The organism is Methanofastidiosum sp. (assembly GCA_035362715.1).
Taxonomy (GTDB): domain Archaea; phylum Methanobacteriota_B; class Thermococci; order Methanofastidiosales; family Methanofastidiosaceae; genus Methanofastidiosum.
In genome coordinates, this window is record DAOSDU010000003.1 from 1 (window position 1) to 55,542 (window position 55,542).

The window sequence follows — 55,542 nt, forward strand, 5'->3', positions numbered from 1 at the left end:
TTGCGCTCTGGCACAATCTTTTGAATCTAAATGCAGGTTAATATGTCCCACAGCCATTTTTTTCCATATCCTTAAATATATGGAAAGGGAATGACTATATAATTATAAAAATTTATATAGAGGTGAATTAAATTGAAAAAAATTAAATCTATAATCATAGGAATTTTATTAATAATATCTATATTGGCTATAATTAACCCTGTTAGCGCAGATACTATCAATGTAAACCCTGGCACTGGAACTTTACAAGATGCCGTTGCGTCTGCCTCTTCAGGGGATACCTTATTTTTGAATCCTGGAACCTATATAGTTACAAGCCAAATTATACTTGATAAAAATTTAACTCTAGTTGGATCAAGTAAAGAGGCTGTTATTATAAAACCCAGTTTTAATGCAATTGCAGGGGGAGATGGAAGAGCATGGATTTTAGTGAATCAAGACAAAACTGTTACCTTTAAAAATATCACATTTGACGGCGACTATCCAAATTATAATATTGAGATAGGCCTTTATTTCCAAGGTTCTGGAACAGTTGAAAACTGTGCCTTTAAAAATATTCAACACAATCCTATTGTTTTAGATGGTAGTGGCAATGTTATCGACTCAGAAACTAGAGGGCGAGCAATAAGTATGTATTCCCCTCCTGCCGACCATACAACATCAAACACAGTAAATGTCAAGAACAATACTTTTTCAAACATAGGCAGAATTGGGGTATTTGTGGGAACCGATAGCATGGCCAATATAGAAGGCAACACATATACAGGCAAAGGTCCTGGAGTACCAAATACTAAAGACCCTAGAATTTCTTTCACCGACTATGGAATTGAAGTTGGAAACGGGGGAAAAGCTATTATTAAAGGAAATACCATTACAAAATGCCAAGGTACATGGTGGGGTTATAGTTCAGCTGGCATATATGTCCACACATTCTACGGAGAGGGTTCACAAGTATCCATAACTGACAATGTAATTAAAGGAAACTATAATGGAATTGAAGTTGAAGAGGCTCAAGATCCAGTTACTATAGTAGTCGTAGCAAACTACAACGACATAATAGATAACGATGAATTTGGTATCGTCTCGACATTTCGCCCAGATATTGGTCCCGCAAAAGTTCCATCAATAGTTGACGGCAGATTTAATTGGTGGGGTACAAACGCAGGACCAGGCTCTAAACAGAACAAGGTGTCAGATGGTGTTAATTATTATCCGTGGAGCAAAAATTTTCAAGGTCAAATACAGTCAATACTATCAATTATAAAAAATAATTATAGGAAAAATCACATTGAAGAAGAACAATGAATTTTTATTTTTTTCAACTTTTCTTTTCCAAATATTTAAATATTCAATGGAGAATACTTCACAATGAGACACATATCAAATAGAGCTAAGAAATCATTTTTTATCATGATAGTCTTAATAATATTTAGTTTTACTTCAATCACTTTTTCAGTAGCAGAAGACCAATCTTGGTGGAATGATGACTGGGCATATAGGGAACAGATAATAATAGTAAATGCTGGATCTTCAACTCTTACCAATTTTCCAGCATATGTAAACGTTCCTTCTAGAATTGGAATGCAGAATAACTATAACGATATTAGGTTTACAAATGCTGATGGCTCGTTACTTTTGGATTATGAGATTGAGTCATACGATGCTGCACATGCTAATATATGGATTAGAATACCCGAATTAATAGTTCCGAATGTTTCAATCTGGATGTATTATGGAAATAGCAATGTAGGTTCTGGTCAAAATCCCTCGGCTGTTTGGGATAGTAATTATCTTTTAGTCCAGCACCTTGAAGAAACATCAGGTGTAGCTATCGATTCGACATCCAATACTAATAATGGGATTCTCCAAAATGTGGAGCAAAATATTTTGGGTAAGATAAACGGTGCAGTCAAATTCACCTTGGATAGCAGTTACATAGATTGTGGTAACTCCCCATCATTAAATACACCCTCTACTCTAAGCATTGAATCCTGGGCTAACACTGCCAATAACAGCTTAACTACAAAAATAGCCCAGAAAGGAGATTGGGACGGACAAGGTATTGGTCAAGACAAATGGCAGGGATGGCAAGGCCATATTTATTTTCATGACATAGGCATGAAAACTTTAGATTGGGGTAAGAAATTACCTCAAGCAAATAGTTGGTACTATCTAGTTGTCACTTACGATGGGGCAAAGATGACTCTGTATGTTGATGGCGAAAGGGTAGCTGAAACTGAAGTCATTGGAACTCCAAAAGTCAGCAATAGAAACTTTTACATCGGGTCTGATGCAGGTTCTCAAAAATTCTTCAAAGGTAGTATAGATGAAGTTAGGATGTCAAACATCGCAAGGGGGGCAGACTGGATAAAGCAGACCTATGTGATGATAAATGATAACGCCGGGTATGTAGGATTTGGAGGCATAATACCGAAACCAACACCACAAGAGCCCCATGCACAGAAGGAACTACCGATGGAACAGATTTCAAGGATATTGGGTATAAAAAGTTCAAGGTCTATAGGCGGTATAATAGAAGATGAATAGATTTCAATTAATTCTTTTCTTTATTTAATAACAGAAACTCTTATATTTGATTTTTAAAATTACCTTCTGTGATAAAATGAGAAGGAAAACAGTTTCCATACTACTTTTATTGGCGCTATCTTTAAGTTTTGTACCAGGAGTAATAGCACAGGGAAACGTTGCAGTCGTTGCAAACAGTATTGACATTGGAATGAACCCTGATTTTATCTCATTGCTTAGAAAGAATAACATTATGGTCGATTATTTCGGTGTCAAAGACTCAGGTTATGCAGCATATGACTACATAATAATCCTTGGTGGTCCCGATTCAGAAGAGCATACTGGAGATTTATCCAAAAGGATACTTTCAGAAACTGACCAGAACACACTTAGAAATGGCGATTATAAGCTGTTCTACGAGACAAGCGATTTCTTTAAAATGAAGCAAAAGGTGTTTGTTCTTGCAGGTTCAGACAGGGACTTTACAAAGGTAGCAGTCGACCAATATGCATCTCAAGTCATCTCTAAAATAACAAACCAACCCATCGCAGCGGCAACTTACAAAACTTTAACAGCCTCTCAGCTAAAGCAGTTGATTGATAGTAAAGAAGATATTTATCTAATCGATGTCAGAACAGAAGAGCAGTTTGCTGAAAGCCACATTCAAGGAGCGGTCAACATCCCTTACAACAAGCTTGGTGTAATGATAACGCAGATACCAAAGGACAAAAAAGTTGTTTTATACTGTAACACTGGTCAGAAATCAGCTGACGGTGCAAAATTCTTAGCCGAAAGAAACTTTGATAACATCTACGCAGTAACAGATGGTTACTCAGTATACTACAATCTAGCCAAATAATATTAAATTTATTTTTAAAATTTTTAATTAAAAAAGTATTAAAAAAATATTAGTTTCTTTCTTGGACATCTATTTTTACGGTAGTTGGGAGTTTCATAGCTGCTTTTCTCATTGCAATTCTTGCTTCTTCAATTGCCTCTTTTTCTACCCAGATAGACATTATCCTCTGTCCTCTGTCAATTCTTGCAGCTGAACCTATAGGTTTTCCAAAAGAAAGTCTCATTCCGTTACCGTATCTGTCGGCCTTTTTTCCGGAGGCCATTGCATTTTCTCTAATAATCTGGAAGGGTATAGTCCTAATTTTGTAGTGAAAACCTGTTTTTCCAAGTACTTTCATAAGATATCTGTTAGCAGCAATTCTTGATGCTTCCATGGCATTAGTCCTTATCTGGCAAGCATTCTTACTTTCCATGTAGACTTCGTAAGGAAACTTCTTTCCAAGCTCCCCCATATCAAAGTGGACTACCTTAATTCCAGGAACTGCTCTTACATATTCTCTTCTCGTATAATTCGGCCTATTTACCATTCTGTCAATTCTTGATGGTCTAAGTCCTGCCATAATAATCACCTTAATGACTGTAGAGCACCTTTCCTAACGCACTTTATAAGGCTTTCTAAGTGGTAACCTTTTTAAAACAGATTGCAAAGAGGCTTCATGAGATTCTTACCCGACGGCAAGGTTGACGGTTTGATACTTTCAAAGAGGGTGTTCCCTTACCTTGGAAGTGTACAGAGTGAAATTGTTGTTGGGCCAAACGTCGGAATCGATGCAGCAGTAATTGATGTGTCTAAGCTTCCCGGGAAAATGGTTGTGTCCCAGGACCCAATTACGGGCGCTGGAAAAAATGCAGGTTTTCATGTTGTCAATGTCTGTGCAAATGATGTTGCTTCGATGGGCGCAAAGCCGATGTTTTTCCTTTCCACAATAATAATGCCAAAAGGCACGACAGAAGAAGAGCTAGAAAAAATATCAAAGGACATAGAGCGGGCAGCAAAAGAAATTGGCATCTCAATAGTCGGGGGCCATACAGAGATATCCTCCAAGGTAACAGATCTTATCCTATCAGGGACGATGATAGGCTTTGCAGATAGATATGTTTCGACAAGCGGAGCAAGAGAAGGAGATGACATCCTGCTCACAAAGGGCGCCGGTATTGAAGGGACAGCAATACTTGCAGAGTCAAAACATGATCATCTTTCAAAATCTCTTGATCAAGGCCTTTTAGAAAGTGCAATGGAATTGATAAATCAAATTTCAGTTGTGAAAGAAGCTTTAATTGCATCATCTCTTGGCGCAGTAGCATTGCATGACCCAACGGAGGGTGGCATTTTAGGGGGCTTGCATGAAATAGCCGACGCATCAAACAAGGGATTTGAGTTCTATCCCGACAAGGTCAATTTGTATCCTGAAACAAAATCAATATGTGATGCCCTTAAAATAAACCCATTTGCGTTGATATCATCCGGGGCCCTTATGATTATATCTCCAAAGGATAAAACAGAAAAGATAATATCTTCCCTGGAAAAGGAGAATATTAAATCAGGCATTATAGGAAAGATTACAAAGGAAGAGAGAAGCCACGAAAGAATCTATCAGGATGAACTCTGGCGCATCCTGGATACTAACCTTTAAATACTATTTTTTGCTACCTTCATAGGTGTAGCAGATGGGTATAGAAGACCTTGAAAAAGATAGTAGAGTAATTTCTTTTAAGCAGAATTTGGCTATACAAGAACTTGTTGATGAACTTCGAGATAAGGATACCGACCCGATAAAATTCAGGAAAGGATTGAACAAGCTTGGGAGGTACATGGGCTATGAATTATCCAAGACATTTGACTATACAGTGATTGATATCGATACTCCTGTTTGCCCAACAAAGGGTGTCAGGATATCAGATAAGGATAATCTAGTCATGATAAATATCCTAAGGGCTGCAATTCCTTTCATAGAGGGATTTTACAAGGTATTCCCAAAGGCAAGGGCGGGGATTATAAGTGCATGGAGAGGTCCTGCACCGGAATCTAGGATATCTGTTGAATATGTAAAAGTGCCAAAGACTACTAAAGAGGACATAATAATGATTGGGGATCCAATGCTTGCAACAGGCCACACAATATCCAGGATAATCGATGAGGTAAAGAGCAGAGGGGATTTCAAGAGGATAATCGTCGTTGCAGTGATAAGTGCGCCTGAAGGTATAAGGGAAATACTTGCAAAACACAAAGATGTAGAAGTCGTTACAGCAGTAATCGATGAAAAACTCAATGAAAAGAACTACATCGTTCCAGGCCTTGGAGACGCCGGGGACAGATGTTTCGGAGAGCCAATTAAAAAATAATTATATTTTTCTTTCTTATTTAATAAAATAAAATATTAATTTTTTTATTCGCCTTCAAAGTCTACGATAGTGAAAACACCGTAGTCATTAAGCCTTCTCATCCCGCCGAGCTCAGGAAGGCCTACAATGAAGGCAGTCTCGACAACATTTCCTCCAAGCTTTTCTATTAGTTTGCAAGCGGCCAACGCTGTTCCGCCTGTTGCTATCAGATCATCAACTAATAGTACATTATCCCCTTTCATAATGGCATCAAGGTGCACTTCAATAGAGTCTTTTCCATATTCAAGCTCATACTCGTGATTTTCAGTCTTGTGGGGTAGTTTACCCTTCTTTCTGATCAAAACAAATCCGGCATCAAGCTTATAGGCAAGCGCCCCCCCTAGGATAAATCCCCTTGCTTCAACACCTGCAACAAGGTCAATCTTTTTGCCTTTGTACTTCTCATAAATTATATCTACAGTATCTCTTAATCCTTCTTTATCTTTTAGTAGGGTTGTAATGTCCCTAAACATCACACCTGGCTTTGGAAAATCTGGTATTGTTCTTATCTTGCTTCTTATGCTATCTACTCTCTTATCCGTACAATCACCTTCTATATTTTTGGAATAGTTTCAACTATAAGTTTCTTTACATTTTCAGAATTTTTCTTATATATTTCAAGTATCATCTCAAAATTTACGGGCTCTTCATTTTCCTTCCAGCAGTCATAGTCTGTTGACATTGCAACTGAAGCATATTCCATATCAAGTTCTCTTGCAAGAAATACTTCAGGGACTGTCGACATGTTAATTACATCTGCACCTAACATCCTAAACATATGCGACTCCGCCCTAGTCGAAAATCTTGGCCCTTCAATTGTTACAACAGTTCCTTTAGGATGGTATTTTAACTCAAGTCTTTTTGCACTATCGATTAATAGATTTCTCAAGTTCTCAGAAAAAGGGTCAGCCATGGGTGTGTGTATTACCTTTTCTTCATGAAAAAAAGTATACTCTCTCTTTTTTGTAAAGTCAATTACTTGATCAGGAAAAACAAGGTGCCCCGGGTGCATCTCCTCTCTTAAGGATCCAACAGCTGTAGTTGCTAGTATGTGGGTGCAACCAATATTTTTTAATGCCAGCACATTTGCCCTGTTATTAACACCAGAGGGGTAAATTGAATGATCCCTCCCATGTCTTGCTAGGATTACTACATCTCTACTTTTTATTGTTCCCGTCATAAAAGTGCTTGAAGGGTTCCCATACTTTGTCATCATAGTAACCTCTTCGTAATCTTTCAAAAGTTTTGGGTCGTCTAGGCCACTTCCGCCTATAATGCCTATTTTTGTCATAGTATCACAAACTCAGATATTAGTCAATTATATAAAATTTCTTATATAGAAAAATATTTAAGGTTTGATATATTCTTCTGCTCTATGAAGAAAGAAGAATTATTGAGTAAGGAAATAGAACATATCGATATTAAAAGTTTTGATTCAACAGAGATGATTGAAGCCTTTTCAAAGATGGCCTTCCAGGCTAAAAATCTTGCAAGAGCCTCACACATATTTGAGAAGATGACAGAAGATAAGGAATGCTCAGTCATATTGTGTCTTGCCGGGTCCATTTTTAGCGCAGGCTTAAAAAAAGTTGTGTTTGACATGGTAAAGCACAACATGGTCGATGCAATTGTATCAACAGGAGCTATAATTGTTGACCAGGAATTCTTTGAGGCTTTAGGATTTAAGCACTACCAGGGGACACCTTTCATTGACGATGAAATGCTCAGGCAGCATGAAATAGATAGGATTTATGATACTTATATCGATGAAGATGAGCTAAGAATCTGTGATATGACAATCGCTGAAATAGCAGATTCTCTTGAGTCAAGGCCATATTCCTCTAGAGAGTTCATAGTTGCAATGGGAAAGTACCTTTATGAGCATGGGGCCAAAGTAAACGACTCTGTGATCCTTGAAGCATACAAGAAGGGGGTTCCTATATTTGTTCCAGCATTTTCAGATTGCAGTGCTGGATTTGGACTTGTATACCACCAGAACGAGAGGGGAAATAAACCAAAGGTTTCAATTGACAGTGCAAAGGATTTCCTAGAACTTACAAAGATTAAGATTGCTTCAAAAGATACCGGTCTTTTCATGATAGGCGGAGGAGTTCCAAAAAACTTTGCTCAAGATGTTCCTGTTGCTGCAGATGTTCTTGGAAAGGAAGTTAACATGCACAAATACGCCGTCCAGATAACAGTAGCTGATGAGAGGGATGGTGCATTATCAGGCTCGACTCTAAAGGAGGCTCACTCTTGGGGAAAAGTTGAGAGCGGCAACGAACAGATGGTCTATGCAGAAGCCACAGTTGCTATGCCTTTAATTGTTAGCTACGCTTACCATAAAGGCGGATGGAAGAAGAGAAAGGAAAACAGATACAACGATCTTCTAAAATAATTTTTTAATTAATTTTTTATTTAAATATTTAGAAAAGAATTATTTATAAAAATATTATTGTTTTTTCTGAAGTATCTCTTCGGCCTGCATTTCTATTTCATTCATTCTAGCGCTGATGTTTTGAAGTGTTGCCTCATTTTGGCCTAAGTTTTTTTCGACTTCTTTTAGCGTTTCATCAAGTTTTGAAATAGTTTCATCAATGCTCTTTTCAATGGTGACATCTCTTGCTAGGGTAGTTATAACAGTATTAACATCGCTTATTATTCCCTTTACAAAGTTCCCTGCGCCTATTGGTATAAGGATTTCATTCCCTTCCTTTGTGCCCTTTAGGCCTTCAAGTGTTATCTTTGAAAGAGCAAGCTCGTTTCTGTGGGAAGATAGCAAAGACAGGTTATTTGAGAGTATTTTTGACTGCTCATTTAGGTAGTTCAGTTCTGAACTAAGCTTCCTTATGGCTTCTTCCTCGCCTGTCATTTACATATCCCCTTGTTTTTCTTCTATGCTCTTTATCTCGATGTTTTTTCTTTTACATCCGTAAATTGAGCCATATTTGGCATAGATGTCTTCTAAAACATCTTCTTCCTTCATGCCATTAAACTCTTTAACAAAATGTTTTGTGCTACTTTTTAATTTAATAATACCTTCAACTGTATAGGTTTTCATCATAAGGTCCACCTCATACGCCCATTATATCTTCAACATAACTTAATTCGATACCTGTTGTTGTTTCACCAACAACTGCCCCTTTGTCATTTACAATTATACAAGCCCCAATATAGGATACCCCTCTGTTTAGAGTCGACATTCTTACATCGACCTTTAACAGGTCTTTTATAAGAGAAATGTCTTCTTCCTTAGCTTCTTTGTGTACAAGGCAACCTGTGTTATTTGTCCTTGCCACACTGCCCACATATTTGTGATTTCCTATTGAAGCTACAGTAGTTTCAACGCCGAGTGCATCCTCAATCAGTTTCTGCTCATTTGTCAGCATGGGGCTGATTATCGCACCTTTATCATTTGAAAGGATAAGGTTTCCAACAGCAGTTTCCTTTGTATTTAGGATGCAGTTATTTATACCCACATCCTCTATTAATTGAAGCTCTTCATCCTCAATTACATAAGGAAGTATAATCCCGTTATTGTTACCTGCAATATAAATGCCTGCTAGATCAGTTGCTGCAATTGTACTTAATATTAATTCAGTTCCAAGAGCTTCCTTTAGAGTTTCGGCATGAGCTCCAATATCTTCTCTTACGATAGTAATATTGTTATTAGTAAAACTGAATATACCAATAAACGGATTGCCGCTGATCTTCAACTGTCTTATCATTAACTTTACTCCGCAAGATAAGCAGTAACGACGTCTCTCTTTTCTTCTTCTCCTTCTTCGCCCTTTACTATCTTAATCTTAATTTTTGAAGGAGAACTCTCAATGCCTTTTTCCCAGAGTTTTTCATTTAAGATTTTGTCAATCTTCACATTCTCGCATTTTGAATGCTTTACAACAAACTCTCTCAAGGCTCTTGTTGCTCTCGCAGCCCTCTGTTGTCTTGGGGCTTCTTTTACTTTCCTTAAGGGTACTACATACATTCTCTCTTCATTATTATCCAAAATCCTCACCTCTACTTCTTAAGAGAAGTTCTTCGCCAATTTCTTCTTTTTGGATGTGATCTAATTTTTAGTTTAGTTTTGGCCCATACCCAAACAGGGACTCTTCTGTTTTGATTTAAGGCCTTACCTAGTCTCTTCTTTTTTCCGAGTCCTTTGTTTCTAGACATGATAATCCTCCGATAATAGCGAGTTTATTAGGCTTTTAAATATCTATTTATATGTCTTTTGTTTATGATTCAGACAATATTATTCTGTTTAAAAAGCTTTCAATCAGAATAAAGCCACTATTAATTTAACTCTAGAATAAGAATTTGTAAATATAAAAAATAAAAGGACTTTTCCTATAGTGATTAGAAACAAACCTTTTACAAAAAAACTCTACTACTTAATATCTTCTTGGATTCTTCTTTTGGTAGCAATCCCTACAGTAAACAGGTCTTGTGCCATCTGGTTTAAATGGTACTTCGGTTTCCTGTCCACAAGCTGCACATGTTACTTTGTGCATTTCACGAGGTGGTCTGTTGTAGCCGCCTCGGTTTTCGCCATACATTTTTATTACTCCTTTATATATTTGGCCATTTTACTGGCCCTAAACATAATATATGTAATTAGTTTATAAAGTTGTCGATTTTACTTGATAGATTTTATATCAAATATTCATTCTATTGATATAATTCCCAGTATTTTTTATATAATTAATATAATTTACTATCTTCAATCAATACAAACATATATGCTAATAATTTCTTAATGTAAATTTGTAAAATAGTTATATTTTCATACAAAATACTTATATACTCATTGAGATAAGCCAACGCACATATAACTAGGGGTGTTATTTTGGAAGACATTTCTAACTGTTTCAAGTGCGGGTCTAAACTCCCGGAAGAATCTAACTACTGTTTTAAATGCGGATTTAAAATAAAAAATGAACAAATTGACAGCATATATTCGAAAGAGTCTTCAAAAGAAGATTCTCATTACCACCACAAGGCATCACAGAAGTTTTTTATATCCGGACTTTCATTGTTCAGAAGTGGGGAATATTCAAAAGCTATTACTAACTTTACAAAGGCAATTGAATTAAAGGAAGATTTTGCAGAAGCCCACTACCAAAGAGGTCAGGCGTATGTCAAAGAAAGCAAGTATGAAGATGCAATCAATGACTTTACCAAGGCCATAGAGATTGACCCGGAGTTTAAGGACGCCTATTTCCAGAGGGGCAATATCTTTTTTGAGAGAGGATCTAAGGAGAGAGCAAGAGAAGACTATGAAAAGATCATAGCACTTGATTTTGAAATAGCCTCTCAACTATATGATAGATTGCACAGTTTCATGGAGTCTTGGGTGGCTAACATAATCAGGAACAACAAGACTGCCCCTAAAATAGAAACGGATTTTGTTAATGATTCATAATTTTTAGATATTATATTTTCTTATTTTTTCTATAGGTTTTCTATTCTTCTTTCGAGGAGAATCGGCAGGATAACCAACAGCAATAATAAGTGAAACTGACTTGTTTCTTGGGATATTAAGAATCTTCTTAACGTTATTTTCGTTAAAATAGCCAAGGATACACGTTCCAATGCCTTCTTCTGTTGCCTTAAGGCAGAAGTGCGAGGCCACAATCCCTGCATCCATAAGGGTATAGTCCCTACCTTGGGAAAATCTTCCAAGAAAGCTTGTCATTAAGGGGTTCTCGTTTACTAAAGCAACAAGCACCGGGGCTGCGAGTGAGAATTTATTAAATGACGCCACTTTATCAAAAGTCTCTTTTGCAACACTCTCTTTTAATTCTGGATCATCTATAACTATGAAGCTCCACGGCTGGGCATTTACTGCAGAAGGTGCGAGTCTTGAAGCTTCAAGGCACCTTTCAATCTTCTCCCTTTCAACACCTTTTTCAAGATATTTTCTGCAGCTGTATCTTTTTTCACAAAGTTCTAAAAAATCCAATTATTCACCTTTATGGATCTTTTTGTATTCAACATATGAGTATACAACAGCAAAGACGGACACAGCTAAGATTGGAGCTATAATCACGATAAATGCAATTTCTTCGAAGAATGCTCCAAAAAGGGCTATGATTCCTGATGCTCTGAAAAGCTTTCCGCCGAGCTTGTGGGTCTTTTCCCATACTTCTTCATCGCTAATTGTCCATGGGGTCCTGATTCCGATAAAGAAGTTGCTCTTTATTTTTTCCAAAGCAACACCCATATAAAAAAATATGGCTGCAAAGGCCGGCGCCATCATCTGGACCATATTAAACCTGTACCCAAATGCCGATAGTATTGATAGAACGTATATATAAAAAAGAAATCCTATTGTTACTAAAATTATCCCCTGATAATAATCCTTAAAATCCTCTATATTTTTTTTCCTTGGTTCAAGCTTTGGGATAAAGACAAAGAGGGCAAATAGACCAAAGGATAACGTAGGCAATAAAAACAGCCCCCAAAATTTGTCCATATAACCGTCAATTTCTCCCTGGGCATTCCAGTGAGTGGGCATCATATCCGGTGCATGAGGATAAACAAATGCACCGACAATAAAGGAAATAAATATTATTCCTAAAGAGATATCGTTAGCTTTCATGACGCCAAAGAAGCACTATAGTTTAAATAGTTTTTTTATTTTTGGCCATTTAATCATGTGATAAATTTTGTGAGAAACAGTTGATACCTCCCTTTCAAATCCATCGGAGATTTTGAATTTATCTTCATCGTCTCCTATATCCTTTGCGATTCTGTAGGCTTTTAAGAGGTCAGATTTTGTGATAATACCATAAATTTGTTTTGATACTGGATCTAGCACTAGAACTCTCCCACATTTTCTTTCGTCCATTATACTCAATATCTTTGGCACAGTGTCATAGGGAAATACAGAGTACGGAGGGGACATCACGTCCATGATTTTTAGAAAAGGTATCTTTTTACTATCTATATTTTTGACTTTGTTATTGGATATGACGCCTAGTAGCTCCCCATCTTTTATCACTGGGAATCCTAGTTTTTTGTATTTCTTGACATAGTCCCAAAACTTCTTTAGGGGCATGTCCGGTTCCATCGAAATTATTTCTTTAGACATTATATCACTGGCCCGGACGTCGTTTAAGTCCTTGGAAAAGGACTTCACCGTTGATAGCTTTCTATCAAGCTTTATACTGTCGATTGAGGATCTTCCCAAGAAAATTATTGACACTCCATAGCTCACCATTACTGAAAGCATTATAGCAGGTATGATTGAATAGTCCGAGGTCATCTCTGGAATCATGACTATGCATGTCAAGGGGACCTTTGCAACGCTTGCAAAAAATGCACCCATCCCGATAAGTGCATAAGCTTCAGGATAGCTTACTGTGTTTGGTGCAATATGAACAAAGATTAGCCCCATCGCACCTCCAATCATTGACCCTAAGTATAGAGAAGGTGAAAATAATCCGCCTGAAGCACCTGAGCCCAAGGTGAATGAAGTTGCAAGCATCTTTGCTATAAAAAGAAGTAGTAATAGCGATAGTCCGATTCTCCCAGAAAGTGCCGCATTTATCCCTTCAAAGCCACCACCTAACACCCCATACTGAACAAACGAGAAACCAATCAAACCTGTTAAAAGTCCACCAATGGCCGGTTTATAGTAAAATGGAATTTTAGCCTTTTCAAAGCTGTCTTCTATAAGATAGAATATTTTAATGAATACGTATGAGGCAACTCCGGTTACAACTCCAAGCAACATGTAAAATGGCACTTCTGATGGATTGAATGCAAAAGGTATGGCGTGTATCATCGCCTCTTGGCCTAAAAACGCCCTAGAAAAACTCACTGAAATTACCGAGGCAAGTGCAATCGGTATTACGCTTAGAGGTGAGAAGCTAGAAAGAATTAATTCAAAACCAAAAATTGCACCGCCTAGAGGGGTATTAAAAGCAGCAGAGAGGCCAGAGGATAACCCACACACAACAAGTATTCTTGTTTTCCTCTCATCAAATTTAAAGAACTGGCCGAACGCAGAACCAATCGAGGCTCCAATTTGTGCGATTGGGCCTTCTCTCCCTGCGCTCCCACCGCTTCCAATAGTTATTGCAGAAACTATTGTCTTAAAGAATGCGACCCTTTTTCTGATAATGCTCCCTTTGGCATTTATAGCGTACATGACTTCAGGGATGCCATGCCCTTTTGATTCCTTGCAATATTTGTATATTGTTGGTCCAACTATAAGTCCGCCTATCGCAGGTATGAAAATAATACTTAACGCTTCAAAGAATCCTCTTTGAAATATAGTTTCAAAGAAGTATTTGCTGTAATCTATCATTTTAGCAAAGATGATGGCACCTAGAGCCCCGAATATACCTAAAACTATAGCTATAGCATTAAGTTCTGCCCATTCTTTGAGATAATGTAAGTTTTTAATTTGCACTGATTATAGAAATTCAATTTCCAATTTAAAGATTTACCTTCCTATACCAAAAAGCTTTAAAAACATAACAATAATGCTTTTTTAATACCAAGAGAGGTGAGTATTATTACAACAGTATATGATGTTCCTGCTGATATGTTAATCGATGGTGTTAAGGAAGAGTTGAAAAACGACAAGAATTTAGCACCACCCCAGTGGGCAACTTTTGCTAAGACCGGATCATCAAGAGAGAAAGCTCCAGACCAGAATGACTGGTGGTATATAAGAGCGGCATCTATAATGAGAAAGGTATATGTTTACGGGCCAGTCGGTGTTGAGACATTGAGAGTCGACTACGGCGGCAAAAAGAACAGAGGCGTAAAGCCTGAAAAGTTTAGAAAATCATCTGGGGCAATTATCAGAAAGATCTTTGCACAGCTTGAAAAAGGCGGATACATAACAAAAGCTGAGAAGGGAAGGATAATCTCATCACAGGGAATGTCTCTTCTTGACAAAAAGGCTTCCGAGATTAAGACACAGATAGCTGTAGATATACCTGAGCTTAATAAATATTAATAAAGTGATTTTTTGCCGGATGATGCTGAAGCCATAAAGAGGAAGAAGTTAGAAGAACTTCAACAGCAAGCGTTAGCTGATGAACAGGCTAGACAGCAGAAGGTTGAATTTGAGTTACAGAAACAGCAAATATTGCGCGCCCTTCTCTCCTCTGAAGCCAGAGAGAGACTTACTAGGGTGAAGATGGCGAGAAAAGAAGAAGGCGAACAGATAGAGCTTCTACTAATTCAGCTTTACCAGCAAGGAAAAATCACAAAGCAAGTTGACGATGCAATGCTAAAGCAGATCCTCGAAAGAGCTCTTATGAGCAATAAGAAGGAGTTTAAGATTCGAAGGATCTAGTCGTTATGGAAACGGCTGTATTATTTTCCGGGGGGAAGGATTCCTCCCTTACCAATATTTTTCTAAAAAAAATACTTCCTTGTGAAATTACAAATTACACGATAACATTTGGCATAAACTCCAACTGGAAATATGCTGAAGAAACTGCAAAGGCACTTGAATTTCCTTTTAAACTTTATGAAATTGATAAGGAATTACTAGAAAAGGCCGTCGATCGAATTGAAAAGGATGGATTTGCAAATGATGGCATTACTTTCCTTCATAAATGGGTTATAGAGTCTTTTTTAGAAGATGTAACTGTCGACATGATAGCGGATGGAACCAGAAGAGATGACAGAAGTCCTAGGTTAGAGCTTTCTGATATGAGGCGCATTGAAGATAAGTATGATGTAGCCTATGTAGCACCTCTTATGGGGATAAGCTACAGAATACTAAAACCAATATGTCATGCACTATTCTTCATAGAGGAAGGACCTACTGATTTGATTAAAAAAAGTGATTATGAATCTGAGATTAAAGACTTGATGAGGCAAAGAGGCCTTTATCCATACGATTTTTTCCCAAAACACTCCCAGAGCAGAGTTATTGGGTATAAAGATCGATACGCATTCTAGCAATTATTCTAATTATCCCAATTGTTTTTTCTAAATCCTTTATATCTTAGTATTTTTAATTAGAAATTATTTAGTTAAATGTTACCTTTATTGTTTATCATTATTAACTAAAATGATTAACTATATCTTCTCATCAATTCCCATAACAGGTGGTGAGTATATGGCAATGTTCGATGGAACTTATGCAAAATTCAAGAATCAGACGGAACTTGAGATCCTAAAGACTATCAGAACAGCACTCTACGAAGTTGGGTATCCTGGAGGAAAATATCTAGAAAAACTGCAGATAATTACCGCCATATATCAGCTTTACAGGGCAAAGGATTTGGCTAAGGAACTTCAAGCAAAAGGCGATTATCCGTATAAGGATCTTATCACATCAATTTCTGTAGACATAGCTGGTCTTTCGCGAGAATTTGAATATTTAAGGGACCACCCTTCATTAGATAGGATAGATATGGCAAGAGAAAAATTATTTGAGATCAGAAATAATATGGTCCAGCTATCAAAAAATGTCGGCGTAACAGATGGAGAGATTTCTAATATTCTAAGAGATTATGCCCCGCGCCCAAATGAAGATCTTACAAGTTACCGCCAGAAATCCCACAGAAGATAAATTCTTTTCTCTTATTTTTATAATGATTTTTTTAAAATAATTTGTTTGTCGCCCACCTAACTAACTCCGAAGCTCATCGTTTGGATATCCTCTCTTCCTTCGGTAACTCTCGTGGTGGGCTGATCCCCATCATTGTAACCCCCGAATCATCTAAGCGATATGCCACATCACCGGGTGACCGTTGACAGGGTATTACCCTTATATTTGCTGTTTCACTCATAGAAGAAAGATTTCCTCTCATGAACCCCTCGCTATAAGGGTAAACAATAGAGTATATTTTGGTATAAATAGTTACCTATTGAACTTATAGCCGCATTCTGCGCAGAAGTTTGAGGAAGACAGCACATTTTTTTTGCATTTAGGGCACTTGAAATTATATTTCTCAGAAGGCTTAAACGGTGATGCAGAGGACATCTCGCCCAATCTTTTTGTTAAGAAATATACTAGAACAATTAAGAGTGGCACGAATAAGAGCGCAAGTACTGTCTGTGTGAATAGAACAAAATTGAAAAGCCCATGTGAGAATGCCGCTATTGCAAGACCTTTAAAGACAACATTATTATTTTTAGGCGAAGTAAACTTTGCCTTTCCCACATAATATCCAACTATACCTGAAAATCCTGCATGACCAAGGCAGCCTGTTATCGCCCTCATAAGTATAAGTGAAGGGCCAAACTGGGATATGTATAAAAAATTTTCAAAAGTTGCAAATCCCAAAGCGGCCGTAACAGAATAAATCATCGCATCAACAGGCTCATCAAATTCTTTTGACTTTAATGCATAGATCCTCATGGCTAAGTATTTTGATATTTCCTCTACTGGCCCTATTACAAAAAAAGCCGCAAAGAAGAGCAAAAGAATCCCTGCTTGATCAATAGAAAATGGCAGCAGTAACGTGTTTAGTATGCCTGCAGGTATTGTTGAAACTATTCCAAGAATAAAAGTTACTATTATTATTTTTTTTGGTTCAGGTTCAAACTTGTCCTTCTTATAGAAGAACCACACCCACAGCAAACCTGGGGCAAACGCAATTGCAAGCAGTGTTATCGGATCCATTTAGTCACCTGTTAATGGGGGTCTTTCATCTGTTAATATTGAAATATATGCGCTAACTCTCATATAGAAGTTAATAAATCTTACTGAAAATTCCCACAGGCCAAAGTTTTTCTTTGTTGTAAACAACATATAAAACCACTCTAAGAATACTAGGAGATAGGCTACCATTCCCCATACAGATGCAATTAGAGATAGGACAAATCCGTAGAAGATTCTTATTAGAAGTTCCAATCTTTTTGAGTCCTGCTCAAAGGAGGATGTAATCTTGCATGGATAATCCGTGTCTTCACTAGTTATGGGAGGTCTTTCATCTGTCAGAAGGTAGCTATAAGCACTCACATTGAAGTAGAATCTTAAAAATCCAGCCATAAAATCAAACGCCCCCGGATGTTTTTTTGCGTAGACTAGGACATAAAAAAACTGAAATATTTGGGCAAGACCTGCGACAATTCCCCAAGCTTCGATAATTATGCCTAGAACAAAGACATATACAATTCTTATAAATAACTCTGCACGTGAAGAAGATTCGTTATATGTATATGAAAACGTAAATGGATAATTCTTAGTTGATGAGTAGATATTTCCATCCATTCTTTTTTTCTCTTCATCGTCACCAATAAATCCGTTGCATTCTTTACAATATAGGATGCCTTCTGGATTCTCGCTACCACATCTAGGGCAGTATACCATGAAAATTAAGAATATATCAGGCTTAAATAGATTTCTTATAAAAAAAGAAAATAAATAAGATTATTCTTTTACAACAAAGGTATTGGCAATCTTATCATGGAGTCCTTGTTTTTCAGAATCAAATAGAATCCATATATAAGCCACTAAGTTTAATAGAGGTATAATCTTTATTAACCACCTTATAACTCCAGGGCCTGGACCTATTGGCATTGCACCGTTGGTACCAATTACTTTAAGCTTCATCACTTTTTTACCTATTGTTGCACCCTGCATACCATCTAAATATACGTAGTATGCTAGAGATATCAATACAGTTATGACTGTTCCAATACCGCCTAGATTGAAGCCACTTTCGTAGCCCATACCAGAACCATACCCATAATTAGTTCCCAGTCCTACAAGGCTTAGTATCCATGCAATGACTCCGAATATTATAGTATCAATAATCCATGCTACAAATCTTGGCAAAAATCCTGCATGCTCATGTGAAAGCCAGTTTCCAGAAGCGTATGTAGTTTGTTGTTTTACTGGGGCTTCATCTAGAGTTGCTCCACAGTTTTCGCAAAACTTTGCGCTGATTGGATTGTCTTTTCCACATTTTCCGCAAAAAACCATTTTATCACCATACTTATTAGTAGCTATTCTTTTAAAAGATTTTCTAACAACTCTAAATATTTTGTCAAATAATTAAAATAAGTAGTTTAATTTAATTTGTTAGTGTCAGACTTCTGATTTGCAAACCAAACGACCCTCTGTGGAAACGGAACGTGAATACCCTCTTTTTCAAGGTTTGTCTTGATCTTCCACAAAAGCTCCTTTTTTGTCGTATACCACTGAGACGCAGGCGCCCAAGCTTTTACTATAAGTTCAACAGCATTTTCCCCTAGGTTATTAACATAAACATCTGGGGTAGGTTTCTTTAAAACGAAGGGATGCTCCTCAATCAAATCCCCTATTATTTTTATTGCTTTTTCAGCGTCATCAGTATATCTTATTCCAATTGTATACTCAATCCTTCTGGCGATGTTAGCGCTTATATTTATTATATTATTTGTGAATACCTTCTCATTTGGTATCCTGATAAATAGGCCGTCATAGTTCCTTAGTATAGTTGACATAACACCTATGTCTTCAACAAAACCCCTTACATTATCTATTTCAACTTGACTCCCTATCTTAATTGGCCTCTCAGCCATTATAAATAATCCAGATATGAGATTTCCAACTATACTCTGACTTGCAAAACCTATAACTATACCTGTGACTCCTCCTGCAACTAGAAGGCCCGACGTATTGATCCCTAAGAGGGGGAGTGCTAGAATTACAGCTATTATGATTACTCCATAATAACTTCCTTTAAGCAGGATGCCTAATCTGTCTTTGTCAAACTTGTCCCTTAGAGATCTTCTTAGGAATACAGAAAGGCCCTTTGCTAAAATTATTGATAAAATAAGTATAATAAAGGCCAAAAGATATGGGAAGATCCTGTCAGCTTCGATAACTCCAATGGCCTTTGTCAAAGTATCAGAAATTTCATCAAGATTCAAATACCTTCCTCCATGGTAAATTTCTTCTGTGAAACAGTAATCTTTGCCGGTTCGAAAATTTCAAGAGATTTCTTCATTCCCCTCTTAATACCGGAATTAACAAATTCAGTTTCCGCAATTTTCTCATTTAATACTTTCATATTGGCCTTAATTGAAACGAGATTCTCGTCAAAATAAACTTTCATTTCATGTGAATCAAAAACAGTCTTCGTTATTTCCATCCAAGCATCTGTAGTATTAATCAGCTTTAGCTTTATTACACCATTAACTAATGGGTTCAAATCAGTAGGTATTGATGTCAAAACAGGGCTTTTATGGTATTTGCATATAACTCCACTTCTTGGGTCCCCATACAAGGTATATTTTTGTTTTGCAAGGGTGAATACATCCAAGAGGTCATAATTTTTATGCCCAGAAATAAAAACACCTATATCAACTGGAAAAGTGATATAAACATTGTTTGTTCCCTTCGGCTCAACAAAGACCGATTTTTCAAATTCTATCAATAAGTATGGGGTCACTTGATTGCGAATTTTGTGGGCTTCAATCGGATTTATTATAATGCCGCAGTCCTTTGTCAAAAGTATTTTCTCTATAGAATCATTAAGGATAGTTCTTTCATAGTGAAGATTATTACCATCCTTTTTTATTTGAAGGTGTATCCCGTCTTTTGATATTCTGAGCGGGTTTAGAGGAGATTTGTAATACCCATACATGGCTATCGGATATAATATCTTTACCTTTATGAGTTTTACCCCAAAAACTAATCTTTTCTTTCCCTAAGATTTGCAAAAGTTGAAGGGATCAGCTCAGGCAATGCAGGATGGATATGCATCCCTTTGAATATTGACTTAAAGTTCATATTGTTAGCCATTACATTGATTACTTCCTGGATTAGGATTGAAGCGTAAGGCCCAATTATGTGAAATCCTAAAATTTTATTACTCTCTTTGTCAACAATGGCTTTAGCAAATGCTTCTTCCTCTAACATTGCAATCCCTTTCGCAACGTTATTGTACTTTGAATAGCCGACAAGGACTTTGTGTTTCTTTTTTGCCTCATTTTCAGTCATACCAACAGACGCAATCTCCGGATATGAAAAAACAGCATGTGGAATGGCAGTGTAATCCATGGGAAGCCTCTTTCCATGGAGGCTATTATGCCAAGCATATGCAGCTTCCTTATTAGCAGAATGCCTGAACATGTATTTTCCTATTACATCTCCAAAGGCCCAGATGTTCTCCTTTGAAGTTTCTAAATAGTCATTTACTTTGATATATCCTCTGGAGTCTGTTTGAACGCCCGTGTTCTGAACTTTTAACAAATCAGAGTTAGGAACCCTCCCTCCTGCAACTAAAACTTTTTCTGCTGTCACTTCGATAGTATTTCCTGAACTTCTTTCTTTCCCGATTATTTTGAATAGGTCTCCTTTTCTTGTAGCTTCAATAACTTCCGTGTTTGTGTATATCTTCATCCTCTTTGACATTTCTTTCAAGAGTAGCTCTGAGACTTCAGGCTCCTCATTTGCAACAAGCCTCACATTTCTCTGAATTATCGTTACTTCACTACCCATACCCGCTAGAAAATGGCCGAATTCACATGCAATGTAACCGCCGCCTAAAATTACTACGCTCTTTGGAAGTTCATTTAACTCTAGAATACTTTCATTTGTCAGATATTCTATTTCGTCTAGACCATTTACATTTGGGATAAGAGGTCGTGCGCCAGCAGCAATGAAAATCTTTTCTCCAGATATCTTTTTCCCATTTACTGAAACTGTGTAGTCTTCTACAAAATGTCCAGTATCCTCATAAAAATCAAGTTTTTTTGCCTGTTTTATCCCTTTCCTCATCTGTTCTCTATCTTCTGCAATAGAAGACCTCATTCTTTCCATTATTTCTCTAAAACGAATTTTAGTTATATTCGCTTCCACACCAAGTTTTTTTGAGTTTTCTATTTCTGCTACTCTATCCGAGGGAAAAATCAGTAATTTTGAAGGTATACATCCTAAATTTAAACATGTTCCACCAAGAGGCCCCTTGTCTACAACCGCCACTTTATATCCATTTGAAAGAGCGTCGCTTGCCACGCCCATGCCAGCACCTGAGCCAATAACTAAAACATCGTATTTTTTCATTTTTTCACCTTGAATTATTCATAAAAATTCAATTATTAATTTATAATCTTTAATTTAGGTTTATGGTATAATAATGTTTTGTTTTATTCATATAACACCGAAAATATTTAAATTAAAAAATTGTTAATAAATACATTAATTATCTACAAAGTGATGCAATGATTAAGATATTGGATAGTTATTTTCCTGGAGTTATTGGAAAAATAACTGAACTCCATGCAAACTACTATTCTAAAAATTGGGGGTTTGGCCTTTACTTTGAATCAAAAGTTGCAACTGAACTATCTGAATTCTTAAATCGATTTGATAAAAATAGCGATGGAATATGGATTGCACAGGAAAATGATCAAATTGTCGGATCAATAATAATTGACGGGAATAATCCAGATAGTGAAGGGGCGAGATTAAGGTGGTTCATACTCAATCCCAAGTTTCAAGGTACAGGTATAGGCAACCTATTGATGGAGAAAGCAATTACTTTCTGTAAAGAAAAAGAGCATGGAAGGGTATACCTTTGGACATTTGCTGGGCTTGATGCTGCAAAGCACCTTTATGAAAAATACGGCTTCAAGTTGTGCAAAGAACATCAGGATAATCAATGGGGGAAAACAGTAACTGAGCAGATGTTTGAACTATTCTTAGAAAAATAAATCTTTAGACTCTTTATGCAATCATGCAGTCATTTGGGTAAAACATTTAAGTATAGCCTACTAATAACAATTGTGATAAAAATGAAAAATAAATTATTTCTCTCCGCATTATTAATATTTGTCTTGATTGTTGCAGCCTCTGGATGCATAGGTCAAGGTACTGAGAAAAAAATTGTAATAGGCACAATGCCTTACAATGAGGAATACATTCTTGGGCATATGATATCCTTGTTATTGGAAGATGCCGGGTACAAAACTGAAGTCAAAGAAGGGCTTGGTGGCACACTTATCAATTATGAAGCCTTAAAGCGTGAGCAGATTAATGTATTTGTTGGATATACCGGAGCTTTTTATAATACTATCCTAAAACTACCTGCACTAGATAACTGGGGCCCCAACATAGTTTACAATGAAGTGGAAAAGGGATTAAGAGAAAAGGAAGGAATAACAGTCGTTACTAAACTTGGATTTAAGAACAACTATGCAATCTCTGTTCCAAGGAGCTGGGCCGAAGAGAAAAATCTTACAAAAGTTAGCGAGCTTGCGCCATATGCACCGTCAATGGTACTTGGAACCGACATAGAATATCCAACTGCCCCAGACGGGCTTCCAACATTTGAAAAGGCGTACGGATTCAAATTTAAAGATGTAAAATCAATGGAGCCAACACTCGTATACGAGGCCATAAAAAATAAACTAGTCGATGTTATCACCGGTTACACAACTGACAAGAGGGGAGAGCTATTTGATCTAGTCGTATTAGAGGATGACAAAGGCGGGCTTTTACCATACGATGCAATTATTATAACAACTAGCTCATTCGCTAAAGATGAGGCCGTAGTTGGAGTTCTAAAAAAACTTGAAGGAAAGATTGATGACAAAGCTATGGCTGACATGAACTACCAGTATGACATTGAGAAGAAGGAATCAAGGGATATCGCTAGAGCCTTTTTAATCTCACAAGGGCTGATTAAAAATTAATAATTTATTTTTTTATTGGAGAGGGTAGAACGAATAAATTTCTATCAAGCGAGTGCTTAGAATCCTTAAGATTTGAACATGTGACAAAAATATACAAAGACTCAAGAGTAATAAATGATCTTTCGTTTGAAATATGCAAGGGAGAACTATTTGTAATATTGGGTTCCAGTGGCTCTGGAAAGACCACAACTTTGAAGTTAATTAATAGGCTCATCGATCCCGATGAAGGGGCAGTTTATCTCAATGGTAACGATACTAAAACAATGGACTCTGTTAAACTTAGAAGAAAAATAGGATATGTTATACAGCAGATTGGTCTCTTCCCACATATGATGGTTAAAGAGAATATTGGCCTAATCCCTCGTCTAGAAAAATGGAATGAAGAGAATATTTTAAATAAGATTGACGAACTTCTAACGCTTGTTGCACTACCTCCTCAACTATTCAGAACTCGTTATCCAAATCAATTAAGCGGGGGCCAACAACAAAGGGTCGGACTTGCAAGGGCTCTTGTTATGGATCCACCATTGTTGCTCATGGACGAGCCCTTTGGTGCGCTCGATCCACTCCTAAGGATGCAACTTCAAAATGAATTTCTTTCAATAAAAAGAAAATTAGACAAAACAATTGTTTTTGTTACTCATGATATAGAAGAAAGTTTCATTTTAGCCGATAGGATTGGGGTAATGCATGAGGGGAAAATGCTCCAGATTGGGACGCCTTGAATTATTATTTGAACCTGCAAATGAAATAGTCTCAAAGATAATTGGGACTGAAAATAAATTCAAAGCTATCAAATTTCTTCAGGCAAAAGATGTAATGATATCGCTTGATAAAGGTTGTCTTATAGAATCAGATATATCCTGCAAAGAAGCGATTGATAAGATGGTCACAGGCAAAATAGACTCATGTATAATAAAAAAATCAAATTCAGATATAGCCCAAATATCATTAATCGATTTATTGAATGAGAAAGATAAGGAGAGGTCTATAATGGACTTGGGAAATAAATTGAGCGTATTTGCACCTAACGATACTCTTTCATCAATAATACTGCTTTTAAAATCATCAAAAGAATCAATAGCAGCTATTATGGATCACAATAAGGTATTGGGGATTGTAAGAATAAACTCAGTTTTAATGAACTTGATTTAGGGGGCTATTGTTGACTTTAATAGATACCATCATATCAGTCTGGACAATCCATCAAATTACTTTGAGGACTATCCAGCACCTTTACATGTTCTCTATTGCTTTGATTATCTCGATAGTAATAGGTGTGGCATTGGCTATTTTAGTTTATAGTAATCCTAAACTTGCTAATCTCTGGTTAAATGTGTTAAATGTCATAGAGATGATACCTGAGTTGGCTTTATTCATTTTTCTCTTGCCTATTCTGGGGCTAGGGGAGAAACCTACGATAGCAGCATGTGTATTATATTCGATACTCCCGATTATGAGAAATTCCTATACAGGACTTGCCCATGTTAGCAATGAATATATTGAAATTGCGAAGGCAATTGGCCTTACAAAAAATGAGATCCTATTAAAGATACGACTCCCGATGGCGTTGCCCTTGATAAGCAGTGGGATTAGGGTAGCAGTTGTATATATAATGGGCATTGCTACTTTAGGTGGTCTAATTGCAGCAGGGGGCCTTGGAGTTCCTCTACAAGCGGGAATCTATAGATATGATATCCCCACCATAATAGTCGCTGCCCTATGGGTCGGGACGCTTGGAGTTTTTTTTGACTTTATAGCATGGATAATAGAAAATAGATTAGCCCGGAGGTTCAATCCTTGGTAGCTTTATCCCCTCTTTTCGATGCTATTCTACAACACCTTACTTTGGTCTTTACGTCATTAGCTATAGGGATATGTCTTGCAACACCTCTTGCCATCTTTTCTGTTTTTTATAAACGTGTTTCTTATGTTGTCTTAACTACAATAAACATGGCCCAGAGTATACCAAGTTTCGCACTCGTTGCAATAATAGTTCCTTTAGCCGGGATAGGATTTGTACCTGGGATAGTTGCTATAGTCTTGGGTTCAATTGTGCCTATTGTAAAGAATATGTATGTAGGTCTAGCAAAAACTGATACAGCACTTATAGATACAGGTAAAGGCATGGGATTAACAGACCTCCAGATAGTAAGATATGTGAGACTTCCTCTAGCATATCCTGCTATATTTGCGGGATTAAAATTCTCTGCCATAATTGCCAACGGCATAGCAGTCTTAACAGCAATTATTGGGAGCGGAGGGCTGGGGAGGATAATTTTCGAAGGATTATCCAGTTTCAATATTAATAAAACATTGAGCGGTGCAATACCTGCAATCCTTATAGCCCTATCTTTAGATATGATATTTTCAATAGCAGAAAAAAAATTAAAAACAAAATCAGTTTACTGATTACTTGTAAGACCCCAAGGTTTTCATGTAGTTTGCTCGCTCATATGCCGAAGGCTCTAAAACTTTCTCCTGAGACATGAGTCCTTGTATCGATTTTATTGATTCATAGTCATTTTTAGAAAGCCACTCTGTAACTTCGGTCAAGACTTTTTCAATATGGCCAACGCCGTTTTTTATCAACGCTGATGTCATCATAGAAACATTTGCTCCAGCCATAATTGATTTTATGACATCTGATCCGGTGTGAACACCGCCTGTGATTGCAATATCCGGCTTTATCTTTCCATACATTATCGCGGCCCATCTTAGCCTTAGTCTTAGTTCATCGCTATTGCTCAAAACAAGGTTTGGAGTTATTTCAAGATTCTCAATGTCAATATCTGGCTGGTAGAATCTATTGAATATGACAAAAGCATCAGCACCTGCTTTTTCTAAATTTTTTAATACGTTGGGTGTTGAAGTGAAATAAGGGCAGAGCTTAACTGCCAAAGGGATCCTAATCTTTTGTTTGACGCTCTTAACAAGATTATAATAGTTTTCTTCAATTTTTTCAGATTTTGTTGAGATATCAGTTGGGATGTAGTAAATGTTTAGCTCCAGTCCATCTGCTCCGGCCTGTTCAATCTTTTGTGCATATTTTATCCATCCGCCATCTGAAACACCGTTTAAGCTTCCGATAATTGGGATTTCTGAATTGGCCTTAACTTCCTTTACAAGTTCGATATACTCATCCGGGGCAAACTTGAATTCCTTTATCTCTGGAAAATATGTCAAGGCTTCTGCATAACTTTCTGTACCCTGAAGTAGAAATCTATTCAGCTCCATCTGTTCAATTTCAAGCTGCTCTTCAAATAAAGAGTGCAAAACTACAGCAGCAGCGCCTGACTTCTCAGCTTTTTTAATATTATTTGGATTTTCCCATAGGTATGAAGGTGAAGCAACTATGGGATTCTTTAAATTAAGACCCATATAGCTTGTTGAAAGATTAATCATTTCTCTTCCTCTTTTGATATTGGCATTTCTGACCAATATTTATAGAAGTTCCACCTTTTTATAACTTGTTTCTGAGACTCGTCTAGGAGTTTCTTTGCCACTTCAGGCTTGCTCCTTAGTAATATCTTGTATCTAGTTTCATTGTAGATATATTTATCAAGAGTTATTGAAGGCTTGCCTGAATCTAACTGAAGCGGATTTTTACCTTCCTTCTCCAAATCTGGATTATATCTCATCAGTGGCCAGTAACCAGACTGAACAGCAGCCTTCTGCTGCTCGGGGCCGTGGATAAGATCATATCCCTGATTGATACAGTGTGCATAAGCGATAATAATCGATGTGCCTTCGTATGCTTCTGCTTCCAAAAAAGCCTTAACTGTTTGGGCATTATTTGCGCCGAAAGCAACTCTTGCCACGTATACATTTCCATAGGCCATCGCCATCATGGCAAGGTCTTTCTTTGGTGTAGGTTTTCCTCCCATGGCAAATTTTGCCACTGCACCAAGGGGTGTTGCTTTTGACATCTGGCCCCCAGTATTTGAGTAGACTTCAGTGTCAAGAACAAGGATGTTGACATTCTTTCCCAGGGCAAGAACATGGTCAAGGCCACCATACCCTATATCATAGGCCCAGCCGTCCCCTCCTAAAATCCACACGCTTTTTTTAGCTAAAGAATCAGCTAAACTCAATAAATTCTTTGCTTCTGGTTTTTGTATGGATTTAAGTTTGGCCTTCAACAGCTTTACCATTTCTCGTTGCTTGTTTATCCCTGCCTCGGTATCTTGATTTGTGTTTTTTAGTTCATATACAAGATCCTTTCCTAAATCATCGGTAAGTTTTTCAACTAACTCCATTGCATATTGCTTTTGTTTGTCTAGGGCCAATCTCATACCAAGCCCGAACTCTGCAGTATCTTCGAAAAGAGAGTTTGACCATGTTGGGCCACGCCCATCCTTATTTTTGGTGTATGGTGTAGTTGGGAGATTTCCTCCATAAATTGATGAGCATCCTGTAGCATTGGCTATTACCGCTCTATCTCCAAACAATTGGGTCATTAACTTCACGTAAGGAGTTTGGCCGCAGCCTGAGCAAGCGCCTGAAAATTCAAACAGAGGCTCTAAAAGCTGAATATCCTTTACAGTTGTAACATTTAATTTCTCACGATCAACATAGGGAATAGATTCAAAGAAATTCCAGTTTCCTTTTTCCCTATCGAGTATAGGATCCTTAAACTCCATATTTATGGCCTTTAATTTTGGATCCTGTTTGTTTTTTGCGGGGCATGTTTCATAGCAGAGTTTACATCCGGTACAGTCTTCTGGTGATGCCTGAACAGTATACATATAATCTTTAAATTGCGAAAACTTTGCCTCAACGTGTTTAAAGGAATCCGGCGCACCCTTTAATGAATCTTTTTGATAAACTTTAGCCCTGATAACTGCATGTGGGCAGACAAAGGCACATTTACCACATTGTATACATGTAACAGGGTCCCATACTGGGATATCAAGTGATATATTTCTTTTTTCCCACTTAGTTGTTCCAGTTGGATATGTGCCATCATGAGGAAATACGCTTACAGGGAGATCGTTTCCCTTACCTATAATCATCTTGGATATAGCATTTTTGACATAATCAGGGGCTTCTTCTGGCATCGAGGATTTTAAATCAAAGGTGCTTGTGGCCTTTTCAGGTACCTTAACTTCATGGAGATTGTCAATGGCCTTATCAATCGCTTCATAGTTCATCTTTAATATCTTCTCTCCCTTTCGGCCGTATGTTTTCGCTGTGAACTTTTTAATTGATGCAATTGCATCTTCTTTTGGGACCACATTACTCAAGGCAAAGAAACATGTCTGCATAATTGTATTTATTCTAACTCCAAGCCCTATCTCTCTTGCTATATCATAAGCATCAATTGTATAAAATTTAATTTTTTTATCTATTATCTCCTGCTGGACATTTCTAGGGAGCTGATCCCACACCTCTTCCTTCGGATATGGGCTATTCAAGAGGAATATCGAATTCTTTTCAGCAACACTTAGCATGTCATATTTATCTAAAAATGAACATTGATGGCATGCCACAAAGTTTGCCCTATCAATTAGGTAAGGAGATCTTATTGGATCCGGTCCAAATCGCAAATATGAAATTGTAAGCGATCCTGCCTTCTTTGAATCATAATAAAAGAAACCTTGGGCATAGTTGTCTGTTTCTTCACCTATTATTTTTATTGAACTCTTGTTCGCGCTGACTGTACCATCAGCACCTAGGCCAAAGAATACAGCTCTTGTCCTGTTTTCTGGCTCAACGAAAAAGTTTGGATCGTAATCTAAGCTTTGATGTGTTACGTCATCATTAATTCCGACAGTAAATCTGTGCTTGGGCGTGCTCTTTTTTAGTTCATCAAATACTGCCTTAGCCATTGAAGGTTTAAAATCTTTTGAGGATAGTCCGTAAATACCTCCAACTATTTTTGGCATCTTCTCCATCTTTAGCAAGCCGTCTGAGAATGCTGAAGATATGGCAGTTGTAACATCAAGGTAAAGAGGCTCTCCCAAGGCGCCTGGCTCTTTAGTTCTATCAAGAACTGCAATACTTTTTACAGATAAGGGCAGTGACGAAATAAAGTGTTTCAATGAAAATGGTCTGAAAAGTCGCACCTTTAAGACTCCTACCTTTTCACCTTTCTTATTAAGATAGTTCACAGTTTCTTCTACAGTTTCGGCACCGCTTCCCATAATAATAATAATTCTTTCAGCATCTGGTGAGCCCTCATACTGGAAGAGTTTGTACTGCCTGCCAGCAATCTTTGCAAATTTGTCCATGGCCTCCTGCACCAAATCCGGGCAGGCATTATAATAAGGATTTATTGTTTCCCTCGCTTGGAAAAATGTATCCGGGTTATGGGATGTTCCTCTTATGATTGGATTATCAGGTGACAGGGCTCTTGCACGATGAGCCCTTACCAGATCCTCGTCTATCATCTGCTTTAAATCTGAAAGTGTTAAACGTTCAACTTTTGAAGTTTCAGCAGAAGTCCTAAATCCATCAAAGAAGTGTAAGAACGGGACTCTTGATTTCAAGGTTGCAGCCTGAGCAATAATTGAGAGGTCCATTACTTCTTGAACAGAGTTTGATGCCAGAAGTGCAAATCCAGTTGAACGCACTGACATTACATCGCTATGGTCACCAAAAATTGACAGTGCATGTGTTGCAAGGGCCCTAGCACTTACATGAAAAACAGTAGAAGTAAGCTCCCCTGCTATTTTGTACATGTTGGGGATCATTAAAAGAAGTCCTTGAGATGCGGTAAAAGTAGTAGTGAGTGCACCTCGCTGTAAAGAACCGTGAACAGTACCAGATGCCCCTCCTTCGCTTTGCATCTCAGTCACATTAGGAACTGTGCCCCAAATATTGGGCTCTCCTTCAGATGCCCACTGATCGGATAACTCCCCCATTGTAGAAGAAGGAGTTATAGGATATATTGATATGACTTCATTAACATGATAAGCTGTATATGCGGCAGCTTCGTTTCCGTCAATAGTAACCACAGGTCTTTTCATAATTATTTCACCATTAACGTATTAGTCTGTATTTTGAATTAAAAAAAATTAAAATATAAGGTTATCCCATGGGCCGATTTTCAGGAAAAGAAAATAGATGCCTAAAAGACAATCCAATTAAAAAACCGAAACTATTATAAAACCTAATATAATGCATAAGTTAGGTAGATTTATGAGTTCAATTAGGATTATAGTTCTTGACGTTTTAAAACCTCATAAACCAATACTCCCCGATTTTGCAAATAAGTTAGCCGAAATCCCCGGGATTATAGGTGTCAATATCTCCGTCGTTGAGATAGACCAAAAAACTGAAACAGTGAAACTTTCGATACAAGGAGATTCAATTGATTATGAGTTATTAAAAGAGGAGATAGAAAAGCTCGGCGGCACCGTCCACAGTATAGATAAAGTTGCCGCAGGTAAAAGGATCATACCTGAAGTTGAGACTTTACAGGACAGATCTTAAGTTCAGCCCCTGTTTTTCCTTATCTCTTTTGATATTTTTCTAAGTATCTCATTTTTGGAGAACTTTTTTTCAACTATAAATCTCCCAAGATTTCTGTCATCTTTTCCCTGCTCTTTAGGGTACCTTGAGTTCTTCTCAATCTCATGATTTATCCCGATAGCCTCTAGAGCTTTTTTGATCTCATCGAATTTTGGGTGGTCCAATGCCAAATTTTTTGGAATTTTTCTGCCGTCTTTCTTTGAAAGATTTTTGTCAAGATAAGATGGCCATATAATATAGTCCTTCAAAATGATCCCCCTAAGCTTTTAAATAATCATTTGACAGAATATAAAAGTGTATTGGTGAATTTATGCATGAACTTTCCCTTGCCGATGGCATGTTAAAGACTATATTGGCGGCAGCAGAAAAAGAAAAGGCCAAGAAAATAAAATCAATTAAGCTAGAGATGGGCGAGATCCTCCTAGTTAATACTGAGCAACTTACCTTCTGTTTTGATGTAATTTCAAAAGGAACAATCGCAGAAGATGCCAAACTCGACATAACATATCTAAAACCGAGAGTCCACTGCAATAAGTGCAATAAGGAGTTTAATATTAAATCTGATAAAGATTTTCCCATACTTGCAATGACCTGCGAGTGTGGCTCAAATGATGTCACAATACTCTCAGGTAGGGAGTTTAATATTAAATCTATCAAAATTGAAGAGGATTAATTCTTAGAAAGAAACCTTTCCATCCTGTCGCACGCTTCATTTATCTTATCTTTTTTGAGAGGGTACGCAAGTCTCACAAATTCATCAGAGTATGGGCCAAATGCAGCTCCAGGAACTGTGACAACCTTTTCTTGATTCAACAGTTTTTCAGAAAACTCTTCTGACTTCATTTTTGTTTGTGATATGTTCATAAATAAATAGAATGCACCTTCAGGTTTGATTGCACTCACTCCGTTCATTTCCTGAATTCTTTTCAAAAGTAGGTCTCTTCTATCTCTAAATTCATCTCGCATGTTATCAACAAAATGATGAGGTCCTTTAAGGGCTTCCAAGGCACCATACTGTGCAAATGTATTATTGCATACCGGCCCATACATGTGCAGTTTTAGCATTCTGTCAAATAGGCTTTCATCCTTTGAAGACAGGTATCCAACCCTCCACCCGGTCATAGAATAAGTTTTTGAAAACGAGTTAACCGTTATAACATTCTCTTCCATACCGTTAAGAGATGCCATGCTTACGTGTTTTTTGCCATCATAGATAAGACTCTCATAAACTTCATCAGATATTACTCTTAGATTATATTCCATTATTATATCAGAAATCTTCTCCAAGTCACTCTTTTTCATGACGGCGCCAGTTGGATTTGAAGGAGAATTCAGTATCAATAGTTCCGTCTTTTCAGTTATTTTTTCTTCTAAAAGTTCAGGATTTAAGATAAAGCTTTCATCTTCCTTGCATTCAACTTCTATCGGGATTCCTCCAGAAAGCATGACTGTCGGAACATAGGCAACAAATGCAGGCGATGGAACAATGACCCCGTCTCCAGTCTTAATTGACGACTGAATTGCAAGTGATAAGGCTTCTCCCCCGCCGATGGTGACCATGATTTCATTCTCAGATACATCAATGTTATTTTGTTTTTTCATCTTTTCAGAAATGGCCTGCCTCAACTCTAAGATTCCAGAATTTGGGGAATAGTAAGTTTTTCCCTCTTTTAGGGCTTTAATAGCGGCTTCAATTATGTGCGGCGGTGTATCAAAATCCGGCTCCCCTATCCCAAGACTTATTATACCTTCCATGCTCTGTGCAAGGTCAAATAGTTTTCTGATACCTGATTTTGGTATCTTGTCTAGTGATGACGATATAGAATGTTCCGACATATTCTCTTCCTCTAAAAGTCAAAAAGTGTTTTTTGCTGATTCCTTTTCTTGTCCTCTCTATGATTTTCTGCTTCTTTCGGGGGTTCCTTTTCTTTTTGAGCAGTTTCTTTCTTTGATTCTATCTTTTTGTCAGTTTTTATTGGAACTGCCTCAATTTTCTCCTTTTTTTCTGGCTCCTTTAAAAGCTCTTCTCTTGCCAATTCAATTTTCCTATAATTTTTCTCATCGATAAACTTTATTTCTTCCATGTCAAATTCAAAAAAGTTAGATATGAGGACCCCTTTTCGTGGATTAAGGAACAATGCTGATATCATAGGTAGATAAGACCTCGCAACTTTTCTGGAGCAATGGCACTTTTTCCCAATCTTCTCAAGGAGTATCTTGTTCATCTCCCTTCTCTTTTTTGAGGAACCTAACACCTGAAAATATTTTGGGGGGGAAAATGGGATGTATCTTGATTCACTTACCCCGGCAACAGAAACTCCGCCAGTCATGAGGTCTGATGCATACTTCCACATGGAATAATTTCTAGTATTGAAAGCCCTTTTCAGATAAATATCTGCCTTTGAAAGATGATTCATAGCTTGAAGTAGGTCTTTTCCTCTGTACGCCTTGGGAGTGTTTTCGTCAATCCAAAGAAGAAGCTCATCCGGTTTTTTATCAACATCAAAAAAGTCTTTTCTGACATCAATTGAGTTTGACATGTAAAGTTTTGATAGGGCCTCGAATATTGAAGCCTCTGTATCCCTAGAGCCAACTAGCTTCTCATCGCCTTTCACCAATTTATTGCCCAAGGAGTCAAGATCATTAATTGCTGCACGCATATCCCCAGCTGACTGTTCTGCTATCTTCATGAGGGTTTCATCCTCTACATGAATCCCCTCGGCGACAGCTATCTCTTTCAATCTGGCAAAGACAGTCCTCGATTGGAGCCTTTTGAACTGGACAAGCTTACAGTTGTCTCTTATCGCCTGAGATACTTCCCAGTAGCTGTTTGCAGTAAGAATGATTGGATTTTGTGTATTCTTTATTATCTCAAGTAAAGCCTTTGACCCTCCAAAATCTTCCTTTCCGTGAATATTGTCTGCCTCGTCCAGTAAAATTATTTTCTTGTAACCAAAAAGAGTCTTTGAAGTAGAGGCGTTGCCAACAATTCTGTTCAATACAGTCTGGTCTCTTTTATCGCTGGCATTTAGCTCTATTAGATCATATCCAAGCTCTTTTGACAGTACCTTTACCATCGTGGTCTTGCCACTACCAGGCGGTCCATAGATCAGGAGCGCTTTCTTTTCTGTTCCCCAGGTATTTATCCACGCTAGAATATCTTTTACAAGTGCCTGTTGACCTTTTATTTCAGAAAAATTTTTTGGAAAGTATTTTTCAACAAGCATATTATCGTTATCCTGTGGAAAGACTGGCGAGAAGGTATTCAAGCTGGATAAATTCATTTGCCCCCTGCACAAGCCTGAAATCTGCCTCGCCTATCATATCAACAATTCTAACTTTTTCTTTGTCAGAAACTTCTAAATTGAATGTTTCTCTGTGCATCTGCATTATTATGTCTTCACCGGACAATCCCTGCCCCAAAAGAAGTTCCTGAAGTATTTTTCTCGATGAAATGAAATCACCAGAAAGAGCGACTTTCATCATGTTTTTTATCTCTTCAGGTTTCGCCCTTGAAGAGACTTGATACACTAAACTTTCTGTTATTGAATCCCCTATACCTGATGAAGACTGGAGGGCGTTTATCGCCTTTCTCATGTCCCCTTCAGAAACATAGGCAATCGCATCAAGACCGTCTTCCTTAAGGTCAATTTTTTCTTCTTTGGCTATCTTCCTAATCATGGTCTTTACAGCATCAGTTGACAATGGGCCGAACCTGAATACCGCACATCTGGACTGGATTGGGTCAATAATTCTTGAGGAGTAATTACATGAAAGGATGAATCTGCAGGTCGAAGTATAGACCTCCATAGTTCTCCTCAAAGCATTCTGCGCATCCGAGGTAAGGGCATCAGATTCATCTAAAAATATTATCTTGAAATCTCCACCTATTGGTTTAGTTCTTGCAAAGTCCTTAATTTTCTCTCTCACAACGTTTATACCTCTCTCGTCTGAGGCATTCGTCTCTTGGAAATTTTGCTTCCAATAATCACCAAAAATCTCCTTTGCAAGGGCTATGGCTGCTGTGGTCTTTCCAACCCCGGGCGGGCCAGCAAATAGCAAGTGTGGCATTGATTTCTTATCAACATAAGATTTAAGTCTTCTAATTATGGGATCTCTTCCAACTATATCATCAAGCTTTTGAGGCCTGTACTTTTCTGTCCAGGGTTTTTCAAACTCCATTAACTCACAACCAATTATGTTAATTATCTAAAATATTTAAGTCTTATTGGATATTTCCGATAAGATCTACTATATTTGAGTTGGATTTATACTCTTTTAAAAGTGTCTTAACGAAATCTTCTTGAAAATCAAATATCTTCTTTATCCTCTCTCTAACAAGGCAGTCTGATAGGAAGCACATCGATAAAAAAGAAGTGACATTTTTTGGAGTATTTGAGAAATGGGCTTTTTCAAAATCAATTATGACGTTTTTTGTTCCGCAGATAATATGCTTTCCGCCTTGAATCTGTCTGTGGTTTATCCCAGCTTGATCGAGATCATTGCACTGCCTTGTGATATCAAATATATCCTCTCTATCGAACTTTCCCTCAATTAATAGATCTCCTTCGATATATTCCATTATGATGTAGTTATCATCATACCCATATATTTTTGGCCCAACACCATATTCATTCGCCTTAATCAAATAATAAGCTTCCTTCTTAAGAGAGCCTTTCCTTTCAGAATCAGACCTTTCAATTTTGATTGATACATTTTTGTTTTTGTAGTTTCCCAAAAAAATAATCGAGGTATTGCCTTTACCTATCGCCCTATCGGATCCAAGTTCAACCCTACCAAAAGAGTAGATATTATCGACGCCTTTTTCAAAAAGAGACTCTTTCAGCGCTGACGCCCTCTCGTTAGAAAACGCGGGATAATCAATTGTTCTTATGTCGCTTAAGGTAGTTTCCATCTAATCAGTCAAGAGCAATTTTTTTACCCTGACACCTGCATCCCTTATCATACTCATTTTTATTTCATTGTCAAGGTCATAATCTCTCCCATAAACTATTTCTTTTACACCTGCATTTATGAGAATTTTTGTGCACGACATGCAGGGGAAATGGGTCGAGTAAACTGTGGAATTTTCAGTTGAAACACCATGTATTGCAGCTTGAATTATTGTATTCTGTTCTGCATGAACCCCCCGGCACAAGTGAGATTTCTCAAGAGAGCCAAGGGTCTGCCTTAGGCATGTTTCTTCTGAGCAGTGAGGGAGGCCTCTAGGGGCTCCGTTGTAACCTGTAGATATAATGTACCCTTCCTTAACTAATACTGCCCCGACATGCTGTTTTATGCACGTAGACCGTTTTTTCACTAATTCTGCAATACTCATAAAATATGTGTCAATATCCATCCTAGCCATAAAATCACACTATTACTTAAAAAATTCTTTAACAATTATCCTTCTTTCATCAATATTTTTTCCTTCAAAAAGTTTGTAACAACCACAAGAAGCTTTACCCTCTGTACATATGCCCTCGCTGATACATTTTGGTCCTGATGTTTCAAATAATGCAGGGGAAACTTCAAGAACTTGATACAGCATTTCCCATGCCATATCTCTAATTTCCCACTGTGCTCTGTTGCAACATCTAAGATTGAAAAAATGCAGTAGCTCTCTTGCATTCATTGTCATTACAAGATTAGTCTTAATAGCGTTGGGAAGTACAAATCTTGCATCTTCAGGAGCTATCCCTAATTCAAGTAGTTTCTTATAACTCTCGGTATTATCATTAATAATCTTATTGAATATATCTTCTGCAGCTTTATTCTTCTTAATCAAAGGAGGGGTAACAAATGGAACATCTTCCATTTTTACATATCTCTGGCTCTGCTGAGTGAAAGAAGCTATCCTGTGCCTTACTAATTGGTGGGAACATGCCCTAGAAATGCCTTCTATAGAAAAAGTAAAACTCGCATGCTCTATAACTGAATAATGACCATATCCAACAACCCGATGAATCCTCTTTTTTGCATTATCTGTATCTATTTCGCTCAACATATCTGAAGGAGTTCCTTCCTTCATTGAGGTAAGGGCTGCAACAGCACATACTTTTTCAGGGTTTTGGGTATATTCTAAAAGAACAACTTTCATTATACAGAATTGAGTCAAATATTATATAAGATTAAGCATTTATAATTGAATATCAAAAATAGAATATAACCTATAGTGCAATGGTAAATATTGATTATCAATAGTTTCATAGTATTTAAATAATACCCTCAATAATTTGAAAGGTATTATGCCATTTTTGTTTATATTTTGTAATGATTTTGAAACATTATTATATATTATCAATATCGAAAAGCTTATAAACTGGTAACTGTATATTGATTATCAGCTACTAAAGGATAGGTGAGGTATTATGAAAATAGTTGAAAGAGGAATTGAAAGGCGCGAAGATAAGCCTTATACAGTTAGGATACTTGTCCAAAACCTTAACCTTGGCACAATTAGCCCAGGAACAATTCCAGGGTCCGTAAATGTAAAAACTTACGACACAGATCTTGGAACTTACCTAGAGCTTTCTGGCGACGTAAGGGATGTCGTAGAGTGTGAGACAAGAATAGTAGAGATGGACAATACTATTAAGGTTAAAGACGTAAGAAAAGTATTTTCCGAAATTTAATTTTTTATTTTAATCAAAAATCTTGAGGAGAACAATGCTAGGAAGATACTCGAGGATTGTCATATTATCAATATTCATATTGGTACTCATGGCACCATCAACTTGGGGCGCTACTAACAAAAATTTTCTCCTTATTATTTCTAGTGTAAATGGGGCCCCAATTGAAGATGCGGAAATCAGAATGTCATTACAATCTGATGCAAACTATCAAAGATCAGGAAACTCAAATTCAAGAGGGGAACTCCTTTTTGAAAATATAGCTGAAGGAACCTACTCAGTTACTATTGTAAAAAGTGGATTTGTCACTGTGCTTGAAAACGTAGATATAGCTCCAATCGACTCAAAGACTTTTTATCTGAGGCATTCTGGGTTTAAAATAATTTCCGGGCAAGTTTACAAAGATTCAAATGACAACAAGATATTTGAGACAGGGGAAATTGGAATAGCCAATGCGACTGTGAAAGCCACAAACGTAACTACAAACGAAACATTTTCTGTTAATACAGATGAAAACGGACAATTTAGGATTGAAATCCCTGATGCACAAAACTATAAAGTCATAGTTTCTTATTCAACCTCGGAGTATGAAGTACCGAATACTGTAACCCCTATAGATACTGTTGATTATTCAATAACTGTTCCTCTAATCATAAAAGGAGAGGTATATGGCAAGGTAACAACAGACGAGGGCAATCCATTGTTTGGCATACAAGTTTTTCTTAAAGGAACAAGTGTAACTTATACTTCTACCGATTTAGGGGGATTCTTTAGATTCTCAGTTAAACCAGGAACTTATTTTGTAGAAGTTGAGTTCATGGATTATGAGAAATATACAACTGAACCTTTCAATCTTTTGCAAGAAGAACAAAAAGAAGTTACAGTTGTATTGTCAAAACAAAAAGGCACACTCACTTATGAAATAAAAACAGAAGACGGCATGGCTTTGTCTGAAGTTGACGCAGAGATAATAAGAACAGGAAGCGGTGTATCAGTTGAAAAGCTTACTAAGGCTAATGGAACAATGCAGCTTCCTCCTGGAGTTTATACTCTAAAAGCCGATGCAAAAGGATATGGACCCGCTGAAGTTAATTTTGAGATTACTAAAGCAGGAATTACAAAGGTACTGACATTAAAACAAGCAAACGGTGGAATAAAAGTTTCACTAAAGGACTTACAGGGCAATCCAATAAGTGGAGTTTCTGTTCTTGTAGATGGACAGCAAAAAGGTAGTTCTGATAATTCAGGTATTGTAGTAATATCGGATCTCCTCCCAAAAGAATATCAAGTTACGGCCTCTTCGACTCTTTACGGAAAAGTAACACAGGTAGTTAAAGTTGAAGGAGAAACTGAAAAAGAAATAAATTTAATCTTGACATCAAATATCCTAATCCAAGCATTACCTATTATAGTAATTGCCGTATTTTTCATTATCATAGCTTTGTTAAAGATGAACATGAAACGCATTGGTCTTCCGAAAAAGACATTTGAAAGACCACCAATGCAAGAAGCGCCACCTCAAGTGTATTCTCAGAAAGTTGAACAAAGGCAAGATTTAGTAGAAGAACCAAAGCAGGCGCCAATCAAAAAATCAAAGCTTAAGACAAAAAGACCGCTCAAAGGACTTCCAAAAAAACCTTCAAAAGATAAAGGAAATCCATAAGCTTTTTTAGGTTATACTTCTAATATTATTTATATGAAGAAAAAAATCGTTATCGTTGGAGCTGGCCCAGCGGGTCTTTTTTCTGCTTACAAGCTTTCTGAAACTAATAAATTTGATATTATTGTCTTGGATAGAGGCAGGGATGTCGATAGCAGAAAATGTCCACTTGAACGTACAGGCGAGTGCGATAACTGTAATCCCTGTAATGTATTATATGGAACTGGCGGTTCTGGTTGCCTCTCAGATGGGATACTAAATCTAAGGCCCGATATAGGTGGAGATTTAGAAGCCCTAACTGGAAAAGCTGACAAAGCAATAAGTTTAGTGAACGAAGTTGATTTAATTTTCTTAGAGCACGGGGCACCAGAAAAGCTTTTCACCGGCGAAACAGAAATGATTGAGGATTTACAAAGAAAAGCCGAGGCCTCAGGAATTAAGTTTATTCAGATTCCTCAAAGACACATAGGGAGCGACTACACCCCTGTAGTAATAAACTCAATCAAAAAATATCTCGAAAAAAAAGGGATAAAATTTGTATCCCTTGCCGATGTTAACAAAATAGAAAAAGTAAAACAAGGATACACCACTACCTATATGCAAAAAAATACTTCGCATAAAATTGATTCTGATTATGTCATTGCGGCTCCAGGAAGAGCGGGCTCCAGCTTTTTGATGTCACAAATCCAGGAACTTGGAATCAAAGTAGAACATCAACCAATTGATATTGGAGTAAGGGTCGAAGTATCCAAAGTTGTAATGAAACCTGTAATTGAAGTCAATAGAGATCCAAAGTTTCATATCTATTCTAAGACTTATGATGATTTTGTAAGAACTTTTTGTACAAATCATGAGGGGTATGTGATGAAGGAGCAGTATGATGGATATGTAGGGGTAAATGGACATTCAATGAGGGATATTAAATCCCAGAACAGTAACTTCGCTTTTCTTTCAAGGGTCACACTAACCTCTCCTGTTGAAGATACAACGTCATATGGCATATCCATTGCAAAGATTGCCACGGTTCTTGGAGGTGGAAAACCTCTCATACAGAGATTTGGGGACTTAAGAAGAGGCAGAAGGTCAACACCTGAAAGAATTAGAAGAAGCAACATAAAACCTACACTTCTTTCAGCAACACCAGGGGACATAGCTATGGCATTACCTTATAGAATAGTCACAAATTTAATTGAATCACTTGAAAGGCTGGATAACGTACTCCCGGGCGTGGGCAGTGACTCAACACTTCTATACGCTCCAGAAATTAAATTCTATGGGATAAGAGTAAAAGTAGATTCATCAATGGAAACTAATTTACCAAATCTTTTCGTTGCTGGCGATGGGGTTGGGCTTTCAAGGGATATAGTCAATTCGGCGGCTACTGGGATTCTTGCAGCAGAAGGGATATTAAAAAAGGAGAGTAAATCTTGAAAGACATCCAGTATATATTCATGGATATTGATGGCGTCCTCTACAGAGGCAATCACACGATTAATGGAGCAAGAGAATTTATCGATTATTTAATTCAAGAAGAAATTAAATTTATATGTGTCACTAACAATTCTGCCAAAACACCTGCTGACTATTCAAAAAGACTGAAAAGTATGGGAATAAAAATTGGAGAAAATGAAATAATAAACTCCGGCGTTGCTACGGTAGAATTCCTAAAAGAAACATTTCTCAAAGAAAAGGATAATCTAAGTGCATATGTAGTTGGGGGCGAAGGTTTAGTATCGCTCATTGAAAATTCTGGAATAAGACTAGATGATAAAAATCCTGATCTTGTAGTTGTTGGGTGGGATACCAATTTCACCTATGAAAAGATGAAGAAATCATCACTTGCAATCCAGAGGGGTGCAATATATATAGGTACAAACCCAGATTTGACATACCCTTCACATGAAGGTATATTACCTGGCTGTGGTGCAATTTTAGCATCAATAACGGCCGCCAGCGGAGTTGAGCCTATAATAATCGGAAAACCAAAAACTTTAATCATGGAAATGGCGGCCAAAAGGATTTCAGCAAAAAAAGAAAAAAGCTTGATGATTGGGGATAGAATTGACACAGATATTTTGGCCGGAAGAAACTTTGGAATTCAAACTGCAATCGTATTAAGTGGGGTTGCTGACAAATCAGAAGTATCAAAGTCTCATATAAAGCCAGATTATGTCTTTGAAGATATGATGGATTTATACCTTAATTTAAAAAAATCTAGAAAGGTGCAAAAATGAAAGGCAATATATTTTTAGTTTTGTGTTTGGGTCTGATTATTTTATTACCTCTATGTCTTAACACTTCCCTTGATAACTGGAATACAAGTATAAAAGTTGCAAACCTGCGCTTGGCAAATGGAATTGAATACTATAATATATCTTCAAATGCTTATTCAATTCAGGACATGGACAATGTCACAGTTTATGCAGACAAAGCTATACTAGAATTTTCAACAGCTTTAATAGCGCTTGAAAATGCGATGGGCGAAGCTCAGAGATCAAAGAAGGATTGGTTAATACTATACACAAATTTTTATCTAAAAAAAGTTCAAGCTCTGAATAATGCAGCAGTTGAGATCAAAATCTTGAAAGAGTACTATCTAACTGGGCAAGAAGACGGAATCATCCAATCAATGAATAATATACAAAAGTATGAAGATGAGTTCAAGATGTATGATCTCAAGATGGAGGACATAAGAAGAGATCACATATCAGAGTTCCAGTAACTATTCTCTTTTCTTTTCAACTATTTTTTCAGGATAGGTAAAACAAGGGCCTCCAAGATGATTAATGAATTTTACCTTTTCAACATCAATGCAATCATTGTAATAATCCTTTTCAATTTCACAATGGACTATCTCGCCAATAAAGAGATAGTGGTCACCGCATAAGAAGGAGTCAATGACCTTACACTCAAGAAAAGCAAAGCACTCTTTAATTGAAGGGGAAACTACCTTTTTACCTTTAACTTCTTTAAGTTTATATGCCTTAAATTTATCAACATTCCGCCCACTCTCAGAACCACACAATAAAACCTTGTCTATAAGTTCAATTGAAGGGATATTAACTGTAAATTCTTTAGAATTTCCAATAAGAATATGGGATAGTTTCTTTGTTGAGAGGGATATTGAGATAAGTGGCGGTGAATGTGAAACAGGGCTTGTCCACGCTGCAGTAACGATATTGGACTTGCCTTGGTACTTTGATGTGATCAAAACAAGAGGCCCAGGATTTAATAGCCTTAGACCTTTTAGATTTTCTATTTTGGTTTTCATTCTACCTTGTATCCTATTTTTTCTAAAAGATCTCTTCGTTCTTTCTTTTCATATTTATCTTCAATCTTCTCAGCAGAAGTCCCGTCAACGACGCCTATAACAGAACTTCCCAGATTTGTTTTTGCTACAATTACTTGGAAAGGATTTTCACTTGCACCATACAAAGCACAAACAGAAGGATGTCCTTTTATGTTGTTCAAGACATTAATGGGGAAAGCGCCCCGCATCATTATTACAAATATATGCCCCGCCCCGATTTTTAAAGCGGCATTAGCGGCAAGCTCTTTTAGGTGTTCATCGTTTCCTGCAACTCTTGTAAGTTTTGGTTTTGCTTCATTCATTGCAACACCAACTTTAATTCCTGAAACACAGGTCAGAAGAGTCCTTGCAAGATCATCTACAGTGTATATAGAAAAGTTTCCCTGCCCAACTATAAACTCAACACCATCATCCTTCTTTATGTCAATAACATTCATTTCCATAATATCACGCCTTTTTTCAAGTTTTAGATATTAAAGATTTAGTCTATACACCTATTGAGAGCCTCAAAAGCAAGCACCATATCCTTCTCATCGACGACAAATATAGTATCCATAAAACAGCTCATAGTTTCAATAACGTTTATCCCGACAGAGGAAAGATTTGAGGAGAGGTAAGACACAACTCCTGGCGTATCTCCAATGTCCTCGGGACTCTTAACAGATATTTCAACTAGATCTTTTGAAATCCTCAATACATTTTCTTTTCCTATAAGATCTGTAACCTCCTCAAGATAGTCTTCAAGTAAGATTAAGGTTATACCTTGGGAGCCTTGAATAATATTAATTAGATACCCTTCAGAAAGTGTCTTCTTTAGAACGGGTTCAAGTTTCAAGAAAACATGCCATCCGGGCTTCAATGTCACAGTTGCAACTTTCGTCTTTATATTGATCCTGCTTTTTTTTAGAATTAGCTTTATTTTTTTCTCAAGATACTTTTTTTCTTTCTGCAGTTCTTCAGCATATCTTCTTGATGCTATAAGTACAGCAACCATGTTATCTATTTTGTATTCGTCCATTATCATTCTTGAAAGAGCAGAATAGTTGATTATCCCATACTTTAGACAGTCCATTATAGATGGGTGTGCACCTATATATTCCCTAACTATTTCCGCTATGCTTTTTTTGTCTGGCACAATTATTAATTGTACGATACCATATTTAAATGTTCTGAATATGCTAAGATTGACAACTTATGACAAAATACTTAAATCATGTGCATAATAACTATTTTAGATGTTTTTATGTCCATAAAAAACCCAAAGACTCTCAGAGAAAAGACAAGATATGTCAGTTTTATAATTGAGGGAGGGAAAGACTTTAAAAGAGAGGACCTAGTTAAGGCTATCTGGAATTCAGCCATTGATTTTTTAGGAGAGTTTGGCGCTTCTGAAATAGGTCTTTGGGTCAAGGAATATGACGATAGTAATAAGTGTGGCATAATAGAAAGCAATATAAAATCATTACACAAAGCTATATTTATACTATCACTTACTAAATCTGTAGGTAAAGAAAAAGTTAATATACTGCCTCTTTGTGTATCAGGGACTATAAAGGGGTTAGAAAAAAATATCAAGTCTAATGTTAATTAGTTTATGGAGGTAAATAAATGGCATTTGTTCCACCCGCATCTGGATATGACCGGGCAATTACCGTTTTTAGTCCAGATGGAAGTTTGTATCAGGTTCAATACGCTGGCGAGGCTGTAAGAAGGGGAGCCACCGCTATAGGTATTAAATGTAACGAAGGAGTCGTACTTTGTGTCGACAAGAGAATCCCTTCAAGGCTTGTTGAACCAGAATCATTTGAGAAGATATTTCAAATCGACGATCATCTTGCTGCAGCGACATCAGGAATAATAGCAGACGCAAGGATACTCGTAGATAGATCAAGAATCGAAGCACAGATTCATACATTGAGCTACGATGAAAAGATGTCTGTCATGATGTTGGCAAAGAAAATTGGAGACTTAAAGCAGATGCACACACAGTATGGCGGATTAAGGCCATTTGGTGCTTCTTTGATTCTTGCAGGTATCAATTCAGAAGGGCCTCAGATATTTGTTACTGAGCCTTCAGGAGCTTACCTTGAGTGGAAAGCAACAGCCATAGGCGCTGGAAGATCCGTTGCAATGGAGATATTCGAAAAGGAATATTCCCCTGAAATATCAATTGAAGATGCAATTATACTTGCTTTGAGAGCCCTTAAAAAATCAATTGAGGGAGATTTAAGCAAGAGTAATGTCGAAATGGCTGTAATAAGCATGGAAGATAAGAGATTTCAGAAAATGGACGAAGAGAAATTAAATCTCTATATAGAGAAAGTTAAAGCGATTAAGGAAGAGGAGGATAAGGAGTAGATTGTTTGATATCTCTAGATGATGCAGTTACTGCAAAATATAAGTACCAAGGGGAACATTTTGAGATTTTAGTCGATCCCAAAAAAGCCCAAGAATTTAAGGGGGGAAATGAAGTAGAAGATTTCCTCGCTACAAATTTTATTTTTAAAGATGCCGATAAAGGAGATAAAGCATCTCCTGACTCGCTTAAAAAGGCATTTGGTACAGATAATGTTAATGAGATTTCAAAAATTATTCTTAAGAAAGGAGAAATACACCTTACTACCGATCAGAGAAGGGTGATGATGGAAAACAAGAGAGCCCAAATTATTTCCTATATTTCAAGACATGCTATAAATCCCCAGACACGCCACCCACATCCGCCACAAAGAATTGAAAATGCCTTAGAAGAAGCAAGAGTCCAAATAGACATGTACAAAAAAACTGAAGATCAGATTAAGCAGATAATTCATGTATTGGCCCCAATAATACCTATTAAGATTGAAAACAGAAGAATTGGAGTTAAAGTGCCTGCGGAGCATGCACCTAAAACCATGGGATTTGCAAAAAATCTTGGTACTATTATTAAAGAAGAATGGGGAAGAGATGGCTCTTGGATGTTTGTAATTGAAATACCTGCTGGATTACAGGATGACCTTTTTAGTAAGTTGAACAGCGCTACAAAAGGAAACGTTGAGACAAAGATAATGGATAAATGATACGGAGAGATAACATTGGAATTTTTAGTTAAGGATAGATCGATTGTTACGCCAGGTATGGCTATTGCAAAAGGGCCTTTTAGATATGAATATGGGGTTGATAAATTTGAGGATACAATAATATCCTCTGTTTTAGGAATAGTCTATATTGAAAATGACGGCGTTAAGGTAGTTCCACTTGAAGGCAAATATATGCCAAAAAGGGGCGATGATGTAATTGGGACAGTTGTAAGCATAAATCCTCTAAGTTGGGATTTGGATATAAATGCCCCTTACATGGCCAATCTTCATGTCCAGGATGCTTTGAGGTATGTCAAGGACACTTCAAATCTTGAGAGGATATTCAAAGTAGGCGATGTAATCTATGCAAATATTAGAGATGTCGGGGAATCTTCGGACATTGTTTTACAGTCTAAGGAAAGACCTTACGGCAAAATGAAATGGGGGAGAGTTGTAAATATTCATGCCACAAGGGTTCCCAGAGTAATTGGTAAAAAAGGATCTATGATTAAGTTATTGAAGCAAATGACCAAATGCGAGATTATGGTCGGTCAGAATGGCAACATATGGATTAAGGGCGAGAGGCAAATGGAAGATATTGTCGAGAGAGCCATTCTTAAAATTGATAGGGAAGCTCATATACCAGGGCTAACAGACAGAATAAAAAAAATACTTGAAACTGAATTATCAAGATAATATTAGGTGTTACATATGGAGAAAGACATAAAGTTCTTTACTAATGGCAAGAGAATCGACGGAAGAGCCGTTGATGAATTGAGAAACATAAAGATAGAAGTTGGAGTTTTTAAAAGAGCAGATGGCTCATCTTATATTGAATGGGGCGGAAATAAGATTTATTGTGCCGTTTATGGTCCAAGAGAAGCTTACCCCAGATTTCTTCAAAAATCAGACAGGGCCATATTAAAGTGCAGATACAACATGGCTTCTTTCGCAGTTGAAGAGAGAAAAAGGCCCGGCCCAAGCAGAAGGGGAGTAGAAATAGGTAAAGTAACACAAGGAGCATTAGAGCCTGCTTTGTTATTAGAAAATTTCCCAAAATGCATGGTTGAGGTTAATATTGAAGTTATCCAAGCAGATGCTGGAACAAGATGTGCAGGAATAACTGCTGCATCAGTAGCACTTGCCAACGCAGGGATACCTATGAAAGAATTGGTGCCCGCATGCGCAGCTGGAAAAGTTGATGATAAGATTGTTTTGGACCTCTGTAAAGAAGAGGATAACTATGGTCAAGCAGATTTACCATTGGCACTTCTTCCAAGAAGAAACGAGTTCAGTCTTTTACAGATGGACGGAGACCTATCCGAAGAACAGCTTGAAGAGGCTTTAGACCTCGGTAGGAAAGGATGTCTTGAAGTATATGAAATTCAAAAGGAAGCACTAAAGAAAAAATATGTAACGGAGGATGTGGCAAATGAGTAGTGTTCTTTCAGATATTAAGAAGGAGTATATGATAAGCCTCTTGAAGAACGGCAAGCGTGAGGATGGAAGAGGCCTTAACGACATGAGAGATTTAAAGGTCGAACTTGGGATTGTAAACAAGGCCGAAGGTTCATGCTTTGTTCAAATTGGAGACACAAAAGTAATTGCCGGAGTAAAGTGTGAGACCGGAGCACCATTTCCCGACACACCCAACCAAGGAGTTTTTACAACTAATGCAGAATTAATTCCAATGGCATCTCCTGACTTTGAGGCAGGCCCACCAAGAGAAGATGCTATAGAACTTGCGAGAATAGTTGACAGAGGCATCAGGGAATCAGGCGCCATTGACTTTCAAAAATTAGTCATTAAAGAAGGAGAGCTTGTCAGAGTCTTGTTTGTTGATATCCATATAATGGATTACAACGGAAACCTATTTGACGCAGCTGGAATTGCAGCAATAGGGGCTCTTTACAATACTAAAATGGCAGTATTAGATGAAGAAGGAAAGAAAACAGAAGAACTAATGCCTCTACCAATGAAGAAAATCCCTGTACCTTGTACATATGCAAAAATAGCAGATTCAATCTTATATGATCCTTCAATGGAAGAGGAAAGTGTAATGGATTCAAGAATTACTGCTACAACTGAAGACAGTGGAAGAATATCCGCAATGCAGAAAGGTGACGTAGGAAGCTTTAAAAAAGAGGAGATTTTAGACATCGTCAGACGATCAAAGGTAAGGGGCGACGAAGTTAGGTCCCTTCTAAAAGAAAAATTCTCTGAAATGAGGTGATGTTCATGGCAGTTTCAAATAAATCAAGTAGTGCAGGTCGATTTGGGCCTAGATACGGTAGAAAAATTAGAGTTAAAATTTCTAACATTGAAGCTCAGATGAAACAGAAACATAAATGTCCACAATGTGGAAGAAAATCTGTAAAAAGGATAAACACTGCAATATGGCAATGCTCAAAATGTGAGACTACATTTGCCGGAGGCACATATCTACCAGATACGCCTGTGGGAAGAGTTTCACAGAAGGCAGCTGTAAAGTAGGAAGTGAATAGTTGTATAAATGTATTGAATGTAAAAGAGTACTCACCCCTACAGAACTTGATGATATAAGGGGGATTAAATGCCCCTACTGTGGCAACAGGATATTCATCAAGATGAGGCCAGAATTGGCAAAGACAGTGCAAGCACGTTAATATGATGCTTATCTCAACTTCTAGGAGGCCATCAACTAGGACTAGGTCCTTTGTTAAAGAGCTTCTAGGAGTTATACCTCTTTCTTTTCAAGTTACAAGGGGTAAAAAATCTATTGAAGAGTTAAAGGATATTGCTGTTCTTAAAGGCTGCAGAAGATTGATGATAGTTGAATCAAAAGATGGAAATCCTTCTGCGCTTTCTTTTATGCACATTGACAAGAAAGACTGGAAATGGCTAGGTGTTATAGATATTACAGCATCCCTAAGAAGGGAGATGAAAATAAATCACAAGCTAGAGTCATTTGATGATGATTTGCCTCTTTTAATAAAAGGTGAGAAGGATGACTCTTTTGATTTTGTCAAAGAGATGTTCTTCTGTAATGATTATGATGAGAATCTGGAAGGCTCTGTTCTTTTATGGGATGGCGGATTTATCAACTTCATAAGGGATGAAATTTCTGATCTTCCAATCGGCCCCAAAATTAATGTATTAAAATGGAAGCGTTTAATCTGATGTCTGTAACTAAAAATAAATCCAGAGGGGTCCGAGCGGAATATGAAGTCAAGAAATTTCTTCTTGAGAATGGTTATTTCGTCTTTAGCAAAAGAGTAAGCCAGAGCGGTCCTGACATAATAGCAATAAAAGGTGAAAAGACAATAGTAATGGAGATCAAAAACACCAAACTATCGAGCATCAAAATCAAAAACTCGCAGATTAAATCGCTTTTAGACACAGCCGCCGAAATATCCAAGAAGACTGTTCTTTCCCCAAAAACAATCCTTGGGGTAAAGTTTTCTTCAAAAGAAGGTGGATGGACCTTTATTTCAATTGAAAATCAGATATATGAAGATAAAATTATAAAAAAACAACATGAAAATCTAATAGAATTAAGCAAAGGCTTAAAAAGTTTTATTTAACAAATAGAGAAAAGAGAGGGTCAGATGCAAGGAGAATCAAATACATTTTATTCAAAAGGATCTAAAAAATTCAAACAAAAAATATACTCTAAAAAGACTAAAAAATTAAACATGGGAAGAGTTTCAGACTTTAAATGGGATTTAAATCAAGTATTAAACAAAATGCCAGAAGAAAAAGCCGGCCTTATTCGCGGGCCATTATATGCCAAAGCTTCAAAAATAGGTTTTGACGAGGCTAAACAGTTCTTAAAGGACAAGGAAGAAGAGGGAATAATAGACAAGGATATTGCGTTAGATATCCTCCGAGTTCTTTCTAAATACTCAAAATTTAGATAATCTTTTCTCTGATACTTTAATATGCATATTCTAGATGGATTTAACATTTTAAAGTAATAAATTTATATTCTGTATTATCATTAGACTAGAATATACCAGATATCGGCCTTACTGATAAAATGTCCTACAACCCAAAAAAAGATTACTATGAAATGATCGGGGGGATAACCCCTTCATCTAATGTAAAGGAGATTAAGAAAGCCTACAGGAAAAAAGCCTTGGAGTACCATCCGGATAAAAATCCAGGAAAAGAAGACTCGGCAAAAAATAAGTTTCTCGAGTTAAAAGAGATTTATGAAACACTCATTGACAAAGAGAAAAAAGCAGAGTATGACAAACATAGAGAGAAATTTTTATCCGCAAATAAACCTCTAAATCATGAAGGGCGTCCTGGATGGACATATACCACGAATATTGATATAGACTCTTTAGGCCTTGACCCACTCCCAAGAACTTTTGTCAAGAGCAGACCTTACGTAGTATATGATTATGCAAAAAATTCAAAGCAAGGTCTTATCAGGATAATTATCTATTCAGTCATGTTCATAATGGTTTTAGTCACCATATACATGCTGAGCATTCTTAGCCAATAAGAGCCTTCTTTTCGATATACTTTTCGATCATCTTCGCATTCAACAAGGGAAGTTTCAAGCTTATCAGTGTTTTTTCTGCTGCAATTCTCTTCAAGATTTCAGTTGCATTTGGGTCTGGGGATATTCTCTGAAGGCCAGAAAGAAAGTCAGGGGAATTCAGTTTAGAGAGTGTCGCAGCAATATCTTCCTCTTTAAATCTGCCCTTCTTTGGTATTATATCTTCTACAAGTCCGTCAAGAGATTCCATATCAAATTTATCGGACATGTAGTCATAGATTTTATTATTGAAAGATTCCCTCATGGACAGAAGAAGCATCGCTATATCAAAATCTTCTGTAAGCTCTTCAACTTCCATTCTCTTGACGCATTTCCAGCCACTATAGTTACCGAGAAAATGGACCATCTCCTTACCAGAGACGACTGTGCTCCCCTTATCTTCAATAGGTTTCTGCCCGAGATATTTATCAAGGACATCTGGTGTAAGCCTTTCAATCCCTAATTTTTCTAAGACCATTTCAGTAAGTATTCCTTTTGCAATATCCTTTGCTTCCTTTATATTTGCAATTTCTGATAATTTCTTTGTTGTCGTGGGGGATTTCGCCTTGTAAAGAGCACCAGAAATAGTTTTTTCATCCTTTATTATTGTGTCGACTATGCCCTGAATAAACTTTAGATCAAATCCCTCTCCTAAATACTGAAGGATCTTTTCATTAAATGATTCTCTTATAGAGAGTAATAATCGTGCAATATCAAGTTTCTCTTTCCCATCAAGGGACTCAAAACCTTTGTAGCACTTCCATCCCTTGTAGTTACCGATAAACTCAACCTTTTCTGGCATCGCCATTATATCACCTTAGATTTTATTGCGCTCTGGATACTTAAAAGCGTTTACGAATATATTATAACTATTAACATCAAGTATAAAAAGTAATTTATTAAAAGAATAATTGATAAGATGAGGATAGCTTTCATAGGGTCAGGGGCCATAGGCAGTCTTTTTGGAGGGCTTCTAAAAAAAAGTGGTGCAGATGTCTTACTGATTGGAAGGCAAAATCATGTAGAGGCCATAAAAAAAAATGGACTTTTTATTTCGGGTATTGATGAATTTAATGTTAGGATAAATGCATCTTCTAACCCACTTGACGCAAGAGGGTCAGATATCCTTGTTATCACAACTAAGGCATATGACACAAGAAAAGCACTAGAAGACATCATTCCGATTCTAAATGATAATACAAAAGTGATGTCGCTTCAAAATGGGGCAGGAAACATTGAAGAGATCTCTAAATTAGTAGACAAACAAAATATCATTGGAGCAGTAACAAGCATGGGCGCATTTCTTGAGAATCCAGGTAGGGTGCAGTTCAGGGGGAAAGGAACTACCTTAATTGGTGCGATATCAGAAGAAAACAAAAATGCGAAAGAAATAGTCAGAATATTTGATAGTGCCGGAATTAAGGCTGAGCTTACAAATGACATAAAGGGTGAGATATGGTCAAAAGTAATTATTAACTCAGCCATCAATAACCTTGCTTCAATTCTTGATGGCGAGAATGGAATCCTTCTGGATGAAAATCTTATTGAGATTGTAAAAGAGATAACAACGGAAGGAAAGACAATTCTTCAAAAAGAAGGGATAGATATCTCTGATGACATTTTTGAAAAGACAGTAGACGTCATTAAAAACACCTCTAAGAACATTAACTCAACCCTCTCAGATCTTAGAAAAGGAAAAAGGACAGAGATCGATTACATCTCCGGTAAGATTATTGAGCTTGGGGATAAATTAAATATGCCCTCACCTTACAATAAGGCACTTTTTACCATGATAAAATATAAAGAGAATAAATTAATACAAAAATCCTAATAACCTATATAAGTCCTGGATTTTAATTAATATTGTGAATACTTTATCAATGATTTTTAGATTAATTATCGAATAGATCAATAGAAAAGTATTTTAATATTCACGAAATAAAACGTTAATAGGTGTTTTGATGGAAGATGACGTATCCCTCATAATGTCGAAATTGATGGAAAAGGGTTATACGGAAGCTCAAATTAAAGAGAAAATAAGAATAAAAAAAGAATCTTTAATGTACGATATAACAACAAAAGGAATCCTTTCTATAATCGCTTCCGAAGAAGGGATAGCCCTACCTGGGAAGGAAGACCTAAAGATCGATACACTGAAAGAGGGAATGAAAGACGTTAATGTCTTGGGACGAGTTTCAAGAAAGTATGCCCCAAAGGAGTTTACAAGGGACGATGGGTCTCAAGGGGTAGTCCTTAATGTCATAGTTTCGGATAAGACTGGAGAAATTCCTGTCGTATTCTGGGATGAGAACGCTGTCAAATGTTCTGAAACAGTGAACAGAGGGGACATCATAAAGATAATCGCTGGGCAGGTTAAAGGTGGAATGAAAGGCCCCCAGCTTTTTATTACTTCAAAAACTAAGGTAATTATTAATCCCGAAGGGATTGATGAATCATCTTTGCCTGATACATCTACTATTAAATCCTTAAAATATGAGAGAACGATGGTATCCGAATTAAACCCCGGTGATAAGTTCAAGGAGATTAGGGGAACGATAGCCAAACTTTACTCTGTATTCTTTTATGACGGATGCCCCACATGTTTTAAAAAAATGAATGTGCCACAGAAAGGGTTCTGCAAACACTGCAAGTTAGAGGTATCCCCAATAAAAGTTGTCATACTGGACATAGGCATAGACGATTCAACAGGGTACATCAGGGCTTCATTTTTCAAAGACAAGGCTGAGAAGGTATTGGGCGTAACTGCTGATCAAATTCATCAGGGCGTAAAAAGCTATCTTGAAAAAGGTTTCAATTTTAAAAATGCAGGTGAGGCTTACCTATCTGACAATCATTACAATTTGTTGGGAAAAGAAGTATTAATCTCTGGAAACGTTGCAGAAAATGAGTACATTGGAAACGTATTCCAGGCACACAATATATTTGATTTTGATTTGGAAGAAGAGATAGAGATGGTATTAGAGAACATAGGAAAGGAGATGCAATGAAGCAAAATTACTCTATTGAGAAAGAGATACGTGAAATCAAAGGGGATGAGACTTTAGTTTCCTTCATAGGCGTAGTTGTGTCTATAGATCCCTCCACCTATATGCTGATCATAGACGATGGAACAGGGGCGGTAAGTGTTTCATCAGATAATCTATATGACATGGAAAAAATTCTAAGAGTTATAGGAAGCCCCTACAAGGAAGGCGGACAGGTAATTGTGGGCTCTGATATAATTCAAGATTTTACTGATTTCAATCTTGACCTCTTTAGAAAAGTTCAGCAAATTGAAAAGGAGGTCTACCAATGAAGAAGAGGATGCCATCTTCAAGACTTTCTCTTGCCGAGGTCCACAAAGGTTATTTTGTAAAACCAGAGGATGATTTTGCAACTAATTATGTTATCACCCAAGACGGATTAAAGGTTTACAGGCTAAAGGGCGTCGCAACTATAATGGCGGAGCCCAGGTTATCAGAGGATGGTACTTACGGCTCTGTTTTCTTAGATGATGGAACACAGAGCATAGTTGCCCTTGCATTTAGGGAGAATACCAAACTGCTAATGTCAATTAAGAAAGGCGACCTTGTCCAGTTCATGGCAAAACTCAGTGAGTGGCAGGGTAAAAAGCAACTCAATCTTGAAGTATTATCTGTAGTTTCCCCCAACATGTTGACCCTTCACAGGGCTGAATCTGTCCTTGCTGCAATCAGACAGAAGAAATATTTCAAAATGGCCCAGAAAATATATGACGAAGAAAAGAATGTGAGAAAGGCAATGGACCGTGCCAAGAAAGAGGGATTAAATCCTGACCTGATAGACGCCATCGAGGAGCTTAATTATCTAGTGGAAAATGCGGAAGAAAGCCGTATCTTTGATTCTGACACAGCAATTGAATCAAGGGTAATGGAGGCCGTAGAAAAGCTTGATGAAGGGGATGGTGTGGTTCTTGACCTCATACTTTACGAGCTAAAGGATGATTATCTAGCAGATGACATTGATAACGCTGTAAGGGAACTCCTCTCAAGGGGAGACCTCTATGAGCCCAGGGTGAACTACTTTAAGAAGGCCATCTGAAGGGGGGCTTAGTATTAGGAGATATCAGATAGGAGTTATCGGCTCTGCAAGCGGCAACATAGGAAGTGACGTTAGACTTGCTGCAAGAGAGCTTGGAAGGGCTATTGCAAAAAACAATCTGGTACTTTTCTCTGGGGCGTGCCCTGGATTGCCATTTGAAGCTACAATGGGTGCAAAAGAATCTGGTGGAACAACAGTTGGAGTGTCCCCTGCAATAAATTTCAAAGAGCATGTTGAAGATTATAAATATCCATCTGATGTTTTTGATTCTCTCATATTCACTGGTTCTGGGTACAAAGGGAGAAATGTTACCCTTGTCAGAAGCTGTGATGCAGTTATTTCAGTCCAGGGAATGATTGGCACCCTAAATGAGCTCACAATAGCGTATGATGAAAAAAAGATTGTTGGATTGCTATTAGGGACTGGCGGAGCATCTGATCTTTTCTTAGATGTCTTAAGGAAAATGGGAAAATCTCATGATAATGTTATATCTTCAGATGACCCTATTATCCTAGTTGAAAAAATAATTGAAGCGTTAGAGATCCTTTAGTGAAAATAATCTTTCTAGATACTCTTTTTTTAGTTCCATCCCGAATTGATCGCCTTCCCTGTGATAATCTGATCCTGCTGTTGGAATTAGAGAGTATTTTTCTGCAAGTTTCAGGTATTTTGACTCCTCATCTTTAGTGTGCTTTGAGTAGTAGACTTCAAGCCCTCCAAGGCCGATATCAGATAAATAAGCTATGAAGTTTTCAAGATCTTCGTCTTCTAAAAAAGTATACTTTGGGTGGGCAAGTACAGGGACACCTTTGTATTTTTTAATTAATTCAATGGCCTTTCTTATATCTGGCCTTACTTTTGGCACATAGCATGGCTTATTGTTCCCAATGTATTTTTCAAATGCTTCAGCGAAAGTAGACACATAACCTTTTTTCACCATTAGGTCTGCAATGTGGGGTCTGCCAATGTTTCCATCTGCGCTAGCTTTTAGCTCTTCCATCGTTATTTCAAAGCCTGAATTTCCCAATTTCTTTAGCATTTTTTGATTTCTTTCTTCTCTTGAATTTTTCAGTTTGTTTACAAAGCTCTGAAACTTTAGATCCGTATAATCTACGAAATAGCCAAGCATATGGACCTGTTTCTCGTGTTTTGCGCTGATTTCAAGGGCAGGTATTAGTCTTACCCCTTTTTCATTTGCAGCCTTCATACCTTCAGGTATACCATCAATTGTGTCGTGGTCTGCAATAGCTATTGTGTTTAATCCATTTTCTTTAGCCTTGGCTATGATATTTGTCGGCGAGAGCAGTCCATCTGATGCAGTTGTGTGAACATGTAAATCTACTTTCATTAAAAAAAAGAAATATAATTAATTTAAATGACTTTCTGATTTAGTAATTTAATAAAAACTTATTTAATTGAAAGTG

General features: G+C 37.2%; 74 protein-coding genes. 41 read left to right on the forward strand and 33 right to left on the reverse strand.

Annotated features, from left to right (window positions below):
- Window positions 1-132: 132 nt before the first annotated feature.
- The 3 genes from PLI06_02535 to PLI06_02545 all read left to right on the forward strand — a co-directional run bounded on the left by PLI06_02535 (window position 133) and on the right by PLI06_02545 (window position 3,385).
- Window positions 133-1,305: a right-handed parallel beta-helix repeat-containing protein gene (locus PLI06_02535; GenBank protein ID HOI76472.1), complete on the forward strand. Its 1,173-nt coding sequence runs from the start codon at window positions 133-135 to the stop codon at window positions 1,303-1,305.
- 63 nt (window positions 1,306-1,368) lie between these two features.
- Window positions 1,369-2,547, forward strand: coding sequence for a DUF2341 domain-containing protein (locus PLI06_02540; GenBank protein ID HOI76473.1), 1,179 nt, complete (start codon window positions 1,369-1,371; stop codon window positions 2,545-2,547).
- Between the two features lie 76 nt (window positions 2,548-2,623).
- Window positions 2,624-3,385, forward strand: coding sequence for a rhodanese-like domain-containing protein (locus PLI06_02545; GenBank protein HOI76474.1), 762 nt, complete (start codon window positions 2,624-2,626; stop codon window positions 3,383-3,385).
- Between the two features lie 49 nt (window positions 3,386-3,434).
- On the opposite strand, the gene PLI06_02550 is transcribed toward PLI06_02545, so the two are convergent.
- On the reverse strand, window positions 3,435-3,944 hold the full coding sequence (locus PLI06_02550) for a 50S ribosomal protein L16 (protein HOI76475.1): 510 nt from the start codon (window positions 3,942-3,944) through the stop codon (window positions 3,435-3,437).
- 96 nt (window positions 3,945-4,040) lie between these two features.
- Between PLI06_02550 and PLI06_02555 the strand changes: the two genes are divergently transcribed.
- Window positions 4,041-5,018 carry an AIR synthase family protein gene (locus tag PLI06_02555; protein ID HOI76476.1) on the forward strand — a complete coding sequence of 326 codons (978 nt, stop codon included), beginning with the start codon at window positions 4,041-4,043 and terminating at the stop codon, window positions 5,016-5,018.
- Between the two features lie 34 nt (window positions 5,019-5,052).
- A complete protein-coding gene (gene upp / locus PLI06_02560) occupies window positions 5,053-5,727 on the forward strand; it encodes a uracil phosphoribosyltransferase (GenBank protein HOI76477.1) in 675 nt (224 codons plus the stop codon).
- Window positions 5,728-5,771: 44 nt separating this feature from the next.
- Here the strand turns inward: upp and PLI06_02565 are convergent, their stop codons facing one another.
- Window positions 5,772-6,323, reverse strand: a complete 552-nt coding sequence (locus tag PLI06_02565) for an adenine phosphoribosyltransferase (protein HOI76478.1) — start codon at window positions 6,321-6,323, stop codon at window positions 5,772-5,774.
- Window positions 6,320-7,057, reverse strand: a complete 738-nt coding sequence (gene mtnP / locus PLI06_02570; protein ID HOI76479.1) for an S-methyl-5'-thioadenosine phosphorylase — start codon at window positions 7,055-7,057, stop codon at window positions 6,320-6,322. Before mtnP ends, PLI06_02565 begins: the two co-directional genes overlap by 4 nt.
- A gap of 84 nt (window positions 7,058-7,141) precedes the next feature.
- Here mtnP and PLI06_02575 point away from each other — a divergent pair, with 84 nt between their 5' ends.
- Complete coding sequence (locus PLI06_02575; protein ID HOI76480.1) at window positions 7,142-8,164, forward strand: deoxyhypusine synthase; 1,023 nt, start codon at window positions 7,142-7,144, stop codon at window positions 8,162-8,164.
- A 54-nt stretch (window positions 8,165-8,218) separates the two neighbouring features.
- Here PLI06_02575 and pfdA read toward each other — a convergent pair whose 3' ends face one another.
- The 6 genes from pfdA to PLI06_02605 form a co-directional block, all read right to left on the reverse strand.
- Window positions 8,219-8,638 carry a prefoldin subunit alpha gene (gene pfdA, locus PLI06_02580; GenBank protein HOI76481.1) on the reverse strand — a complete coding sequence of 140 codons (420 nt, stop codon included), beginning with the start codon at window positions 8,636-8,638 and terminating at the stop codon, window positions 8,219-8,221.
- A complete protein-coding gene (gene rpl18a, locus PLI06_02585) occupies window positions 8,639-8,830 on the reverse strand; it encodes a 50S ribosomal protein L18Ae (protein ID HOI76482.1) in 192 nt (63 codons plus the stop codon).
- Between the two features lie 10 nt (window positions 8,831-8,840).
- Window positions 8,841-9,494, reverse strand: coding sequence for a translation initiation factor IF-6 (locus PLI06_02590; protein HOI76483.1), 654 nt, complete (start codon window positions 9,492-9,494; stop codon window positions 8,841-8,843).
- A 5-nt stretch (window positions 9,495-9,499) separates the two neighbouring features.
- On the reverse strand, window positions 9,500-9,775 hold the full coding sequence (locus tag PLI06_02595; GenBank protein ID HOI76484.1) for a 50S ribosomal protein L31e: 276 nt from the start codon (window positions 9,773-9,775) through the stop codon (window positions 9,500-9,502).
- Between the two features lie 11 nt (window positions 9,776-9,786).
- Complete coding sequence (locus tag PLI06_02600; protein ID HOI76485.1) at window positions 9,787-9,942, reverse strand: 50S ribosomal protein L39e; 156 nt, start codon at window positions 9,940-9,942, stop codon at window positions 9,787-9,789.
- A gap of 218 nt (window positions 9,943-10,160) precedes the next feature.
- On the reverse strand, window positions 10,161-10,325 hold the full coding sequence (locus PLI06_02605; protein ID HOI76486.1) for a hypothetical protein: 165 nt from the start codon (window positions 10,323-10,325) through the stop codon (window positions 10,161-10,163).
- 290 nt (window positions 10,326-10,615) lie between these two features.
- Between PLI06_02605 and PLI06_02610 the strand changes: the two genes are divergently transcribed.
- On the forward strand, window positions 10,616-11,191 hold the full coding sequence (locus tag PLI06_02610) for a tetratricopeptide repeat protein (protein HOI76487.1): 576 nt from the start codon (window positions 10,616-10,618) through the stop codon (window positions 11,189-11,191).
- Between the two features lie 3 nt (window positions 11,192-11,194).
- Here the strand turns inward: PLI06_02610 and PLI06_02615 are convergent, their stop codons facing one another.
- From PLI06_02615 to PLI06_02625, 3 genes are read right to left on the reverse strand one after another with little or no spacing between them, the layout of a single operon-like run.
- Entirely contained in the window at window positions 11,195-11,731 is a 537-nt protein-coding gene (locus tag PLI06_02615) for a nitroreductase family protein (GenBank protein ID HOI76488.1), read from the reverse strand.
- Window positions 11,732-12,370: an SdpI family protein gene (locus PLI06_02620; GenBank protein ID HOI76489.1), complete on the reverse strand. Its 639-nt coding sequence runs from the start codon at window positions 12,368-12,370 to the stop codon at window positions 11,732-11,734. It lies immediately after the preceding gene.
- A 15-nt stretch (window positions 12,371-12,385) separates the two neighbouring features.
- Window positions 12,386-14,188 (reverse strand): chloride channel protein, encoded by a 1,803-nt coding sequence (locus PLI06_02625; GenBank protein ID HOI76490.1) that lies wholly within the window; start codon window positions 14,186-14,188, stop codon window positions 12,386-12,388.
- Window positions 14,189-14,293: 105 nt separating this feature from the next.
- On the opposite strand from PLI06_02625, the gene PLI06_02630 reads away from it, so the two are divergent.
- From PLI06_02630 to PLI06_02645, 4 genes are all read left to right on the forward strand, one after another.
- Window positions 14,294-14,743 carry a 30S ribosomal protein S19e gene (locus PLI06_02630; GenBank protein HOI76491.1) on the forward strand — a complete coding sequence of 150 codons (450 nt, stop codon included), beginning with the start codon at window positions 14,294-14,296 and terminating at the stop codon, window positions 14,741-14,743.
- Between the two features lie 12 nt (window positions 14,744-14,755).
- Window positions 14,756-15,085 (forward strand): DNA-binding protein, encoded by a 330-nt coding sequence (locus PLI06_02635; GenBank protein ID HOI76492.1) that lies wholly within the window; start codon window positions 14,756-14,758, stop codon window positions 15,083-15,085.
- A 5-nt stretch (window positions 15,086-15,090) separates the two neighbouring features.
- Window positions 15,091-15,699: an asparagine synthase-related protein gene (locus PLI06_02640; protein HOI76493.1), complete on the forward strand. Its 609-nt coding sequence runs from the start codon at window positions 15,091-15,093 to the stop codon at window positions 15,697-15,699.
- Between the two features lie 160 nt (window positions 15,700-15,859).
- Window positions 15,860-16,315 (forward strand): hypothetical protein, encoded by a 456-nt coding sequence (locus tag PLI06_02645; protein ID HOI76494.1) that lies wholly within the window; start codon window positions 15,860-15,862, stop codon window positions 16,313-16,315.
- Between the two features lie 73 nt (window positions 16,316-16,388).
- Here the strand turns inward: PLI06_02645 and PLI06_02650 are convergent, their stop codons facing one another.
- The 7 genes from PLI06_02650 to PLI06_02680 form a co-directional block, all read right to left on the reverse strand.
- The gene (locus tag PLI06_02650) at window positions 16,389-16,556 is read right to left on the reverse strand and encodes a hypothetical protein (protein ID HOI76495.1); all 168 of its coding nucleotides are present in this window, start codon (window positions 16,554-16,556) and stop codon (window positions 16,389-16,391) included.
- Between the two features lie 50 nt (window positions 16,557-16,606).
- The gene (locus tag PLI06_02655) at window positions 16,607-17,371 is read right to left on the reverse strand and encodes a PrsW family glutamic-type intramembrane protease (protein ID HOI76496.1); all 765 of its coding nucleotides are present in this window, start codon (window positions 17,369-17,371) and stop codon (window positions 16,607-16,609) included.
- Entirely contained in the window at window positions 17,372-18,061 is a 690-nt protein-coding gene (locus PLI06_02660) for a DUF4389 domain-containing protein (protein HOI76497.1), read from the reverse strand.
- A 60-nt stretch (window positions 18,062-18,121) separates the two neighbouring features.
- Window positions 18,122-18,676 carry an RDD family protein gene (locus PLI06_02665; protein ID HOI76498.1) on the reverse strand — a complete coding sequence of 185 codons (555 nt, stop codon included), beginning with the start codon at window positions 18,674-18,676 and terminating at the stop codon, window positions 18,122-18,124.
- An 86-nt stretch (window positions 18,677-18,762) separates the two neighbouring features.
- A complete protein-coding gene (locus PLI06_02670; protein ID HOI76499.1) occupies window positions 18,763-19,608 on the reverse strand; it encodes a mechanosensitive ion channel family protein in 846 nt (281 codons plus the stop codon).
- Window positions 19,605-20,324 carry a DUF432 domain-containing protein gene (locus tag PLI06_02675; GenBank protein ID HOI76500.1) on the reverse strand — a complete coding sequence of 240 codons (720 nt, stop codon included), beginning with the start codon at window positions 20,322-20,324 and terminating at the stop codon, window positions 19,605-19,607. The genes PLI06_02670 and PLI06_02675 overlap by 4 nt, the downstream gene beginning before the upstream one ends.
- A gap of 47 nt (window positions 20,325-20,371) precedes the next feature.
- Complete coding sequence (locus PLI06_02680; protein ID HOI76501.1) at window positions 20,372-21,745, reverse strand: dihydrolipoyl dehydrogenase; 1,374 nt, start codon at window positions 21,743-21,745, stop codon at window positions 20,372-20,374.
- 158 nt (window positions 21,746-21,903) lie between these two features.
- Here PLI06_02680 and PLI06_02685 point away from each other — a divergent pair, with 158 nt between their 5' ends.
- The 6 genes from PLI06_02685 (at window position 21,904) to PLI06_02710 (ending at window position 25,788) form a co-directional block, all read left to right on the forward strand.
- The gene (locus tag PLI06_02685) at window positions 21,904-22,395 is read left to right on the forward strand and encodes a GNAT family N-acetyltransferase (protein HOI76502.1); all 492 of its coding nucleotides are present in this window, start codon (window positions 21,904-21,906) and stop codon (window positions 22,393-22,395) included.
- Window positions 22,396-22,476: 81 nt separating this feature from the next.
- Window positions 22,477-23,376 (forward strand): glycine betaine ABC transporter substrate-binding protein, encoded by a 900-nt coding sequence (locus tag PLI06_02690; protein HOI76503.1) that lies wholly within the window; start codon window positions 22,477-22,479, stop codon window positions 23,374-23,376.
- A gap of 80 nt (window positions 23,377-23,456) precedes the next feature.
- On the forward strand, window positions 23,457-24,101 hold the full coding sequence (locus tag PLI06_02695) for an ATP-binding cassette domain-containing protein (GenBank protein HOI76504.1): 645 nt from the start codon (window positions 23,457-23,459) through the stop codon (window positions 24,099-24,101).
- Window positions 24,067-24,531 carry a hypothetical protein gene (locus PLI06_02700; protein HOI76505.1) on the forward strand — a complete coding sequence of 155 codons (465 nt, stop codon included), beginning with the start codon at window positions 24,067-24,069 and terminating at the stop codon, window positions 24,529-24,531. The genes PLI06_02695 and PLI06_02700 overlap by 35 nt, the downstream gene beginning before the upstream one ends.
- 10 nt (window positions 24,532-24,541) lie before the next feature.
- A complete protein-coding gene (locus PLI06_02705; protein HOI76506.1) occupies window positions 24,542-25,183 on the forward strand; it encodes an ABC transporter permease in 642 nt (213 codons plus the stop codon).
- Complete coding sequence (locus tag PLI06_02710; protein ID HOI76507.1) at window positions 25,177-25,788, forward strand: ABC transporter permease; 612 nt, start codon at window positions 25,177-25,179, stop codon at window positions 25,786-25,788. Before PLI06_02705 ends, PLI06_02710 begins: the two co-directional genes overlap by 7 nt.
- On the opposite strand, the gene PLI06_02715 is transcribed toward PLI06_02710, so the two are convergent.
- Window positions 25,789-26,781, reverse strand: coding sequence for a dihydroorotate dehydrogenase-like protein (locus tag PLI06_02715; protein ID HOI76508.1), 993 nt, complete (start codon window positions 26,779-26,781; stop codon window positions 25,789-25,791).
- Window positions 26,778-30,347: a pyruvate:ferredoxin (flavodoxin) oxidoreductase gene (gene nifJ / locus PLI06_02720; protein HOI76509.1), complete on the reverse strand. Its 3,570-nt coding sequence runs from the start codon at window positions 30,345-30,347 to the stop codon at window positions 26,778-26,780. The genes PLI06_02715 and nifJ overlap by 4 nt, the downstream gene beginning before the upstream one ends.
- 172 nt (window positions 30,348-30,519) lie before the next feature.
- On the opposite strand from nifJ, the gene PLI06_02725 reads away from it, so the two are divergent.
- A complete protein-coding gene (locus tag PLI06_02725) occupies window positions 30,520-30,813 on the forward strand; it encodes a DUF211 domain-containing protein (GenBank protein HOI76510.1) in 294 nt (97 codons plus the stop codon).
- Window positions 30,814-30,815: 2 nt separating this feature from the next.
- On the opposite strand, the gene PLI06_02730 is transcribed toward PLI06_02725, so the two are convergent.
- The gene (locus PLI06_02730) at window positions 30,816-31,100 is read right to left on the reverse strand and encodes a signal recognition particle subunit SRP19/SEC65 family protein (GenBank protein ID HOI76511.1); all 285 of its coding nucleotides are present in this window, start codon (window positions 31,098-31,100) and stop codon (window positions 30,816-30,818) included.
- A gap of 62 nt (window positions 31,101-31,162) precedes the next feature.
- Here PLI06_02730 and hypA point away from each other — a divergent pair, with 62 nt between their 5' ends.
- A complete protein-coding gene (gene hypA, locus PLI06_02735) occupies window positions 31,163-31,525 on the forward strand; it encodes a hydrogenase maturation nickel metallochaperone HypA (GenBank protein HOI76512.1) in 363 nt (120 codons plus the stop codon).
- Here the strand turns inward: hypA and PLI06_02740 are convergent.
- Genes PLI06_02740 through thyX form a run of 6 tightly spaced genes read right to left on the reverse strand, consistent with a single transcriptional unit; the run spans window position 31,522 to window position 36,952 of the window.
- Window positions 31,522-32,688, reverse strand: coding sequence for a pyridoxal phosphate-dependent aminotransferase (locus PLI06_02740; protein HOI76513.1), 1,167 nt, complete (start codon window positions 32,686-32,688; stop codon window positions 31,522-31,524). The genes hypA and PLI06_02740 overlap by 4 nt on opposite strands.
- Window positions 32,689-32,699: 11 nt before the next feature.
- Window positions 32,700-34,136, reverse strand: coding sequence for a replication factor C large subunit (locus PLI06_02745; GenBank protein ID HOI76514.1), 1,437 nt, complete (start codon window positions 34,134-34,136; stop codon window positions 32,700-32,702).
- Window positions 34,087-35,034, reverse strand: a complete 948-nt coding sequence (locus PLI06_02750) for a replication factor C small subunit (GenBank protein ID HOI76515.1) — start codon at window positions 35,032-35,034, stop codon at window positions 34,087-34,089. The genes PLI06_02745 and PLI06_02750 overlap by 50 nt, the downstream gene beginning before the upstream one ends.
- Before the next feature lie 43 nt (window positions 35,035-35,077).
- A complete protein-coding gene (locus PLI06_02755; GenBank protein ID HOI76516.1) occupies window positions 35,078-35,767 on the reverse strand; it encodes a serine/threonine protein kinase in 690 nt (229 codons plus the stop codon).
- Window positions 35,768-36,220 (reverse strand): dCMP deaminase family protein, encoded by a 453-nt coding sequence (locus PLI06_02760; GenBank protein HOI76517.1) that lies wholly within the window; start codon window positions 36,218-36,220, stop codon window positions 35,768-35,770.
- A gap of 12 nt (window positions 36,221-36,232) precedes the next feature.
- The gene (gene thyX, locus PLI06_02765; GenBank protein ID HOI76518.1) at window positions 36,233-36,952 is read right to left on the reverse strand and encodes an FAD-dependent thymidylate synthase; all 720 of its coding nucleotides are present in this window, start codon (window positions 36,950-36,952) and stop codon (window positions 36,233-36,235) included.
- 271 nt (window positions 36,953-37,223) lie between these two features.
- Between thyX and PLI06_02770 the strand changes: the two genes are divergently transcribed.
- Genes PLI06_02770 through PLI06_02790 form a run of 5 tightly spaced genes read left to right on the forward strand, consistent with a single transcriptional unit; the run spans window position 37,224 to window position 41,866 of the window.
- On the forward strand, window positions 37,224-37,487 hold the full coding sequence (locus PLI06_02770; GenBank protein HOI76519.1) for a hypothetical protein: 264 nt from the start codon (window positions 37,224-37,226) through the stop codon (window positions 37,485-37,487).
- Between the two features lie 34 nt (window positions 37,488-37,521).
- Entirely contained in the window at window positions 37,522-39,147 is a 1,626-nt protein-coding gene (locus tag PLI06_02775; protein ID HOI76520.1) for a carboxypeptidase-like regulatory domain-containing protein, read from the forward strand.
- Between the two features lie 33 nt (window positions 39,148-39,180).
- Window positions 39,181-40,575, forward strand: a complete 1,395-nt coding sequence (locus tag PLI06_02780) for an NAD(P)/FAD-dependent oxidoreductase (protein ID HOI76521.1) — start codon at window positions 39,181-39,183, stop codon at window positions 40,573-40,575.
- A complete protein-coding gene (locus tag PLI06_02785; protein ID HOI76522.1) occupies window positions 40,572-41,378 on the forward strand; it encodes an HAD-IIA family hydrolase in 807 nt (268 codons plus the stop codon). The genes PLI06_02780 and PLI06_02785 overlap by 4 nt, the downstream gene beginning before the upstream one ends.
- Window positions 41,375-41,866 (forward strand): hypothetical protein, encoded by a 492-nt coding sequence (locus PLI06_02790; protein HOI76523.1) that lies wholly within the window; start codon window positions 41,375-41,377, stop codon window positions 41,864-41,866. Before PLI06_02785 ends, PLI06_02790 begins: the two co-directional genes overlap by 4 nt.
- Here PLI06_02790 and PLI06_02795 read toward each other — a convergent pair whose 3' ends face one another.
- Genes PLI06_02795 through PLI06_02805 form a run of 3 tightly spaced genes read right to left on the reverse strand, consistent with a single transcriptional unit; the run spans window position 41,867 to window position 43,589 of the window.
- Window positions 41,867-42,415 (reverse strand): flavin reductase family protein, encoded by a 549-nt coding sequence (locus PLI06_02795; protein HOI76524.1) that lies wholly within the window; start codon window positions 42,413-42,415, stop codon window positions 41,867-41,869.
- The gene (locus tag PLI06_02800) at window positions 42,412-42,900 is read right to left on the reverse strand and encodes an adenosine-specific kinase (protein ID HOI76525.1); all 489 of its coding nucleotides are present in this window, start codon (window positions 42,898-42,900) and stop codon (window positions 42,412-42,414) included. Before PLI06_02800 ends, PLI06_02795 begins: the two co-directional genes overlap by 4 nt.
- A 35-nt stretch (window positions 42,901-42,935) precedes the next feature.
- On the reverse strand, window positions 42,936-43,589 hold the full coding sequence (locus PLI06_02805) for an ACT domain-containing protein (protein ID HOI76526.1): 654 nt from the start codon (window positions 43,587-43,589) through the stop codon (window positions 42,936-42,938).
- A gap of 108 nt (window positions 43,590-43,697) precedes the next feature.
- Here PLI06_02805 and PLI06_02810 point away from each other — a divergent pair, with 108 nt between their 5' ends.
- The 12 genes from PLI06_02810 (at window position 43,698) to PLI06_02865 (ending at window position 50,002) form a co-directional block, all read left to right on the forward strand.
- Window positions 43,698-44,045 carry an Rpp14/Pop5 family protein gene (locus tag PLI06_02810; GenBank protein ID HOI76527.1) on the forward strand — a complete coding sequence of 116 codons (348 nt, stop codon included), beginning with the start codon at window positions 43,698-43,700 and terminating at the stop codon, window positions 44,043-44,045.
- 17 nt (window positions 44,046-44,062) lie between these two features.
- A complete protein-coding gene (gene psmA / locus PLI06_02815) occupies window positions 44,063-44,812 on the forward strand; it encodes an archaeal proteasome endopeptidase complex subunit alpha (GenBank protein ID HOI76528.1) in 750 nt (249 codons plus the stop codon).
- A gap of 5 nt (window positions 44,813-44,817) precedes the next feature.
- Window positions 44,818-45,510 carry a ribosome assembly factor SBDS gene (locus PLI06_02820; protein ID HOI76529.1) on the forward strand — a complete coding sequence of 231 codons (693 nt, stop codon included), beginning with the start codon at window positions 44,818-44,820 and terminating at the stop codon, window positions 45,508-45,510.
- A 15-nt stretch (window positions 45,511-45,525) separates the two neighbouring features.
- Window positions 45,526-46,206 (forward strand): exosome complex RNA-binding protein Rrp4, encoded by a 681-nt coding sequence (gene rrp4, locus PLI06_02825; GenBank protein HOI76530.1) that lies wholly within the window; start codon window positions 45,526-45,528, stop codon window positions 46,204-46,206.
- A gap of 15 nt (window positions 46,207-46,221) precedes the next feature.
- Window positions 46,222-46,950: an exosome complex exonuclease Rrp41 gene (gene rrp41 / locus PLI06_02830; GenBank protein ID HOI76531.1), complete on the forward strand. Its 729-nt coding sequence runs from the start codon at window positions 46,222-46,224 to the stop codon at window positions 46,948-46,950.
- On the forward strand, window positions 46,943-47,743 hold the full coding sequence (gene rrp42, locus PLI06_02835; GenBank protein HOI76532.1) for an exosome complex protein Rrp42: 801 nt from the start codon (window positions 46,943-46,945) through the stop codon (window positions 47,741-47,743). Before rrp41 ends, rrp42 begins: the two co-directional genes overlap by 8 nt.
- Before the next feature lie 5 nt (window positions 47,744-47,748).
- Window positions 47,749-48,003, forward strand: a complete 255-nt coding sequence (locus PLI06_02840) for a 50S ribosomal protein L37ae (protein ID HOI76533.1) — start codon at window positions 47,749-47,751, stop codon at window positions 48,001-48,003.
- A gap of 11 nt (window positions 48,004-48,014) precedes the next feature.
- Window positions 48,015-48,155: a DNA-directed RNA polymerase subunit P gene (locus tag PLI06_02845; protein ID HOI76534.1), complete on the forward strand. Its 141-nt coding sequence runs from the start codon at window positions 48,015-48,017 to the stop codon at window positions 48,153-48,155.
- A 1-nt stretch (window position 48,156) separates the two neighbouring features.
- Window positions 48,157-48,669: a hypothetical protein gene (locus tag PLI06_02850; GenBank protein HOI76535.1), complete on the forward strand. Its 513-nt coding sequence runs from the start codon at window positions 48,157-48,159 to the stop codon at window positions 48,667-48,669.
- Window positions 48,651-49,073 (forward strand): hypothetical protein, encoded by a 423-nt coding sequence (locus tag PLI06_02855; GenBank protein ID HOI76536.1) that lies wholly within the window; start codon window positions 48,651-48,653, stop codon window positions 49,071-49,073. Before PLI06_02850 ends, PLI06_02855 begins: the two co-directional genes overlap by 19 nt.
- 24 nt (window positions 49,074-49,097) lie before the next feature.
- On the forward strand, window positions 49,098-49,409 hold the full coding sequence (locus PLI06_02860) for a hypothetical protein (protein ID HOI76537.1): 312 nt from the start codon (window positions 49,098-49,100) through the stop codon (window positions 49,407-49,409).
- A gap of 119 nt (window positions 49,410-49,528) precedes the next feature.
- On the forward strand, window positions 49,529-50,002 hold the full coding sequence (locus tag PLI06_02865; GenBank protein ID HOI76538.1) for a DnaJ domain-containing protein: 474 nt from the start codon (window positions 49,529-49,531) through the stop codon (window positions 50,000-50,002).
- Here PLI06_02865 and PLI06_02870 read toward each other — a convergent pair.
- Window positions 49,992-50,846, reverse strand: a complete 855-nt coding sequence (locus PLI06_02870) for a DUF2666 family protein (protein ID HOI76539.1) — start codon at window positions 50,844-50,846, stop codon at window positions 49,992-49,994. The genes PLI06_02865 and PLI06_02870 overlap by 11 nt on opposite strands.
- 111 nt (window positions 50,847-50,957) lie before the next feature.
- Between PLI06_02870 and PLI06_02875 the strand changes: the two genes are divergently transcribed.
- The 5 genes from PLI06_02875 to PLI06_02895 all read left to right on the forward strand — a co-directional run bounded on the left by PLI06_02875 (window position 50,958) and on the right by PLI06_02895 (window position 54,668).
- Window positions 50,958-51,869 (forward strand): 2-dehydropantoate 2-reductase, encoded by a 912-nt coding sequence (locus PLI06_02875; GenBank protein HOI76540.1) that lies wholly within the window; start codon window positions 50,958-50,960, stop codon window positions 51,867-51,869.
- 130 nt (window positions 51,870-51,999) lie between these two features.
- Window positions 52,000-53,046, forward strand: a complete 1,047-nt coding sequence (locus PLI06_02880; protein ID HOI76541.1) for an OB-fold nucleic acid binding domain-containing protein — start codon at window positions 52,000-52,002, stop codon at window positions 53,044-53,046.
- The gene (locus tag PLI06_02885; protein HOI76542.1) at window positions 53,043-53,354 is read left to right on the forward strand and encodes a hypothetical protein; all 312 of its coding nucleotides are present in this window, start codon (window positions 53,043-53,045) and stop codon (window positions 53,352-53,354) included. The genes PLI06_02880 and PLI06_02885 overlap by 4 nt, the downstream gene beginning before the upstream one ends.
- A complete protein-coding gene (locus PLI06_02890; GenBank protein ID HOI76543.1) occupies window positions 53,351-54,118 on the forward strand; it encodes a replication protein RepA in 768 nt (255 codons plus the stop codon). Before PLI06_02885 ends, PLI06_02890 begins: the two co-directional genes overlap by 4 nt.
- Before the next feature lie 28 nt (window positions 54,119-54,146).
- Window positions 54,147-54,668, forward strand: coding sequence for a hypothetical protein (locus PLI06_02895; GenBank protein ID HOI76544.1), 522 nt, complete (start codon window positions 54,147-54,149; stop codon window positions 54,666-54,668).
- Here the strand turns inward: PLI06_02895 and PLI06_02900 are convergent.
- Entirely contained in the window at window positions 54,654-55,466 is an 813-nt protein-coding gene (locus PLI06_02900; GenBank protein ID HOI76545.1) for a PHP domain-containing protein, read from the reverse strand. The genes PLI06_02895 and PLI06_02900 overlap by 15 nt on opposite strands.
- Window positions 55,467-55,542 lie beyond the last annotated feature (76 nt).

Excerpts from the sequence above, each read along its gene's own strand:
- PLI06_02540 (HOI76473.1), top strand. The coding sequence starts at position 1,369 with ATGAGACACATATCAAATAGAGCTAAGAAATCATTTTTTATCATGATA.
- PLI06_02545 (HOI76474.1), top strand. The coding sequence starts at position 2,624 with ATGAGAAGGAAAACAGTTTCCATACTACTTTTATTGGCGCTATCTTTA.
- PLI06_02550 (HOI76475.1), bottom strand. The coding sequence starts at position 3,944 with ATGGCAGGACTTAGACCATCAAGAATTGACAGAATGGTAAATAGGCCG.
- PLI06_02555 (HOI76476.1), top strand. The coding sequence starts at position 4,041 with ATGAGATTCTTACCCGACGGCAAGGTTGACGGTTTGATACTTTCAAAG.
- upp (HOI76477.1), top strand. The coding sequence starts at position 5,053 with ATGGGTATAGAAGACCTTGAAAAAGATAGTAGAGTAATTTCTTTTAAG.
- mtnP (HOI76479.1), bottom strand. The coding sequence starts at position 7,057 with ATGACAAAAATAGGCATTATAGGCGGAAGTGGCCTAGACGACCCAAAA.
- PLI06_02575 (HOI76480.1), top strand. The coding sequence starts at position 7,142 with ATGAAGAAAGAAGAATTATTGAGTAAGGAAATAGAACATATCGATATT.
- pfdA (HOI76481.1), bottom strand. The coding sequence starts at position 8,638 with ATGACAGGCGAGGAAGAAGCCATAAGGAAGCTTAGTTCAGAACTGAAC.
- rpl18a (HOI76482.1), bottom strand. The coding sequence starts at position 8,830 with ATGATGAAAACCTATACAGTTGAAGGTATTATTAAATTAAAAAGTAGC.
- PLI06_02590 (HOI76483.1), bottom strand. The coding sequence starts at position 9,494 with ATGATAAGACAGTTGAAGATCAGCGGCAATCCGTTTATTGGTATATTC.
- PLI06_02600 (HOI76485.1), bottom strand. The coding sequence starts at position 9,942 with ATGTCTAGAAACAAAGGACTCGGAAAAAAGAAGAGACTAGGTAAGGCC.
- PLI06_02605 (HOI76486.1), bottom strand. The coding sequence starts at position 10,325 with ATGTATGGCGAAAACCGAGGCGGCTACAACAGACCACCTCGTGAAATG.
- PLI06_02620 (HOI76489.1), bottom strand. The coding sequence starts at position 12,370 with ATGAAAGCTAACGATATCTCTTTAGGAATAATATTTATTTCCTTTATT.
- PLI06_02640 (HOI76493.1), top strand. The coding sequence starts at position 15,091 with ATGGAAACGGCTGTATTATTTTCCGGGGGGAAGGATTCCTCCCTTACC.
- PLI06_02645 (HOI76494.1), top strand. The coding sequence starts at position 15,860 with ATGGCAATGTTCGATGGAACTTATGCAAAATTCAAGAATCAGACGGAA.
- PLI06_02650 (HOI76495.1), bottom strand. The coding sequence starts at position 16,556 with ATGAGAGGAAATCTTTCTTCTATGAGTGAAACAGCAAATATAAGGGTA.
- PLI06_02655 (HOI76496.1), bottom strand. The coding sequence starts at position 17,371 with ATGGATCCGATAACACTGCTTGCAATTGCGTTTGCCCCAGGTTTGCTG.
- PLI06_02660 (HOI76497.1), bottom strand. The coding sequence starts at position 18,061 with ATGGTATACTGCCCTAGATGTGGTAGCGAGAATCCAGAAGGCATCCTA.
- PLI06_02665 (HOI76498.1), bottom strand. The coding sequence starts at position 18,676 with ATGGTTTTTTGCGGAAAATGTGGAAAAGACAATCCAATCAGCGCAAAG.
- PLI06_02675 (HOI76500.1), bottom strand. The coding sequence starts at position 20,324 with ATGTATGGGTATTACAAATCTCCTCTAAACCCGCTCAGAATATCAAAA.
- PLI06_02680 (HOI76501.1), bottom strand. The coding sequence starts at position 21,745 with ATGAAAAAATACGATGTTTTAGTTATTGGCTCAGGTGCTGGCATGGGC.
- PLI06_02685 (HOI76502.1), top strand. The coding sequence starts at position 21,904 with ATGATTAAGATATTGGATAGTTATTTTCCTGGAGTTATTGGAAAAATA.
- PLI06_02690 (HOI76503.1), top strand. The coding sequence starts at position 22,477 with ATGAAAAATAAATTATTTCTCTCCGCATTATTAATATTTGTCTTGATT.
- PLI06_02700 (HOI76505.1), top strand. The coding sequence starts at position 24,067 with ATGAGGGGAAAATGCTCCAGATTGGGACGCCTTGAATTATTATTTGAA.
- PLI06_02715 (HOI76508.1), bottom strand. The coding sequence starts at position 26,781 with ATGATTAATCTTTCAACAAGCTATATGGGTCTTAATTTAAAGAATCCC.
- nifJ (HOI76509.1), bottom strand. The coding sequence starts at position 30,347 with ATGAAAAGACCTGTGGTTACTATTGACGGAAACGAAGCTGCCGCATAT.
- PLI06_02725 (HOI76510.1), top strand. The coding sequence starts at position 30,520 with ATGAGTTCAATTAGGATTATAGTTCTTGACGTTTTAAAACCTCATAAA.
- hypA (HOI76512.1), top strand. The coding sequence starts at position 31,163 with ATGCATGAACTTTCCCTTGCCGATGGCATGTTAAAGACTATATTGGCG.
- PLI06_02740 (HOI76513.1), bottom strand. The coding sequence starts at position 32,688 with ATGTCGGAACATTCTATATCGTCATCACTAGACAAGATACCAAAATCA.
- PLI06_02745 (HOI76514.1), bottom strand. The coding sequence starts at position 34,136 with ATGAATTTATCCAGCTTGAATACCTTCTCGCCAGTCTTTCCACAGGAT.
- PLI06_02750 (HOI76515.1), bottom strand. The coding sequence starts at position 35,034 with ATGGAGTTTGAAAAACCCTGGACAGAAAAGTACAGGCCTCAAAAGCTT.
- PLI06_02755 (HOI76516.1), bottom strand. The coding sequence starts at position 35,767 with ATGGAAACTACCTTAAGCGACATAAGAACAATTGATTATCCCGCGTTT.
- PLI06_02760 (HOI76517.1), bottom strand. The coding sequence starts at position 36,220 with ATGGCTAGGATGGATATTGACACATATTTTATGAGTATTGCAGAATTA.
- thyX (HOI76518.1), bottom strand. The coding sequence starts at position 36,952 with ATGAAAGTTGTTCTTTTAGAATATACCCAAAACCCTGAAAAAGTATGT.
- PLI06_02770 (HOI76519.1), top strand. The coding sequence starts at position 37,224 with ATGAAAATAGTTGAAAGAGGAATTGAAAGGCGCGAAGATAAGCCTTAT.
- PLI06_02775 (HOI76520.1), top strand. The coding sequence starts at position 37,522 with ATGCTAGGAAGATACTCGAGGATTGTCATATTATCAATATTCATATTG.
- PLI06_02780 (HOI76521.1), top strand. The coding sequence starts at position 39,181 with ATGAAGAAAAAAATCGTTATCGTTGGAGCTGGCCCAGCGGGTCTTTTT.
- PLI06_02790 (HOI76523.1), top strand. The coding sequence starts at position 41,375 with ATGAAAGGCAATATATTTTTAGTTTTGTGTTTGGGTCTGATTATTTTA.
- PLI06_02795 (HOI76524.1), bottom strand. The coding sequence starts at position 42,415 with ATGAAAACCAAAATAGAAAATCTAAAAGGTCTAAGGCTATTAAATCCT.
- PLI06_02810 (HOI76527.1), top strand. The coding sequence starts at position 43,698 with ATGTCCATAAAAAACCCAAAGACTCTCAGAGAAAAGACAAGATATGTC.
- psmA (HOI76528.1), top strand. The coding sequence starts at position 44,063 with ATGGCATTTGTTCCACCCGCATCTGGATATGACCGGGCAATTACCGTT.
- rrp41 (HOI76531.1), top strand. The coding sequence starts at position 46,222 with ATGGAGAAAGACATAAAGTTCTTTACTAATGGCAAGAGAATCGACGGA.
- rrp42 (HOI76532.1), top strand. The coding sequence starts at position 46,943 with ATGAGTAGTGTTCTTTCAGATATTAAGAAGGAGTATATGATAAGCCTC.
- PLI06_02840 (HOI76533.1), top strand. The coding sequence starts at position 47,749 with ATGGCAGTTTCAAATAAATCAAGTAGTGCAGGTCGATTTGGGCCTAGA.
- PLI06_02850 (HOI76535.1), top strand. The coding sequence starts at position 48,157 with ATGATGCTTATCTCAACTTCTAGGAGGCCATCAACTAGGACTAGGTCC.
- PLI06_02855 (HOI76536.1), top strand. The coding sequence starts at position 48,651 with ATGGAAGCGTTTAATCTGATGTCTGTAACTAAAAATAAATCCAGAGGG.
- PLI06_02860 (HOI76537.1), top strand. The coding sequence starts at position 49,098 with ATGCAAGGAGAATCAAATACATTTTATTCAAAAGGATCTAAAAAATTC.
- PLI06_02865 (HOI76538.1), top strand. The coding sequence starts at position 49,529 with ATGTCCTACAACCCAAAAAAAGATTACTATGAAATGATCGGGGGGATA.
- PLI06_02870 (HOI76539.1), bottom strand. The coding sequence starts at position 50,846 with ATGGCGATGCCAGAAAAGGTTGAGTTTATCGGTAACTACAAGGGATGG.
- PLI06_02875 (HOI76540.1), top strand. The coding sequence starts at position 50,958 with ATGAGGATAGCTTTCATAGGGTCAGGGGCCATAGGCAGTCTTTTTGGA.
- PLI06_02880 (HOI76541.1), top strand. The coding sequence starts at position 52,000 with ATGGAAGATGACGTATCCCTCATAATGTCGAAATTGATGGAAAAGGGT.
- PLI06_02885 (HOI76542.1), top strand. The coding sequence starts at position 53,043 with ATGAAGCAAAATTACTCTATTGAGAAAGAGATACGTGAAATCAAAGGG.
- PLI06_02890 (HOI76543.1), top strand. The coding sequence starts at position 53,351 with ATGAAGAAGAGGATGCCATCTTCAAGACTTTCTCTTGCCGAGGTCCAC.
- PLI06_02900 (HOI76545.1), bottom strand. The coding sequence starts at position 55,466 with ATGAAAGTAGATTTACATGTTCACACAACTGCATCAGATGGACTGCTC.